This window comes from Thermogemmatispora carboxidivorans, from assembly GCF_000702505.1.
Lineage (GTDB): Bacteria > Chloroflexota > Ktedonobacteria > Ktedonobacterales > Ktedonobacteraceae > Thermogemmatispora > Thermogemmatispora carboxidivorans.
Genome location: NZ_JNIM01000001.1, coordinates 2937301 through 2994971 on the forward strand (window position 1 = coordinate 2937301; position 57671 = coordinate 2994971).

General features: G+C 62.4%; 44 protein-coding genes, 1 pseudogene and 1 CRISPR repeat array (2 of these 46 only partly in view). Of the genes and pseudogenes, 25 read left to right on the forward strand and 20 right to left on the reverse strand.

From position 1 onward, the window contains the following. Positions 1-419, forward strand: the final stretch of a protein-coding gene (locus tag N688_RS11505) for an MDR family MFS transporter (protein ID WP_052889414.1). The gene continues 1087 nt to the left of window position 1, outside the view; only the last 419 of its 1506 coding nucleotides appear in the window; its start codon lies off the left edge, out of view; it ends in the stop codon at positions 417-419. A 251-nt stretch (positions 420-670) separates the two neighbouring features. Here the strand turns inward: N688_RS11505 and N688_RS11510 are convergent, their stop codons facing one another. The 4 genes from N688_RS11510 to N688_RS11525 form a co-directional block, all read right to left on the reverse strand. Beyond that, positions 671-2497 (reverse strand): hypothetical protein, encoded by a 1827-nt coding sequence (locus N688_RS11510; RefSeq protein WP_052889415.1) that lies wholly within the window; start codon positions 2495-2497, stop codon positions 671-673. 67 nt (positions 2498-2564) lie between these two features. Continuing rightward, positions 2565-3413, reverse strand: a complete 849-nt coding sequence (locus N688_RS11515) for a thioesterase II family protein (RefSeq protein ID WP_052889416.1) — start codon at positions 3411-3413, stop codon at positions 2565-2567. After that, positions 3410-5362: a cytochrome P450 gene (locus N688_RS11520; protein ID WP_052889417.1), complete on the reverse strand. Its 1953-nt coding sequence runs from the start codon at positions 5360-5362 to the stop codon at positions 3410-3412. The genes N688_RS11515 and N688_RS11520 overlap by 4 nt, the downstream gene beginning before the upstream one ends. A gap of 683 nt (positions 5363-6045) precedes the next feature. Beyond that, the gene (locus N688_RS11525; RefSeq protein ID WP_156025389.1) at positions 6046-7272 is read right to left on the reverse strand and encodes a hypothetical protein; all 1227 of its coding nucleotides are present in this window, start codon (positions 7270-7272) and stop codon (positions 6046-6048) included. Positions 7273-7769: 497 nt separating this feature from the next. Here N688_RS11525 and N688_RS11535 point away from each other — a divergent pair, with 497 nt between their 5' ends. Further along, complete coding sequence (locus N688_RS11535) at positions 7770-8141, forward strand: hypothetical protein (protein ID WP_052889420.1); 372 nt, start codon at positions 7770-7772, stop codon at positions 8139-8141. Positions 8142-8453: 312 nt separating this feature from the next. On the opposite strand, the gene N688_RS23980 is transcribed toward N688_RS11535, so the two are convergent. Then, entirely contained in the window at positions 8454-10541 is a 2088-nt protein-coding gene (locus N688_RS23980; RefSeq protein WP_052889421.1) for an AAA family ATPase, read from the reverse strand. Positions 10542-11113: 572 nt separating this feature from the next. Next, positions 11114-11530, reverse strand: a complete 417-nt coding sequence (locus tag N688_RS11545) for a hypothetical protein (protein ID WP_052889422.1) — start codon at positions 11528-11530, stop codon at positions 11114-11116. 1353 nt (positions 11531-12883) lie between these two features. On the opposite strand from N688_RS11545, the gene N688_RS11555 reads away from it, so the two are divergent. From N688_RS11555 to N688_RS11565, 3 genes are read left to right on the forward strand one after another with little or no spacing between them, the layout of a single operon-like run. Further along, positions 12884-13903, forward strand: coding sequence for a helicase-related protein (locus N688_RS11555; RefSeq protein ID WP_162179540.1), 1020 nt, complete (start codon positions 12884-12886; stop codon positions 13901-13903). Positions 13904-13908: 5 nt separating this feature from the next. Beyond that, the gene (locus N688_RS11560; protein ID WP_052889425.1) at positions 13909-14859 is read left to right on the forward strand and encodes a hypothetical protein; all 951 of its coding nucleotides are present in this window, start codon (positions 13909-13911) and stop codon (positions 14857-14859) included. Then, complete coding sequence (locus tag N688_RS11565) at positions 14769-15791, forward strand: hypothetical protein (RefSeq protein ID WP_052889426.1); 1023 nt, start codon at positions 14769-14771, stop codon at positions 15789-15791. Before N688_RS11560 ends, N688_RS11565 begins: the two co-directional genes overlap by 91 nt. A 33-nt stretch (positions 15792-15824) precedes the next feature. On the opposite strand, the gene N688_RS11570 is transcribed toward N688_RS11565, so the two are convergent. From N688_RS11570 to N688_RS11605, 6 genes are all read right to left on the reverse strand, one after another. Beyond that, positions 15825-19487, reverse strand: a complete 3663-nt coding sequence (locus tag N688_RS11570) for an AAA family ATPase (protein WP_162179541.1) — start codon at positions 19485-19487, stop codon at positions 15825-15827. Positions 19488-19806: 319 nt separating this feature from the next. After that, the gene (locus N688_RS11575) at positions 19807-20385 is read right to left on the reverse strand and encodes a hypothetical protein (RefSeq protein ID WP_052889428.1); all 579 of its coding nucleotides are present in this window, start codon (positions 20383-20385) and stop codon (positions 19807-19809) included. A gap of 1306 nt (positions 20386-21691) precedes the next feature. After that, a CRISPR array of direct repeats spans positions 21692-22318; the repeat unit is 38 nt; unit sequence GGTCAGAAGCAGCGAAGAAGCCCGTCTGGGATTGAAAC. Between the two features lie 925 nt (positions 22319-23243). Then, on the reverse strand, positions 23244-23474 hold the full coding sequence (locus tag N688_RS11590; RefSeq protein ID WP_052889431.1) for a hypothetical protein: 231 nt from the start codon (positions 23472-23474) through the stop codon (positions 23244-23246). 581 nt (positions 23475-24055) lie between these two features. Further along, a complete protein-coding gene (locus N688_RS11595) occupies positions 24056-25330 on the reverse strand; it encodes an rRNA adenine N-6-methyltransferase family protein (protein ID WP_052889432.1) in 1275 nt (424 codons plus the stop codon). Continuing rightward, positions 25327-26367, reverse strand: a complete 1041-nt coding sequence (locus N688_RS11600) for an MvdC/MvdD family ATP grasp protein (RefSeq protein WP_052889433.1) — start codon at positions 26365-26367, stop codon at positions 25327-25329. The genes N688_RS11595 and N688_RS11600 overlap by 4 nt, the downstream gene beginning before the upstream one ends. Beyond that, the gene (locus N688_RS11605) at positions 26364-26618 is read right to left on the reverse strand and encodes a hypothetical protein (protein WP_052889434.1); all 255 of its coding nucleotides are present in this window, start codon (positions 26616-26618) and stop codon (positions 26364-26366) included. The genes N688_RS11600 and N688_RS11605 overlap by 4 nt, the downstream gene beginning before the upstream one ends. 987 nt (positions 26619-27605) lie before the next feature. Here N688_RS11605 and N688_RS11615 point away from each other — a divergent pair. Next, positions 27606-29636: an AfsR/SARP family transcriptional regulator gene (locus N688_RS11615; RefSeq protein ID WP_052889436.1), complete on the forward strand. Its 2031-nt coding sequence runs from the start codon at positions 27606-27608 to the stop codon at positions 29634-29636. Here N688_RS11615 and N688_RS11620 read toward each other — a convergent pair. Then, positions 29621-30418, reverse strand: a complete 798-nt coding sequence (locus tag N688_RS11620) for an SDR family oxidoreductase (protein WP_052889437.1) — start codon at positions 30416-30418, stop codon at positions 29621-29623. The two genes, N688_RS11615 and N688_RS11620, sit on opposite strands and share 16 nt — an antisense overlap. A gap of 1050 nt (positions 30419-31468) precedes the next feature. Here N688_RS11620 and N688_RS11630 point away from each other — a divergent pair. The 7 genes from N688_RS11630 (at position 31469) to N688_RS11660 (ending at position 38090) form a co-directional block, all read left to right on the forward strand. After that, on the forward strand, positions 31469-33409 hold the full coding sequence (locus N688_RS11630) for an AfsR/SARP family transcriptional regulator (protein ID WP_052889439.1): 1941 nt from the start codon (positions 31469-31471) through the stop codon (positions 33407-33409). 28 nt (positions 33410-33437) lie between these two features. Further along, the gene (locus N688_RS11635; RefSeq protein WP_052889440.1) at positions 33438-34232 is read left to right on the forward strand and encodes an SDR family NAD(P)-dependent oxidoreductase; all 795 of its coding nucleotides are present in this window, start codon (positions 33438-33440) and stop codon (positions 34230-34232) included. Positions 34233-34246: 14 nt separating this feature from the next. Continuing rightward, on the forward strand, positions 34247-34831 hold the full coding sequence (locus N688_RS11640) for a flavoprotein (protein ID WP_052889441.1): 585 nt from the start codon (positions 34247-34249) through the stop codon (positions 34829-34831). A gap of 947 nt (positions 34832-35778) precedes the next feature. Then, positions 35779-36564: a class I SAM-dependent methyltransferase gene (locus tag N688_RS11645; protein ID WP_052889442.1), complete on the forward strand. Its 786-nt coding sequence runs from the start codon at positions 35779-35781 to the stop codon at positions 36562-36564. After that, positions 36561-37091, forward strand: a complete 531-nt coding sequence (locus N688_RS11650; protein WP_052889443.1) for a hypothetical protein — start codon at positions 36561-36563, stop codon at positions 37089-37091. Before N688_RS11645 ends, N688_RS11650 begins: the two co-directional genes overlap by 4 nt. Before the next feature lie 88 nt (positions 37092-37179). Further along, positions 37180-37434 carry a hypothetical protein gene (locus N688_RS11655; protein ID WP_052889444.1) on the forward strand — a complete coding sequence of 85 codons (255 nt, stop codon included), beginning with the start codon at positions 37180-37182 and terminating at the stop codon, positions 37432-37434. 107 nt (positions 37435-37541) lie between these two features. Further along, positions 37542-38090: a hypothetical protein gene (locus N688_RS11660; RefSeq protein WP_052889445.1), complete on the forward strand. Its 549-nt coding sequence runs from the start codon at positions 37542-37544 to the stop codon at positions 38088-38090. 165 nt (positions 38091-38255) lie between these two features. Here N688_RS11660 and N688_RS11665 read toward each other — a convergent pair whose 3' ends face one another. The 5 genes from N688_RS11665 to N688_RS22810 form a co-directional block, all read right to left on the reverse strand. Then, positions 38256-38963, reverse strand: coding sequence for an alpha/beta fold hydrolase (locus tag N688_RS11665; protein ID WP_162179542.1), 708 nt, complete (start codon positions 38961-38963; stop codon positions 38256-38258). 316 nt (positions 38964-39279) lie between these two features. Then, on the reverse strand, positions 39280-40506 hold the full coding sequence (locus tag N688_RS11670) for a methyltransferase domain-containing protein (protein WP_162179543.1): 1227 nt from the start codon (positions 40504-40506) through the stop codon (positions 39280-39282). Next, a complete protein-coding gene (locus N688_RS11675; protein WP_052889448.1) occupies positions 40503-41585 on the reverse strand; it encodes an MvdC/MvdD family ATP grasp protein in 1083 nt (360 codons plus the stop codon). The genes N688_RS11670 and N688_RS11675 overlap by 4 nt, the downstream gene beginning before the upstream one ends. A gap of 28 nt (positions 41586-41613) precedes the next feature. Further along, positions 41614-41859, reverse strand: coding sequence for a hypothetical protein (locus N688_RS11680; protein WP_052889449.1), 246 nt, complete (start codon positions 41857-41859; stop codon positions 41614-41616). 260 nt (positions 41860-42119) lie between these two features. Beyond that, the gene (locus N688_RS22810) at positions 42120-42839 is read right to left on the reverse strand and encodes a hypothetical protein (RefSeq protein WP_156025390.1); all 720 of its coding nucleotides are present in this window, start codon (positions 42837-42839) and stop codon (positions 42120-42122) included. Between the two features lie 331 nt (positions 42840-43170). Between N688_RS22810 and N688_RS11690 the strand changes: the two genes are divergently transcribed. Next, entirely contained in the window at positions 43171-45045 is a 1875-nt protein-coding gene (locus tag N688_RS11690; RefSeq protein ID WP_052889451.1) for an AfsR/SARP family transcriptional regulator, read from the forward strand. On the opposite strand, the gene N688_RS11695 is transcribed toward N688_RS11690, so the two are convergent. Beyond that, positions 45035-45793: an HAD family hydrolase gene (locus tag N688_RS11695; protein ID WP_052889452.1), complete on the reverse strand. Its 759-nt coding sequence runs from the start codon at positions 45791-45793 to the stop codon at positions 45035-45037. The two genes, N688_RS11690 and N688_RS11695, sit on opposite strands and share 11 nt — an antisense overlap. 774 nt (positions 45794-46567) lie before the next feature. Next, a complete protein-coding gene (locus tag N688_RS23165; RefSeq protein WP_052889453.1) occupies positions 46568-46900 on the reverse strand; it encodes an ASCH domain-containing protein in 333 nt (110 codons plus the stop codon). A 211-nt stretch (positions 46901-47111) separates the two neighbouring features. Between N688_RS23165 and N688_RS23985 the strand changes: the two are divergent. From N688_RS23985 to N688_RS11765, 11 genes and pseudogenes are all read left to right on the forward strand, one after another. Beyond that, positions 47112-47312 (forward strand): annotated as a pseudogene (locus tag N688_RS23985) (helix-turn-helix transcriptional regulator); the annotation flags it as partial. A gap of 573 nt (positions 47313-47885) precedes the next feature. Next, a complete protein-coding gene (locus N688_RS23580; RefSeq protein WP_238321081.1) occupies positions 47886-48605 on the forward strand; it encodes a tetratricopeptide repeat protein in 720 nt (239 codons plus the stop codon). A gap of 845 nt (positions 48606-49450) precedes the next feature. Beyond that, complete coding sequence (locus N688_RS11720) at positions 49451-50620, forward strand: NUDIX hydrolase (protein ID WP_162179545.1); 1170 nt, start codon at positions 49451-49453, stop codon at positions 50618-50620. A 31-nt stretch (positions 50621-50651) separates the two neighbouring features. Then, positions 50652-51818, forward strand: coding sequence for a helix-turn-helix domain-containing protein (locus tag N688_RS11725; protein ID WP_052889458.1), 1167 nt, complete (start codon positions 50652-50654; stop codon positions 51816-51818). Between the two features lie 439 nt (positions 51819-52257). Beyond that, positions 52258-53205 (forward strand): class I SAM-dependent methyltransferase, encoded by a 948-nt coding sequence (locus N688_RS11735; RefSeq protein WP_052889460.1) that lies wholly within the window; start codon positions 52258-52260, stop codon positions 53203-53205. Next, positions 53202-53618, forward strand: a complete 417-nt coding sequence (locus N688_RS11740) for a hypothetical protein (RefSeq protein ID WP_052889461.1) — start codon at positions 53202-53204, stop codon at positions 53616-53618. The genes N688_RS11735 and N688_RS11740 overlap by 4 nt, the downstream gene beginning before the upstream one ends. Before the next feature lie 152 nt (positions 53619-53770). Continuing rightward, a complete protein-coding gene (locus N688_RS11745) occupies positions 53771-54028 on the forward strand; it encodes a hypothetical protein (RefSeq protein WP_052889462.1) in 258 nt (85 codons plus the stop codon). Positions 54029-54238: 210 nt separating this feature from the next. Beyond that, positions 54239-54511 (forward strand): hypothetical protein, encoded by a 273-nt coding sequence (locus N688_RS23170; protein ID WP_162179546.1) that lies wholly within the window; start codon positions 54239-54241, stop codon positions 54509-54511. Continuing rightward, positions 54495-55484, forward strand: coding sequence for a class I SAM-dependent methyltransferase (locus N688_RS11755; protein ID WP_052889464.1), 990 nt, complete (start codon positions 54495-54497; stop codon positions 55482-55484). Before N688_RS23170 ends, N688_RS11755 begins: the two co-directional genes overlap by 17 nt. Then, the gene (locus N688_RS11760) at positions 55481-56839 is read left to right on the forward strand and encodes an ATP-binding protein (protein ID WP_162179547.1); all 1359 of its coding nucleotides are present in this window, start codon (positions 55481-55483) and stop codon (positions 56837-56839) included. Before N688_RS11755 ends, N688_RS11760 begins: the two co-directional genes overlap by 4 nt. 57 nt (positions 56840-56896) lie before the next feature. Continuing rightward, a protein-coding gene (locus N688_RS11765) for a tetratricopeptide repeat protein (RefSeq protein WP_052889466.1) crosses the window boundary here: on the forward strand, positions 56897-57671 show its 5' portion. Its footprint extends 2090 nt past the window's final position; the window shows 775 of its 2865 coding nt (coding positions 1-775); its start codon is at positions 56897-56899; its stop codon lies beyond the right edge, outside the window.

Below are 57671 nucleotides of genomic sequence, written 5' to 3' on the forward strand. Positions count from 1 at the left end.
TGGCCTTTTCCTGGGACGCTCCCAGATTCTGGTGGCTGTGTGGTTTGCTAACCAGTGTTGCTGTGCTGCCCCTTGTGCTCGGGAAAGCGCCAGACCAGACGTCCACGCAGGCAGCACGTCCCAGCGCAGAGACTCCTGCGCTGCGGAGGTCGGGTCCCCCCTACCCCCTCCGGAAGAAATCTGGGCCTCCAGGGAGACGCTCGCGTGCGCTGCTCAACTATCTGACCCTTCTTCCACAAGGCACTGATTTAGACCTTCGTACCATCCAGCAGGTGATATGTTGCTCGTATCCCCAGGCACGTCATCTGGTAGAGGCCCTGGAACGACAGGACTATGTGCTTCGTGTGGCGGGACCACGCCGGCGCTATTGCCTGCATCCGTCCTACCGTCCTGCAGCCGTTCGTCTCCGTCACCGGTGAGACCAGGAGCAGGAGGCGGCTGCCTCCGCTCCACTCTTCCCCATAGTCACCGACACTCCTCACACACGTTTGCCGACTGCTCTCACTCGTCTCGTCCCTTGCCAGTACGACCTGCCTGTCTGCCTACCGCCTCAAAGCGCCCCATCCGTTGGAGCGTCCCGAGGCACTCACTTCCTCGGAGGGAGCGGACAGCCACCTGCCTGTGGACGCCAGCCTTGTTCATCGGAGTCATTCCCCGCCTCACGGCTTGATCAGCGCTGTGGAGGAGTCACTGCCCTGATGGGAACAACAGCCAGCCGCTGGAGCTGTCCCTGAATCCAGGTCACGCCCCCCTGCACCAGACCAGTCGTTGGATCTTGCTGCCCGACGTAGGCTGTATTCGCGCTGGTCAGCATCTCATCCAGTAATGAGAGTGCCTTTGCCTGCCGCAATTGCGTATCGCTCATGGAGACAAGCTGGACTGCGTCCTGGCGGATGTGGTGCATCAGGACAGCAATGGCCTGTAACTGCCTGTCTACGCTCGTGGCAATCTGCTGCTGGGAAGCCTCATGGCCAGGAGCATTGATGAGACCACTCAAGTGCAGGCTGATATGGGCGAGATAACTGGGGAGTGCCTGGTTGGGGTCCATCTGCAGGAGACCGATACGCCCTGCCTTCGGATCAACCAGGATCGGGGTACCAGCGGGAGTATCACGCCCAACATAGGCGGTGCCGTCAAGGTAGTCCAGGATGCGGATCACTTGCCGGCGCAACAGCCCCGTATGGGTCCCGGAGGCCCAGTCATCCCTCGCCGCACTTGACCACTCCAGAAGCTTTTCCGTATTGCGAGAGAGCCAGAGGGCCAGCCCTCCGGAGAGACCAATGTGTTGCAGCTCAGGATCGCTGGCCAGCAGATGACGCAGGTGGGAGAGGAGACTATAGTGCTGCTCGTCCCCCGGCGTGGGCGTGTCAGGGATCGCTCCAAGCAACCGCCAGGTGGTCGAGTCGAGAGAGGGCGTGATCGGCGGATTGGCCGCATCCTCCTCGGTCACCAGGAATCGGCTATACTGAGCGAGTAGATTCTGGTGAGAAGGGCTGCGATAGGTCAGCAGGACGGTTCTGCCTCTCGTTGACGAGAGGGTGCCCAGCAGCAGCGGCGGTGTCTGATCATCTGATCGGTCAGGAAGGAGCCAGGCGTACCCGGCTTTGGCCGCCGGCACTGCGGGAAGCTGTTGGAGCGTGAGGGTGATTACATCGTTGAGACCCCGTGTACCCAATGGATCGAGTTGACCACTACTGCCAAATGCCAGAGTCCCTACGAACGTAGTCGTTGGAGGCTCCACCAGCGTGGCCGATGGAGAAGCGACCAGCACCGAGCAGAGGAACGTGAAGAGCACCAGCGTGATCATGCTAACAAGCGCGAGCAGCGCCAGTTTTGTACGAGGGACCAGGCCAGGCAGGCGTCGCTTCTGTGTCTGCCCGGGAGCTGAAGACGGCGACAGGATCGTCTTCGGCAGCAAGGTCTCCCCCGCGGGAAACCGGCTGGCATCCTCCGGCTCGAGAGCACCCGGCATGTACCCAGACATCGGTTTCTGATTCTGAAAAGACGGGGATTGCCCGGAAGGGCTTGTTTCAGTTCCTGCATCTGGGTCTAAGGCGACAGGAGACGAGGCCCCAGTCAACCTGACGCCAGGCGTGCTTTGCGATGCTCCACCTGGTAAAACAGCCCTCGACCGCAGCGCGGCGTCAGTCGTCAGTACCAGTTCCAGCGAAGGGAAGAGGTGCATTCCATACTGATGAGCAAGGGGAGCCAGCGCCTCCAAGCGGCTGTCCGGGACAACGATCCCGACAATGGGCGGTGCAGGGACCTCAGCAAGACGCGCGAAATGCTCATCACAACTCAGGGCGGGACCATGCTCGGGGAGCGCCAGGATGATCGGCTGTGATTGCTGGGCGATTCCCGCTCGGACGATCTCGAAGGAATCTTCCGGTTCAACCTGGAGCAGAGTCAATGCTCCTGGAGCAACCATGGTCGCCAGGTGTGTCAGGTCTTGCTGCGCGCACTCTGTCAACAGCGCGTGCACATCATCTATCTGCATACGTACTGCTCTCTTTCTTCTCCTGCATACCTCTCAGGAAAGTCATCAGGCAGATCGAACAAGGCACTCATCGCTGCACGGGAGCAGAGCTTGCGTCGGCAGATAGCTGTCCGCACGTCTTGCAACACGTCCTGCCAATCTGCTCCAATAGGAGAGTGCGATCTCTCGCGGGCGCATCACGTACAAAGAAATGATCCCCGGGAAATTGCTGGAGCCGAAACGTGCTGTGCGTATGCGCCTGCCAGGCTAGCAGTTCGGGGATGCCTACGAACCCATCCTGTTCCCCACCAGAGACCGTGATTGGGCAATCGAGTCCAATGTCCGGGACATAGGCATAGGTTGCTTCCAGCAGCGCGTCGGCCCGCAGCTTGGGGAGGATCACCGGCAGGAGCCGCGCATCGGCCAGAACATATTCAGGAGTTCCACCCAGAGCGCGCACGTGCTCGATGACCTCTTCATCGGAGAAGTGCTCCATCCCCTCAAGTGGATGGGGGCCTGGAAGATGCGGTGCGCGACAGGCCGCAACGCAAAGTGCCACTGGTGACAACTGATGCCGCGTAGAGAGCGCCCGCGCCAGTTCAAAGGCAATCAGCCCTCCGAGACCTGCCCCAAAGAACGCAAATGGTCGATCCAGCCAGGGAGCGAGCGGAGAAGCAGCCAGAGTCGGCGGGACAAGTGTGTTAATGAGCATGGGCATAGAGGTGAATAGGGGGTATTCTCGAACCCGATGCGCACGACCGGGGAGCTGGATCGGACAAATTTCCAGGTGATCACGCACTGCCTCTGGCAAGAGATCAGGCCAGCGATGAAACAGGGTATGATCACCACCGGCATAGGGAAGGCAGAACAACCGTAGTGCGGGCTGGTCAAGGCGCCGTGGACGGCGCACCCACTGTGCAGGGTCTAGCGAGATCATCGCGGGGCCTCCTCAGCCTGGCTGCAGATGTCAGACTCATCTCTCTGCGGGGCCACGACCAGCGTCTCCATGATAGTCAGCAGCTCCCCCAGGATTGGATGGTCGAAGACGACGAACGGATCAAGATCGATCTGGAACTGCTCATGGATGCTGGTCAGGAGGATGGCAACATCGAGAGAGTCGCCACCGGCCTCAAAGAAATCGGTGTCTCGATCGACCTGGCCTGGATCCCGATCGAGAATCTGGCTGAACAGGTGGCAGAGGTGCGCTTCCAGCTCGCTGGACGCGCGCCCGACGCCCTGGCTCCAGCGCTGTCTCTCCTGCTGACCGTTCTCAAGAGGGATGCCTTGCTCGACGCCATCATGGTGGACCTGCTGCTCTACCGGTGAGGCAGACCCCTCCTGGCCAGCTCGGGACCGGGCCACGATGGCGCGTTCCTGGTAGCCGGCTTCCCCGGCGGTGACCACGACCTGCTCTGGCTGCACCTCAATGTGCACCGTGTGGTGTTCCAGGTGCGCCAGATCCAGCGACAGGACCGCCGTCGAACCATCTGGTGTCAGATCAAGGGTATAGGGCTTCCGGCAGAGCTGCGTTTTCGCTGAACCCTCTTTCCTTTCTCTGCTCACCGGGCTGGTCTGAATGGGGACATGACCTGGCGCAGGAGCCCTGAGAGCGACTGGCACCTGCTGCAGCAGGCGGAGGCCCCCCAGGTTCTTCCAGCACAGCGCTGGCTCTGAGACGGCCAGCTGAGCTGCCGGGAACTGCCGGAGGAATGACGAGGCGGCCATCTGCACCAGATGCAGCGTGTGGTCCTCTCCCAGGCAGGCATGTGGTCCCCAACCAAAAGCGAGCGGCGGATGGCTCTGGTCGCGATCAAGCCTGCAGGCATCTGGCTCTGGGGCGTACACCAACCGATCACGATCGGCTGCTGCCAGCACGATCAGCACAGTCTGCCCTCGCCGAATGCGTTTGTTGCTCAGGACGACATCCTGCAGCGCCTGACGAGCGAGGACGTGTTGTGGACCGTCAAGCCGCGCGACCTCTTTGAGGAACGCAGGCCAGAGCGCCGGCTCGTGCTCAAGCTGCTCGCGCAGAGCTGGCTCTCGCCAGAGCCACAGCAGCGTCATGGCGATCAGGTGAGCCACCCCGTGAGAACCTGCGGCCAGCATGGCCAGCAGCGTGGCAACCACGATCGCACCAGAGCCGGCTTCTTGCTCTGCTGAGCGTGGGACGCCTCGATTCGCTCCCAGGACCTGCAGCAGGTGGCTGACCAGGTCGCGCTGAGGATGGAGCCGGCGGGCCTTGACCAGACGAGCGAAATACTCCAGGGCCTCGGTCAACCATTCAGACAGCTGCTCCACCTGAGCCGTTGAGTAGCCAGCCCACCCAGCGAGAGCCGCTTGAGCAGCGTCACCCCAGCGGGAGAGGGATGCCAGCGAGTCGGAGGGCAGGGTCAGGAAGCGGGCCTGAGCCGCGCGTGCGAGCGGCTCAGCAAAATCCGCGAGCAGATCGATGCCGGCCTCATGGGGGGCAGGCGCCAGGACAGCCACCTGCTCATCGATCAGCTGTTGCAGTGCAGCCGTCCTCTGCTCGACCATCTGGGGGCTGCAATGCGGCTGCAGCGCTCTGCGGACCTGGCGATGAAGCGGGCCTTCCAGGAACGGCGCAGCGAGCCTGAGCACCTGGTGCAGGGGAGGCAGTTGCACCGGCGCGCACTCCCTGGCACTCGCTTGCCAGCGAACCGGCAGCGCTCCGAAACGCCCTCTCTGGTCGCCCAGAATCGCTCTGGCCTCCTGATAACCGGTACAGACCCAGCGGTGCCCGTCTGGCTCAAAAACGAGCGGCCCGCAGCGCCGAAGGAAGGCATACCACGGGAAGGGATCGGCGACGACCACAGGATCATCAAGCCGACGAAGGCACGCATGGAGTGTCATTCGTGCAAGCGTCATCGCAGAAAGACTCCTGGATGTTCCAGATGAACAGCCTACGAATGATTCGTCCACAGAGCAAGGAGAGCAACAGGAGGAAACCGATGCTTTGCGCTCTCCAGGCCGCGACATCAAAGCTGCGTCGCTTCGCATCCTGCCCTTCGCTTGAGGTGGCCTGCGTGGCAGCACGCGATCTTCCGAGGAAGACGGATCTTGCAAGCGGATGGGAACACTCCAGGGAGGTACACGACTGGCCCCTCTCTCCCCTTCCCGTCCCCAATCGCAGCAAGGAGGATAAGATAATGTTGGCACCTGTTGTATCACATAAGCGATCTTCTTACTGTAGCACAGGCTTCCCAGTTGTGTCAAGGAATACTCTATTCGATGACATGATAACAAATTACAGAAGAATGGAGTGTCTTTGTAGCACATACCGGGCAAGCAGCACTGCCAGCAGCGTTCAGACAGCAATCGATCGGATAAAGACCATCGATTGCCCTGCTCTGCTCTCTCTCTCCTTACCGGGAAGGGAGCAGGCACTTGCGACAAGTGACCTCTTCCCTCTATGGCTGCCAGCTGGCTCAACGAGTCGGTCGGCAGGCAGCCCATCCTAAACCGATGCAGGCACGGGATTGCCTGGCAGCCTGAATGATTCCGACAGGCATGTCAGGCAGCTATCCCGCGCTAAGCGGAGAGGCGCCACTTCATGCCGGTTGCAAGAGGGGAGGGAGGGCCTTGCCAGGGGTGTCCAGCCCATAATTGGAGACCAGCCAGCCTGTGCCCCCCATCGGCGCATTGGCTCCCTGGCTGGCAGGCGGCACACGCACGAGCAGGACGCCCATCCGATGGACACGCGGTTGTTGGCTGGTCGGGTCCTTCATCAGCCCCTGCTGGGACTGGCCTGTCTGGGGATCAGTCAGAGACTGCCACAGCGTAAACGTGACCTCTACCCACGCAAACTGCTGCTGCCCGCGAACGGCAAAGGCCATCAGGCGAGGCTGTGGATCGATGACCGCCTGAATCAGGCGTTCTCCTACCACAAGATCGTAGAGCTGGTTCGTCGTCACCCGGACATCTTGCTGCCGAAACCGCTCACGAGCCGCCGGAGTGAGCAGGAACACTGCTGCTGTCAGCGTTCCTCCATGTTGGGCGCGAGTCCCGACAGAGCGATAATCCAGGCTCATCTCGCGATCCGTAAACGTGACAGCCGTCCGTTCAGCAAACAGCGCATCCCCCAGCGTCAGCCCCGCACTGGTCCACCCAGTGGGGAGGGAAACCGGTATCCAGTTGCCCGGGTCGCTGGCGCCAGTCGCCGTCGGCGAGAGCGCCTGAGGAGGGAGCCGGGACGGAGGAGCCGTAGCCACCGGCGACGAGCCACGACGGGTCCCGGGTGTGGCTCCTCCAGGAGTAGAGCGCTGCTGCGCAACCGTCGTTGCGTGCGTCGCCGGTGGATGGGGCGAGGCAGCGGGAGCAAGCAGAGTGAACCCTAGAAACCCTACTGTCAGGACGACGACAACGCTGATCAGACCAGGCTTGAGCCACATCCGCCAGCGCGTACCTCCTGGAGACGGGCTTCCTGGACGGGATGAAGACGGCGCTCTCCCTGCTCCTGGCGCCCCCGCCGGGGCCGTCTGCTCGGAGGCCAGAGCAGGGAGCGGCTCAGAGAGTTGAAACGGGAGCGGAAAGGCATCGCTCCAGCTTTCATGGTCCACCTCTGTCTCCAGATCGGGAGCAGCCCCCTCCTGGAGGACGAAGGAGGTGAACGGGTCCACAGGATCGCTCATAGCAGCCGGGTCACGCCTATCACTGGCGTCGACAGGCCGTGGGCTCGCAGTGGGGGTCGGCGACAGGGGTCGCTCCCCATGTTGATCGGCCTGGTGCAACGGGCCAGAGGACGGCCCTGCAGAAGCGCCAGGTGGTTCGCCTGTCATCAGATAGTTCTCCTTTCTTGCTGGCTTGACAGCGGAGGAGCAGCTTCTCAGCCTGCCCGTCAGAAGGGCCAGCGCAAGACTCCTTGTCGCGGGTGGCTTCCTCCTCTCCAAGAGCAGCCTTCCCTTCCTCCATCTCATCGGTGAGGTTGGGCATCGGAGGGCCAGCCGCACTCATGGGACAGTCTAGCGCACTGGACCCCCAGGACAACGGGAGCGCCCTGGGAATCTCCTGGGAGCCAGGCAGGAAGCGTCTGGGAGCCAGGCGGGAAGGACCGGGCCGGGGCCACAGCACGGGGTCCTGGTGATGCACCAGGTGGGGTCGAGAGCGGACGTCGGCAAGCAGGGGCAGCACAAGAGGCCAGGAGTATGAAGACACAGCGATCAGCAGCCAGCCTGGCTGTGCTTCCGCTGCTCACCCATCAGCATGGCACACGTGCTGCCATGCGCGGTGATATCCTTCTTCGGAGCAACTCGCAGGAGAAAAGGGGCAGACAACGATGGAGACAAAAACCCTGTATGATTTGAGATATGCGCGCTTTTCGAGATGCACACGTACTGAGGTCTCCCCAGAGCACTTCTACGCCACTACCCTCTCCTACCGTATCTGGAAGCTGGATCGCAAGAGGAGTAACCAGCGAGGCTATACACCGCTGATGCTCATCAGCGGTCCTTGTGAAGATCGCACGGAGGCGGAGAGCGCAGGGAGGGTCGTGCTGACGAAACACTGCCGCGGACTGGCTGGCGAGGCTGACAGGTGGCGCGCCCTGCGCCTGCTCGCTCATCGTGCCCTCGCAGCAAACCACGTGGAGGCGATTCTCAAAGCAGGCCCCCAGACGCCAACAAGCTGGGGAGCAGCGAAGGGGTGCTGATGGAAGTGGTGGCCCCTCCAGACTGAGGGCTGCCGCTGGTCGGAGCATCCAGGGAGTCCAGAGGAGGAGAGGGCTGCCCACAGACGCAACCTTGTGGCCAGTTGGGAGGCACCGTTCCAGGCGTGGCATCTGCCTCTCGGCGATTGCTCAGCTGAAGCGTGCAGCACTTGCCTGGTCTCGCAACGACTCCCGTTCTTCACCAGGGTGAACCATCCAGCGTCCAACCAGCAGGCGTTGAAACCCGCCAGGACGCGCTTTTCTCGCATCACCACGACGTGATGACAAGGCGGAAGGACCCGGGAACCCCCTGCCTCACGACCCATACGTGCTCCCTGTCTCAAGATAACGCAGAATCCTTTTGAGCACCTTCTGCACCCGCTCAGGACACGAGCAGTGGGTGGCAAGGAACCTCCCCCGAGCCACCTTGCTTGAAAACTGCCCGGCTTGAGTACGTACCTCCTGCGGTAGCTCTGCTTCCACAGCCACTTCAAAACCCTCGTTAGCGCGTGTGGCCAGGGTGAACACTCCGAAAGATTCGAGCTGTTCAGTCCAGCGCTGGAACGCCTGAGAATCGCTCTCCACCCCTTCTGGAGGAGCAGGTAAAGTTCGACCAGCCACTTCCAGGATCTTCCGTATCCAGAAGATGGGGTCCTTTGAGTTGTTGGCCTTGTCCCAGCACAGATCCCCGTCGCCAAGGACGGCCCAGGGAATGGAGAGCGGTTGGAGAAGGGCAACCCATCGCGCAAAATTCGCCTTGCCGTCCACTGAGAGCACGACACCACCCCGGTTCAGCAGGTCTGGGTACCAGACTGGCAAAGCTCCCTGCTCGGTTTCTCCTTCAACCAGCAGCACGGCCTGGCTGAACAGGAGCGCTTTGGCTGAGGGATTCTCTTTGAGGAACCGCTGCAATTTCGGCTCTGGAAGATACGGGCTGCCACCGAAGGTCGAGCGAACTGTGCTCTTCGCCCCGCCTCCAGCAGAGAAACGGCTCACGCACGTGAGCCTGTTATCAGGTACCAGGGAGGGGCTATGAGTGATCAAGAGCACCTGATTCGCTGGAAGGACAAGACCAGGGTGCCTGTCTTCTCCGTCCTGCCCCAGGAGAGTGAGCAGGCGAACCTGGGCCGACGGGTGCAGGTGCAAGGCCGGTTCATCCAGCAGGAGGATCCGACCAGGACCTTCTCCAAGGATGGTAGCCAGCAAAAGCGCCTCAGCTCTGCCCGCTCCACTGAAGCGGAGAGGAAGATCCCCCCAGCGATTGAGGATGACTATTTCCACCTCCTGGTCTGAGGACGCAGAGTGATCCCCCCCCGAAGCCAGCCGTACTTCGCAGTGTTCACCTGTCAAACAGGTAAAAATCCTCTGTATGTCTTGATACTGTTTTCGCTCCGTCATGGAACCGTTCTTCTTAGCAAACAGCAACCGTGCCAGGTGTTCGCCCGCGCTTATCCCTGACCAGGAGCTATCCGCTGTTGTCCCCAGCAGGGAACGGTCGGCAGGGAGACGGAGTTCATCGAGCGCCAGAAGGGATTGCTGCATCAGCTGCTGGAACAGCAGATGCGCGTTCCTCAGTTGGTGCGAGCCGGCAGGGATCACCAGCGATTCGCGGAGCGCTCGGTGCGTAGCAAGCTCTGAGGGGTGAACAAGTCGTGGATAGTCCTCCACCTGGAGGCGAATGCCTTGATCGGCAGGAATCCAGGCAGGAACGTCAAAGGAATTGAGTTCAGAAAGGAATGCGCACCCTCCTGTGCCAGAGAGCGTGGTCAACAGCTCTTCCTGCTGTGCCGGGTCGAGGTGAGCAAGCCACGCAGTAAATAACGAAGCTATGGGCGTTGAGGCTGGCGAAGCACTCCCGTAGAGAATCCCTCCCCGACTGAGATCAAGGCAGAAGAAGAATGGTGCTCCCTGGCGAGGCGCCTCATAGCGACAGAGCCATCCCCACTGTTCATCATAGGTGAGCACAAGCCGTCCTCGATAGAACCAGGTCAGCAGATCACGGGAAAGCTGTTGGTGGACCCAGGCATCGAATCGCTTGAGGCCAGCAGGAGTAACAGAACGCTGCCGGGCCTTCAGAGCCTGATCGATAGACGGCTGGTCACAGAGAACCGCCGCGAAGAAGCGCACACACCAATCCTGTTCCTGGACGGTATTGAGTTCAATCTCCAGGGTGATCTCGATCGTTTGCGCCTCAGCGCCTTGATACCCTGCATGCTCCCACCTTGTGGCAGCCTGGGATCGGTCCAGGGCCAAAGCATCATACACGCACTTGAGGGCACGAAAGACATTCGTCTTGCCTGCACCGTTCGGACCTACCAGCACGTTCAGCCGGGGATCAAGATCCGGCCACGAAAAAGAGTCAAAAGAGAGAAAGTGTTTCACCGAAATTGCTCGAATGATCATCGATTGTCCCTTCCTGAAGAAGATGGGGGTTGAGCCGAGCCGCTTGTTGCTCTGGGACAGAGAGCTACTTCTCTCTGTTCTCCGCGCTCACCAGTTTCTCTCTCTTGAGGGGGGAGCCGCAAGATCGTCCTCCTGCCCCCAAGAAGAGAGCGCCTCCTGATCGGTCAGGCAGCAGTCTCCGGGTGCACAAGCCGCTGTTTCTTCAGGCTGCCTGCGCACAGCCGAGCGAGCGCCCTCGCCTGGTGGACTGCAGCGGCAAGTCATGGCATCTACTCAGCAGACGCGGCTTATTGGACCAGGCAGACCATCAGTCCGTCTGAATCTCCGCTGTCCCTGGAGAGAGGAGATCTTGCTTCCGCGGCAGCTCGTCTTCCTCTGGCAGCACACAGGGGATTGCCGAGGCCCGTTCCCGTCAGTGGCGGGGGAGAGGATTCCCGGCCCCCTGGCTTCCCCCTCACGCCGCACAGGCACAGCCATGAAGAGAGGCCCGAGAGAATAGTGGCAAACGCCTGTCTCCACAAGGGTGAGGAACACCCCTTCACGCACTGGCGTACCTCCCTTCCTCGGGCTGCTCAGGTACAGTATTGCTTGACTACCTGGATAGAGATCGAAAAGGTATCAGCCCCTAACAGCAGGCAGCGGGCATGAAGAAAGATGGTCGTCGGGACAACGGAGAAGGCGCCGCCGGTCCATGCTGAGATCGTTCCGTTCTGCTGGATAGTGAAAGGATGAGCACCGGCGGCGATAAAGTCTCGCAGAATGTCCTCGGCGGTGTAGCTCAGGTCCGACGTCGGGGTCGGCAGCAGGGTTGGCAGGGAAGTCGCAGAGGAAAGAGAGGACGGCCTCGCTCTGGCCCCTGGAGACGACACCGATCTGGGTCCCGTGGAGCGGGAAGCAAGTGCACCTGGCTGACTTCGCCAGTACAGCGTTGCCACGAGCACCCCAGCACTGGCAGAGACGAGAACCAGACAGAGCAGCAGCAGGGTCATGAGACGCTTTCTTGCATGCCCTGAAGCAGGAGGTGGCGGCGGGAGTGGGGGAAGTTCCCATGTTTCCTTATACGGATAGGGACCTGCACCAGCTGTCGCGTCGGGGAGATCATTGCTCGTGGGAGACTGGGTCATTTCTTGCGGCAGCCTCGTTGGATCATCCGCGCACATCGCTCACCTCGCTTTTTGTAAAGCAGAAAAAAATAAATAGCGAGATCAATCATGAAAGAGTACTCTATACTTCGTGCTCCCATCCGGCCTGAGCTGCTCGCAAGGCTTTTCCACATGTTTTGTACGCATTGTAGAAGCGACAGCACACGTTGTCAAGGGACAGAGAAGGATGCCTCCCTATTTAGACACAGCCATCATCGCGGATGAGGCCGTTCTCAACGCCCGGTACAGCTATAGCCAGACAGCGTGCAGATGCCTTCCGAGAAAGGCTATAAGTGACCGGTGTCTCGTAAACATGAGAGATCGTCTCCCAACTCCGGGTGTCATACACCCGAGCCGGATCGAGTATCCCTGGCTTCCCCAATCTCTACCTTGGCAAAAAGCCAGGGATGCTTCAGCCGAATCGTTCTTCGCGATCAGTGCGGGTGTGCTGATCGATACTTTCATCATCCGACCCCTGCTGGTACCCGCCATCGAGAGAACCGTCGTGCAGCAGGCTGAGCCTGCTCCATCGCCTCAGTTGGTCAGAACGGCTTGTTCGCAATGCCCGTAGTGAAACAACTGATCAGTTCACACTCACTCTGCACGTTTTCCCAGATCACATCGCAACTTTCCTCTGCTCATCTGGTGATGCAGGTAAATTATCTGATGTATCAATGGCAACAGTATCATTACATCATAAGTCATGACTGATATTTGTATAGTTGATATATAATGTAAAAAAATTATTTTTTCATATAAAATAATATATATGTAGATCATAAAAAGTAAACATGTGAAGGCGATTTTCAGCTCATGAGGAATGGATGACTGATTACAATAGCCAGAAACACCTGGAGCATGAGGAGCGGCAGGATGGTTGCCATAGCTCTGTGGTAGTACTCAGGTTGGGTCAAGGGAATGCAACTGAGATACTTCAGGTGTTTGAGACCAGTTGCGAGACGCTCCGCCTCAACAACGCAGGATATGTCAACGTTCATCACTCCCTGCTGTATGGAAGGGGGAACCTGGCTGGATAGGAACCTCCCTGCCAGTCTTGAGGGTAGAGCTCCCCCCACTCCGCTGAAACACTCCTCGGGCAACCGCCAGGCTCGTCGGTTTCCCGTCCCCGGTCCCGCGTTAGGAGAATCCTTTTATGCCACTACTGAGGCTCAGAATGTCCGACGCCTCTTCATCGGAATCATGCCGCATAACTATACCCATATCAATGCCATTGTTCGCATCGCAGAGCTCTACCACAAGGCTATCGAGGATCTGCGGCGTGACCCTGCAGGAGCCATTGTCCACCTGCAGCTGACTTCGGTGGACAGCCCTGCCGCGTTCCTGGAGATGCTTTCTCACTATGAAGTCTTTGTCACGTATCTGCTGTCCAAACGGGAGGGAGACCGGCTTGATCAGAGCTTTGAAGGGCAACTCAATCGAGAGCTGACCGAGGCCGGCTACAGCGAGGTCTACAGCCGTTCAATCACCAGTGCAACCACCTTTGCCGAGGTCGCCAGGATCCTGGATCAGCTGGAACAACCTGATCCAGATTTTGCCCGGCGCCTGCGATCACTGACAGCAACCAGTACGATTTCCCATGGCGTGGACGTAGAGCGACTCAATTGCTTGTGCTTCTTTGGGATGCCCCGTCAAACTGCTGAATATATCCAGACCTCCAGCCGGGTTGGACGTGACCACCCTGGCCTGGTCTTCGTCTGCTTCAACCCGGCCCGAGAGCGGGATCAGAGTCACTACCACCTTTTCATCAAATATCACGAATACCTTGATCGGCTGGTAGAACCTGTTCCAGTGAATCGCTGGAGCAAGTTTGCCATCCGGCGTACCATCCCGGGGCTCTTCATGGCTCTGTTACTGAATGAGTATAATCTCAGGCTGGGAGGAGGTGGAAAAAAGTCTCTCTACTTCAGCAAGCAGGTGCGCCAGCTTCTGGAAAGCCGCCGACTGCGACCGGATGAAATGATCGCCTGCCTGGATGAGGCCTACTGCACCACCAGGCGGGAAAGTGGCCAGGAATTCGCAGAGGTGATCCAGGAAAAGGTCAGCGAGTACTTCGATATGCTGCGCAATCCTCAGAAGAAATTCACCTCCGAGAATCTGACAGAACAGCCGATGCAGAGCCTGCGGGATGTTGATGAGCAGATTGATATTATTCCAGACAAGGACTCGCGCCTTCTCATGAGCCAGGCCAGCAGGGGGTAAGAGCAATGAGGCGAGGAAAACAGCAGATTCTCTTCAATTTCCTGCCCGGGAAAACCTTCGACTTTGAGGGGGGGCAGTTCATTTGCAAGGTCACTAATATTCAGGCGAGTGATGATCCCGAGCGACGGCTGAACAAACCCTATGTGCTTGATCGAGTTGCCTGGCTGCTCCAGCAATGGCCAGAAGAGCGCCGTCGAGGTTTTCCGGATATTCATCAGCAGGACCGTTACGTGCTGGTCACTCCCAGGGCAGTCCTGGCAGAAATCTTTCCGTTGCTCTTCGAATGCACCAACAAAGGCTGCAGACGGGCTGTCCTCTACCATACCCTTGGAGAAGTCAGTCAGTACAACCCGGAGTTGCGCTGCCCTCACTGTAAGGAACGCCTGATTCAGCTGCACCATGTCCTGATCCATAGCTGTGGTCATATCCGACCCCTCATTCTGCCCTCCTGTCCGCGTCATAAGCGCGAGCACCTCTGGCTGAATACAGGCGACAGTCAGAAGTATGCTCAGTTCCGCTGGCAATGCCGGCTCTGCTCCTTCCAGTCTCCCATTATCGAGGGCAACTGCGATGACTGCAATCTCCCCAAGAGGCAAATGCGGCCCATCGTTCATCGGGCCACCGCTTCCTACCACCCTCAGTATCGGACACTGATCAATCTTCCAGGAAAGGAGCTCGACCTCATTCTGAAGGACCCGGAGCGCCACTGGCTGGCCATTGCCGCCTGCCTGCGGATCTTTGATCACGGACCTGATCTCCGTCTGCGCGATCTGGCTGTCAGTGCTCAGGGACAGCCTGCGGATCAGGAAGCTTTGGCCACACTGGCGCGGCTGATCAGCATGGCCCCCCCAAGAAGCAGGCTGACTTGCAGGCTCACCTGGATGCAGTCCAACAGGGGCTTGCCGGAGCAGGGGGGGATCATCGTCGCCGGGTTCTCGCTCAGGTCAGGCAGCTGATCACGCTGCAGGGAGAGGATCTTGAAGAGACAGGAAGGGAGCTACTGGAGTTCGTTCGCATCAGAGAATCGCTGCACGTTGTGACCATCAAGGACCTTGAGCAAAAGGCACGTCAGGAGAACAGCAGCCGACTCCCTCTCTACCAGGAAACCTATCGCCAGGCTCTGCTGAGTACGGGACTGGCCGATCTGCATCTGATCGGGGATGTTCCGGTGACAACGGTTCCCATCGGATGTACCCGCAACCAGCGTGAGGCTGATGAGACCGTGATTCGTGCCTTTCCCGGCCTCCAGCCGAAGGACCCGCGTACGCCTCTCTATACCGAGACGACGGAAACCGAAGCCTTGCTGTTCCGCCTGGATCTCCGGCGTGTGATGCGCTGGCTCAGGCTCAATGGGCTGATCACAGAGGAGCCTGCCGCAGACGACGAGGCAACCCTGCACGCCTGGATTCTCAACCGCATGAAGACCGTGAATCCCTTCCGGGAAATCACCAGGGATCACCCGGTCACCCAGGCAATCTTCGGGCTGGTCCTCTCGTTTCGTCATCTGGTACTCCGTCAGGCTGTCATTCTCAGCGGGTTCGATCGGACCAGCGTAAGTGAGTATCTCTTTCCCCGCGCGCTCTCCTTTGTTCTCTACAGCAAGAACCGAACGGCATTTACGATTGGAGGTCTGTATACCCTTTTTGAGCAGACACTCCATGAACATCTTCGAGCCGTCATGAACGCCGGAGAGATCTGCATTGACGATCCGGTTTGCCTGGAAGAGACGGGAGCCTGCCATGCCTGTATGCACATCTCAGAGATGAGCTGTGAATATTTCAACCGCAACCTTCACCGCAAATATCTCTTCGGTCGGCTTGAGCCCGACGGACGCGAATATAGTGGCTACTGGGATCAACGGTGTGCAGTTGAGCAGATTGCCATGTAGCCAGGGCAGGCGAGTGAGGGGTCCCCATCCCTGTCACAGAGCATGTTGCAGGAAACGATCCACCCAGCCGAAGGCCTCGAACAGGGCCAGCCCCAGCTCGGGAGAACGCACGACCAGGGGTGTGACAAGGGAGAAGCGGGCGAGGGCGTCGGGTTCTCCGCGGGCCTCAAGCCAGGCACGCTGCAGCAGAGCCAGGAACCCGTGTGCGGCTGCGTCAGCGCGAACCAGTGCCTCTCCCAGTTGTCTCCATAGCGCTGCCTGCAGCCCGTGATCCCGATGTGCGCGGATCGCTTCTGCTGTCTCCTGGAAGCGCTGGCCCTCTGTCAGCAGCTCCCCGAGCCTCCTCACCAGCGCCACCTCCTGGCAATGTTTCCCGAGGTGCATGGCTTGCGCTGTCTCTTGAGGAGCCTGTATCCGCGCCCGTGCTGCTGCCAGCTCCGCCTGGGCCCTCGCCCGCCAGAAGCCATCGGCAAGCGCCTGGCTCATGTCCTCCGCTGCACGCCAGACTTGCTCCGCTTCCTCAGTGCGCTGGGCGAGCGCGAGCGCCTCCGCCAGGTCGATCAGTGCTCGCGCTCGCCTGAAGCTGGCCTCACTCGCCCGGACCATCCCCTCCGCCTCCTGCCAGATCCTCCTCGCCTCTTCAAGGGACGACCCCCGCGCAAGCGTCTCGGCGAGTCTGGTCAGCGCGCGTGCCTGCCCGAAGCGGTCCGGGAGAGCGCGGATGACTCGTTCCGCTTCCTGATAGCGCCGGGCCTGCAGGAGCACCCCCGCCTGCCTGAAGCGGTCCGGGGTGGAACGACTCCCTTCCTCCGTTTCGTGCTGGGCTTGCGTCGCCTCCTCAGTGCGGTGCATCCGCGCGAGCGCTTTCTTCAGGTTCAGCAGGTCCCACGACCTCGAGAGACGGTCCGAGAGGGCACGGCTCATCTCTTCGACCCGCGCTGCTTCCTCTTCACGCTGCGCCTGCCTGAGCGCCTTCGCCAGTGCTTCCAGCGTCTCTGCCCGCAGACAGCTGTCCCCCATGGCCCGACTGACTTCCTCCGCTTCCTGGTAGCACTGCGCTTCCAGCAGCACCCTGACCAGCTCCTCCATCACCTGGGTCCGCGACTCATCGCTCTCGATCCGCTGCGCTGTCTGCTGCACCCTGTATCCAAGCTGCAGCACCTCGCTGGCTCGCCCCGGCTCCCTGGTCCACCACTGGGCGATCGCCAGCCACGCCCTCGCTTGCTCTCCAGGGTCACTCCGCAATGCAGCCAGCCCCAGCGCCTTGCTCTCCTGCCCCAACGCCGCCATGAGCGAAAACGCCTCCAGCGGATAGCGGTCTGCGATCCCACTCAAGCTGGCACGTAAGAGCGTGGAGCGCCAGAGCGCTGGCAACCGCTGCAGCCCCTCCGCGCTCTCCCCCGCACTGGCCGCCACCCGCTGTCCTAGCACCAGGTCCTGTGCATACTGCTGCCCACTCACCTCCCAGCGCACCTTCTCTTGTCCATAGTGGCCTGCATCCAGGAGGGCCAGGAGCCGTCCCCACTGCAATGGACCCGCCTGGAAGAGGTGCCAGACGTAATGTCGGCGCGCATAGTGCCGCCGTCTCTGCTCACTCCTCTCCAGGCTCTCCTGCCAGATTCGCGCCAGCCCCTCCTCCTCACACCAGGCCGCCAGCAGCGCGTGCCACCGCTGCTCGTCCTCTTCATCAAAGAGATAGTCTCGCTCCGGTTGGTCCGGGTCCCGGCGCAAGTACTCTCGAAACTTCTCATGATAGAGACGGTACGAAATCACGCCATCCACTCGCTCTTCTACCAGCACTCCTCCAAGCTGCTCCAGCCCCAGCTTCAGTTCCTGTCCGTCAATGGACCTGCCTCCCCCTTCACGCCGTTGCCAGAGCTGCACCAGCGCTTTCAGCTGCCGTCGCTCTAGTGGCTCTGCCGCTACCAGCAAGATCCCCAGCAGGGGCTGGATCACCCGGCCCCAGCGGGTCTGCGCTCCAGGATGGCGGCGTCCCCACTGATCCAGCGCCAGTGAGAAGAGCTGGTGCGGATTCGCCGCTACCCGGCGGGCGAGCGCTGCCGGAGAGAGCTCGTCAGAACCAGATGTGGCCAGCAAGCGGGCCGCCAGATCCAGAAAGAGCGGTGTTCCTTCCATGTGCAGATAGAGCTGCTCGCTCAGCTCCGGCGTCAGCGCTCGCCGGATACCCGAGTGGGCCGCCAGCCGCTGGTGCAGCAGCCGCTGCCAGTCTGGCCTGCTCAGCGCTGGCAGCGCATATACCTCCAGCGGCTCATAGCACTGCAGGACGGGCAGCAGGCTGGGCCGTGTCCCCAGCACAAACACGACCCCGGGCACTGGCTCCCCTCCCTCAGGCAAGGGGAGAACCACCCGGCCTGCGCTGTCCTCTGGGAGCTGGTCCAGCCCATCGAGACAACACAGCACCGGACCTGTTCGCTTGACCACCTCCTCCAGCAGCCGCCGCAGCGCCAGTTGCAGCCCTGCCAGCGGCTCATGCTCCACGGAGAACGGCTCCAGGCCCGACCTGAGCAGCAGCGAGGCGACCAGGTGTCGTAGCAAGATGTCCTGATAGCCCGGCCCCGGTTGAGGGGGGATGAAATGCGCCAGCACCGTCCAGGCTGCTGGCTGGCCTCCCTCCTGCTCACAGGGGAAGGTGGTGACCAGCCTGGCCAACAGGCTACTCTTCCCTTGCCCAGCCACGCCCGTGACGACCAGATACCCGCCTGTGGACCGCAAGCGCTCAATCCGTTGGCACAGCGCTTGCAGTTCTTGCTCTCGACCGACCACCTGTTGCACGCGCTCCTGCAGCCAGGCCTCACTGAACGGGTGCCGCGCGTATTCCCGCAGCGCTGTCGGTGTCGCCTGCTGTACCGCCTGGTCTCCCTGGTGAAACGTCGCCAGCACCACACGCCCCTGCCCCGTCGCTTCCGTCGTCAGCCCTGGCAGTCGCTGGCGCAAGTCATCCACTAACCGCTCATAGGTGAGCTGCCCCTGCGCATCGAGCAGATCAGGACGCGCTCCTCGTAGCGCCGGCAGCAGGGCGCTGACCAGCTGGGTCCAGCCCTGCGCCCGCTGCTCCTGCGTTGTGCCCTGCGCTGAGGTAGCGGCCAGAACGATCCGCGCTCCTCGCTGGGGCCGCTCCTCTCCTCCGAGAGCGGCGTGCCACAGGTGCCGGACCGCCTGGGTGAGTCCCTCCAGCGGCTGTGCTTCACGCTGCGCCTGCGTCGTCGCCTGCCCGGCATGACAACAGTCCAGCAGTACCATCACCGTCCCTGCCTGGACCTCGGGGGTATCCAGCAGCATCTCTCGCAGCCAGCTCAGCGAGAGGTGCGCCCGCTGATCGAACGGCAGCACTGCCGGGTCAAAATCGTGCGTCGCCAGATACACCTCGCGTTGCTCTGTCGGCAGCAGCCACGGCACGCCATGACCGCAAAAGCAGAACAGCAGTAGATCCTGCGGACGGGCATCCTGGAGGAGGGCATAGAGGGCCTGTCTCACCCGCTCCGTGGTCGCCTGCTCGTTGAGCAGCGGTCCTCCCCCGACCAGCGCAAAGCTGCCGTGCTCCTGCAAGGCAGTGGCGAGCGCCAGAGCGCTCCTGGCCGCAGTGGCCAGGGGGGCCTGGCCTGAACGAGGGGCCTCATTGACCCCTACCACCAGGGCCCGCCGCTCCCCTGGAGAAGGATTCCCGGATGTGCTCATCTGCGTTCCCGCTGGGGGCATCCGGCTGTCACCTCCTGGACGGACTTGCCCGATCAGTGTGGGCAGCAGGACGTCTCTTCAGAGACAGTCATCATCGGCCTGGTTCCTTCATGGGGCCTCTGCCATCCGGGCCCTCGCTCCTTGCCTCTCTCTGGGAGGAAGACCTCCTTCAGGTGGCATGTATCGCGCGCTCTGCATGCCCTCGCTGGGAGGAGGAGAGCCGGCCAGAGGCACTGGTACCAGCCTGCTCCCTGGGCCTGTTCGTGCGCTGCTGTCCCCGCGTCGAATACGGACCAGGTGAGATGATGTGCGACTGCGCTCAGGGAGTATGCCGGCGGGCGATCCCCCCTCGCTTGCGCGGCAGCCGCAGCGTCAGGGTCACCTGCAGCCCCCCGTCCCCCAAGATCGCCGGCTGCCTGGCGCGCTGGGTCCGCACCAGGTCGGTGAGCACCAGCTGCACCTGTGCTACGTCAGCCCCGTCAAGGGAACGGGTCATGTCCCCCAGCTGGAGGGTGACCGTGATCGGGTGAACCTGGCGCTGTGCCTGGCCCACGTGCCGGGCATACCGCTCTCTCACGCGCGTCGCCACCGTCCAGAGAGCACTCGCCAGCGTGAGCAGCGCGCTCGCGTCGTTGAGCACCTCTTCCAGGGTCATGCGGTGCTCCCAGACCCACTGCAGCGACGCTGCGAGCAACTCAAACAGCAATGGGCCGCCCTGTTGCCCTGTGGGCACAGGCCGTAGAGTCAAGCCCTCCTGGCAGAGGAGGGTCATGGCCTCCTGTCCCACGGTCTGGATGAGGGCGGGATCAGGGTGCTCCTCCGAGTCGGCGCACAAGGCCACCAGGATCGTGAACGGAGGAGCCGGTTCGGACGCAGGGGTCCTGGCAGGGGTATCCATGACTGGGGCCTCCCTCGTGCAAAAATCAGCGTCTCTTCCACTAAAGAAGAACGCGCACCGCTCCTCCTTGTCGCACAGAGATTCTTCCCGTGTTTCCTGCTCATGCTGAGTTCCTTGCCCTGGCCACTTCGTCTGCCCGGATGGCCTGCCACCTGTCCACCGGGAACAGAGCTGATGAAGGACGCGACCGGCACGGATTCTGAGCAACGAGCACTACACCGCGACGCTCCTTATCTGCTAGGACAGGGATGGTGCTCCTGCGAGCTGCCTGGACAGGACGCGGACGGCATCCACGCCTGCAGAGGGGTCGCTCCTGTCACGGGCAGCCTCTTCCTCCGCTCAGGGAGCTGGCTGACCCCCGGGCAGCCACCTGTCCGTTGCCCCTCGCCGCCCAGTCTCATCCTGGCCATCCTGTTCCCCAAGGGCGACGGGCGGGCGTGAACAGGCCTCCGCGAGATGCTCAGTGCTCTGTCGCCTTGCCGCCATCCTGCTTCCAGCCCTCCACCCCCTCGGGGAACGTGTCAGGGCATCTTCTCCCGGCTTCCCCCGCTCCGCTCCTGATGCTGCTACGAAAACGGCACCGTCCATGTCCCTCCTGATCAGGAGGAGCCTATTCCCGGCGAACGTCCCGTGTGTGCCCCGATCGGGCAACGCCAGCAGTGCCCTGCTCAACCGATTGCTTCTTGGCACGGTGCAGCGCTCCGCATCATCAGGCAACGTGCTGTGTGGTCGCTCGCCCAGGTTCCCTGGGCTACCCTGCCTGCCCCCAGGCGCGCCTCCGACGCCTGGAGGCCTCTCAGTGACGCGGTCGCCCTCATCCCTTCACCTGGAAGCCGGCTCCTGCCTGTCTTCCCCAGCGCATGGTCCGACCCCGTGGCTCTACGGTCCCAGCACTCAGGATGCTGTTGGCAGAGGGAGCCTGCTGCCATGCCATCCGCAGGGGGGAGCGTTTCATGGGAGCGAATAGCCCACCACCGTGGCTGCAGGGACAAACCCTGGCGGGGAGCTGACTCGGGAGGACCGCTCAGCGGCATCTCCTGCGGGCGGGCTGTGCCATGCTGCTGCCCTCCATGCTGCTCTTACTGCAAGGAATAGTTCTTGCTGCTCTCGCTGCCCAGGCTCGTCGCTTCGAGCATCTCGGCACCCGGCTTCCCACGCAGCGATGCTCGAAGGGCTTCCCTGGCCGCCGCAGGGCCACAGGGGCTGGCATCATGGCCTCACAATAGCGGTCACTGCTGGCCGATTTTTTGGGATGCTCGAAACGGCTTGACGGAGACGGCTCCAGATGCTATCGTGGAGGAGGGGCTGTCAGAAGCAGCGAAGAAGCCCGTCTGGGATTGAAACTTGTAGACACAGGGATGCCTCTCACCCCTACCTCGGTCAGAAGCAGCGAAGAAGCCCGTCTGGGATTGAAACTTGTAGACACAGGGATGCCTCTCACCCCTACCTCGGTCAGAAGCAGCGAAGAAGCCCGTCTGGGATTGAAACCAACAGCCGAATTTGCCAACCTGTCCAGGCCAAAAGCGTCAGAAGCAGCGAAGAAGCCCGTCTGGGATTGAAACATTATATCTATATCCCGGGATCGCTATCCGGGGAGTCCCGTCAGAAGCAGCGAAGAAGCCCGTCTGGGATTGAAACGGGCTATTTCTATCATCCGCGCGCGGATCTCTTCCCGGTCAGAAGCAGCGAAGAAGCCCGTCTGGGATTGAAACGGCAGGACCGGGTATGACTGTCCCGCTACGCCCACTGGTCAGAAGCAGCGAAGAAGCCCGTCTGGGATTGAAACCTCACAATGGTCACTCGCGGCCTGTCTGCACGTGTTGGGTCAGAAGCAGCGAAGAAGCCCGTCTGGGATTGAAACTTTTGCCGTCGGAACTGGACAGATTACCTCTGTCTGTCAGAAGCAGCGAAGAAGGCCGGCTGGGATTGGGGAGAGGGGTCACCCAGACAGGACCTGGTGCTTCAGCAGCCGGCCAGCGCTGCGCTTGCTGCTCGATCGGTCGCACGGGGCACCGCGTTGGTCGGGTGCCAGTGCGAGGCTGCAGGCCACTGAGATGCTGGCTGGCGCTGCAGTGCAGGGGGGGCCAGCAGGGAGGGAGCCGGAGAGGAGAGTGGGTGCCCCATGAGGGGAGGGGAGCCAGGAGGAGACGGGACAGTCGAGTGGGGATCTGGCTCTCTCTCCAGCAGGCGTGGGCATCACGGGCATCAGCAGCTCCCCTCTCTCTGGACCAGGAGAGGAGCAGCGAGCAGCCATCGGGGGCGGTATGCTGGGGGCGGTGTCTGGCCGTCAAGTCAACGGTCACCCACGGACGGCGCCGTCGGCACGAGGCACGAGGAGTGGTCGCGGGACCAGCCGCTGTGCGGGCAGGGCAGGCGGCCCGCTCGCTGGCGTTGGGCGATCCCAGGCGCTGTCCCTGCCTCCCGTTGCTGCTGCTGCTGCTGAATGACGCGGAACGAGGCGAGGTCTGCTCCGACTGGAAGCCACCTCTGGAGGATCTGCCTGGTGAGGGGGAGGAGAGCAAGCGGTCCCAGTGTGGCTTGCTCCCTCTGGAGGAGCAGGGCCGGCTGGCTCCTGGCCCTGGGAGCCGTCCCTCCACGGAATGCCGCTGGGGGTCCCGACACCGGCTGCCCTGCCAGGCGCGGAGGGAGCGCGCCTGGTGACCACCAGGACCCGGAGCAGCGCTCCGCCCGCCAGCGGCTTTGGCTTTGCCCCGGGGCCGAAGAGACGCTCCGCTAGGCTGGTTGGCCCCGGGCCAGGTCCCCACGGCTCATGGTTCTCACTCCCTTCAGCGAGGCCGCTCCGAGTGGCAGGTCCCGTTGCGCTGTCAGAGCAGCGCAACGGATGTCCCTGCGTCCACTCACCTGCTCGGGCGGCGCGGTGGTGCTGCCTGCCCGAGCTTCCTTTCCTTCTCCGCCCAGGAGGCGGCCCGGGCAATCAGCCAGCCGCCTGCGGTCTCGGCCCATAGACGCTGCCCCTGCGCATCCGCCTCCAGCCGATCCTGTTCCAGCCCCGGCTGCCACCGTTGCCACAGCGCCCAGGCTTCCTGCAGCGGCTGCAGGAAGCTGCCGTTTCCTCCGGGACCTCTCATGGCTCCATCTCGACTGCCGACTCTCGCCCGGCACTTGCCCGGCTCCAACAGACCAGCCCACGCGGCTGCTCTGCCAGCCACCAGTAGAGCTAGCCTCTCCCCACTCGCTGCTCCTACAATAGGACCAGCCTGGGGTGTGGCTTGGCCTGACCTGCCAGTAGGGCAGCTCCGTGACGTCTTCCTGTCCCCCCACTAGCCGTTGGGGTCTAGCTCCAGAAACATATCCTCGTCCTTGGCTGCCCGCCCCAGCTCGATAGCCACACGGGGTGGAGCCACAACGTGCCAACGAGATCCGGGCAGCCCACTGCACGGCGGGCAGCAAGCAGTGGGGACATCCCATCATGCCCTGCCCCGTCGTCGAGGCGGCCAGGCATCTGGGCTGGGGCATCCTCAGGAGCGGTCATGGACCCGGCACACAGGCGGGTTCCGCTGACGGTCACCTGTGCAGCCGCCTGGTAGGCAGGAGCTGGCGGGAGGCCGTTGAGCGGAGCGCCACTGGCAGCCTGGACCGGACAGCCCTGTCCCCAGCTCCAGGCGGCTACCGCGCACGGCTGCCGCCGGATGCTACATCGTCCGCTTCCTTACCCTGATCGGGACTCGCTTCCCAGCAGGGGACCGTCGAGTACCGGGCAGACCAGGCACCGGCTCGCCCCCGCTTGGGGGACCGCCAGCCAGCCCTGCCCCTCCTGCTCGTTCAGCTCCACTTCGTAGGCTTCCTGATCCGGTCGGCCTGCCCGCTCCCAGGCTCCATACGCCTCCTGCAGCTCCCGCCAGAGAGGGCGCGGCCCATGCACCTGCAGCCGCCAGTGCCCCTCGGCCTGCTGCTCAAACAGGGCCAGGGTAGCGCTCGCTCGCTCGACCAGACACACCCCTGGCTGGCCCGAGCCAGGCAGCCGATGGACGCGTACAAAAGCCGTGGGCAGCCACCACTGGAGCCAGAATCGGAAGGCCGGCTCCTGCAGCACCTGGGGAAAGGGGTCATCCTGGACCACTGCCGTCTCTCGTACGGCCTGCTGGCGCAGCAACAGATAGCGGCGCGTCAGCGGAGACGCCTGTGGTGTTGGCTGCAACGGCATGAAGTGCAACGGGGGGGGCAGAAACCGCCCACGCGCTCCTGGACCCCGCCGCGCTCGCTCCAGGACGAGCAAGCCCCCTGCCAGTTCTCCACGAACCTCGACGACCAGCCGGCCTGCTGGCGTGAGTTGCTCTACCCATCGGCGCGGGATCCCAGGCACACTGGCGGTAGCGATGAGGCGCTCATAGGGGGCGGCTGGCGCATAGCCCTGCCAGCCATCCGCAGCGATCACCTGGACGCGCTCGCCGAAGCCTGCCGCTTGCAGGCGGACCCGCGCCTGGTGGGCCAGCTCCTCCTCCAGCTCGACCGTCCAGACCTGTCCTGTTGGCCCCACCAGTTCCGCCAGCACGGCGGCAGTGTAGCCGGTGCCTGTCCCGATCTCCAGTACGTGCTGGCCCGGCTGCACCTCCAGCGCCTCCAGCATGCGCGCCATGGCTGTCGGCGCACTAGAGGAACTGACTGGCAGGTCCCCCTGCAGTCTGATCACCAGAGGCACATCGCGATAGAGTGCCTCCAACCACGCTGCCCAGTGCTCCTGCGCCTGCGGGTCGGCTTCCCGGCGCTGCCAGCGTCCCGCGTGATCAGAGGAGGCCATCGGTTCATAATAGGCACTGATCCAGGTTTCGCGCGGCACCCGCAGGAAGGCTTCGCGGAGAGCCGGCGTATGCAGGCTGCCCTGGGCCACTAACGTAGCCACCAACCGTTCTCGCCACGGACGCGAACGGGAAGCCAGGTCCAGGGCAGAGTCAGGCACCGCGGGAACCGAGGAATCGAGCGTCATAATGCTTCCTCCTCTGGATGGGCAAGCAGCCTGGCCATGGCTTCCGCCAGCGGGAGTCGGGCGCCCAGACGCTCTTCCAGCCAGTACCATTGCCCGTTGGGATTCTGCTCCAGGTACACATATTCCCCCTCGGGAGTCAGCAGCAAATCCAGCGAAGAAAACTGTAATCCCAGCAACTGCGTCAACTTCAAGAGCTGTGTCTGTACCTGCTTGGGCAGGGAATGCAGTTCATAGCGGAGCTGGGAGTAGGCCCGGCGCCAATCGAGTACCGCTGGTTCTGTTGCGGGTGGATGGATTTCGACGGCAAAGAGCTGTCGGCCGATCACCACCACCCGCAGCGCACAAGCGGCTGGCAGGCGTTCCTGCAGCAAGTGAGGCATGACCTGGACGCCCCCCAGTGCCGCCAGATCCGACGCCTGGACCGCACTGGTATACAGATACGCTGCTGAGCCTTCAGGCCATTCCACCACCCCCCGCGCCAGCGCCTTGCAAACCACTTGTCCTTCACATGCCTCGAAGAAGGTCTGCACAGCGGCAGGGTCAGTCGTCAGCAGCGTCCGGGGAACCCGGAGGCCAACCGCCTGCGCTGTGGCCAGTTGCAGGGGTTTATACTCGGCTCGCTCAATAGCTTCTGGAGGACTCACCCACAGCGCCGGAGGAGAGGCAGCCCATCCGGTCTGGCTATACAGCAGGCCGAGCAGGCCCCGTCTCGTCTCACGCTCAATCACACGAGCAATCGGTGCAGGATAGGCCGCCGGAGCCTGGATCCGACCAGGCCGTCGCCACCACAGGCTCCGAAGCTCGGCCAGGGCCAGCGGCTCTCCTTCCAGCCAGAGGGTGCCCTCCCAGCATGGGGATGAAGCAGGGGAACGCGGTTCGTCTCGCTTCCCCAGCCAGGCCGTGAGCGCTAACTGGCCAGGCAGCGAGGAAAGGGCAGCCCGTACCACCTGCACCCCATGTCGGCGAAGGGCTACCTGAACCGGCTGTGCGTGCGCGTCAGTCGCTTCAGTCAAGATCAGGACCGTCGCCTTGCTCACTGGTCCTCCCCTGGGTCAGAATCGGTCAACAGCCCCGTCTGCGGTGGAATCTGGGTCTCCTCATCTTCGTCATCAGCATAATCCTCGACGACCTGGTTATCGTGCCCCGTTTCATAGGGGCTCTCGAAAAGAGTCCCTCCGCCTGGGGCTTCCGCTCGACAGGCAGGCCGCACGAGAAAGCGTAACAGAAACGGCATGGACAGCTCAGGGGGCCAGTCTTGGACAGAGACAGTGGGACCTTCGGCCACCATGCTTCGCCTCCTCTGGGGTGACACGGGCCAAGCGACCATGTGCCCGTTCGCCGGCACAGCGCTTCCGGAGACATCGCGCTGCGACACCTGGCGAGACAAGCACAGGACTCTGAACGTGGCTACAGCTGACGGAAGATCATATCATAAGGAATCTACCCAGGAAAGTGCAGCATGTCAAGAGCGGGAAAGTTGGCCCAGCCCCTTGGGAGCCTGGCCCAGGTCGGCCTTCCCCAGTGAGCGGCTCCTTGACAGCCGCAAGCCCCAAGAATTCCCTTGCGGCTGTCCACTGCAGGCGACGAATCGTCTGCTCATTTGCTCATGAGCTGAGCATGACGCCTGTCTTCCCGTGCTCTCACGCGAAGCCATGAAGTGAGGACACGCCCCCCATGATGGTTGGTTCCTGCTCTTCCTCCATCACGTGCTCACCGCAGCGCTGGATCTGCTCGGCCTGACGGTTGCTCCGCCTCCACCCAGAGAGGCCTGCGGCCCTGCTGATGCTCACCGCGATGGACTGCGCGGAAGTTGTTCTTCCGCTCTGCTTTGGGAGGGAGACCCACTTCCAGGGAATCAAGGCGGATACCCCAGGGAACGTGAGCAGAAGTTATACAAGAAGTTTTTTTACAGGAAGATAGGTTTTCCTCTCTCTTCAATCTTCCTTTGCAGGAAAGGAAGAACGATCTATGCTGGAAGCAGCAGGAGGGAAGTGGAGGGCACGATCGAGTCGTCACTCAGGGGTTCAGCGATCGATTCCTCAGCAAGATCGAGAGAAGGCGCTGGCCACCGCCAGAACCCGGCGCTGGTTGCGACGCCACGGACTCGATCCGGATCAACTCTTTACCGAATGAAGGGTTGTCGATTGAGACCTCCTTCTTCTGCTTGCTTTTCGGGTCCGGTTTCTGTATACTCCTGGAGTGAGGAAAACGACAGATCGGCACTCATTCTCTCAGAGTAGGCGGAACAAGCAGACAGTGTGCAGAGAGAGGGGATATGATGGCAGGCGATGCATGGGATGTGGCGGCCAGTCCGCTCTTCCGTGTCTGGCTCTGTGGCCCATTGGTCATCGAACGTCGGCATGGCACAGGCTACCAGGTGCTGCCAGCCACGATCTGGGGTGGAAGTGGCTACCCCAGACGGCTCCTCAAAGGGTTGCTCTGCAGCCCCGGACGACAAGCACGCCGTGAGGTCCTGCTTGATCGTCTCTGGCCCGAGGTGGAACCTGAGCAGGCAGCCTCTTACTTGAATCTGGCCGCAACTCGGCTGCGCAAAGTTCTAGAGCCTGGTGGAGGCCTTCCCTCACTGCTGGAGAGCCAACCTGACGGGCAGGGATACCGGCTGCCAGGTCAGGAACAGCTCTGGGTAGACGCGGAGGCGGCACTCTGGCTGCTTCAGCAGGCAGAACGGCAGCCACAGTTGCCTGAGACGCTGATCCCTTTGTTAGAGGAGGCCGTGGGCTACTGGCAGCGGGGTCCGTTTCTAGAGGGAGAGGAAGGAAACTGGGTCTGGGCGAAACGAGCAATTCACGAAAGGGCAGTCTACCGAGCAAAGCTGTGGTTAGCAGCTCTCTATGAGCAACAGGGGCTTCTCAGTGCAGCAGAGCAGCTGCTCACTGGGGTATTGGAAGAAGATCCCACTGATGAGGATGTCCTGGGGCTTCTGCTGAGGCTTCTGGGAAGACAGGGAATGCGGCATCGGGCCCGGCGGCTTTATGAACAGTTCCAGCAGACACTCTTGCAAGAAGAAGGAAGACAGCCAGGGATACGAGTCCAACACGTTCTGAAACAAGTCCTTGACGAAGGATCATCGTTATCCTTGTGCGCGTTCTTTGCTCCAGCAGACTCTCACGAGGTCTCTTCGAAGACGAAAAGAATCATGTCCCAACAATCCGGGGAGGATCACTGCTCAACGATGAATGCTTTGCGCCGGCACTTGCTTGAGACCAGCTGGAAGGCCATCGAATCGTGGTCAATTTCCTCCCTGGTAGGACCTTTCAAGGGAGACAACAGCCTTGATCCATTGATCCCACTGCTCTTGAAGAGCACGCCGGCTGATCAGACCATGCTCCAGTACTGGGAGGGTCGGGTAGAGCACCTCTGGTGTCATCGACATGGGGGCATCCTTTCCGCCTCCGATCTCCTTCGTCCGGCTTGTCGAGATGCTCGCCTCCTCACGGCCATGCTCGGTGCTTCGCTTCTCCCTCCTGAACGGCAGCGGGTCTGCCGTTTGCTGAGCCAAACGCTGCAGCTGTTGGGAGAAATTTGGCTGGATCTCGGACGCTACGCGCAAGGTCGTGCGACGCATTATGTCGCTCTTACAGCCGCTGAAGAGGGAAATGATCCCCTGCTCATTGCCATCTGTTGGGGCAGGATCAGCCTGGCAAGCCTGTATCTGGAAGCCTATCATGAGGCTTGCTCAGCCATTGAGTATGCCCGGGCTCTGGCCAAACGTCTTTCCTCGCCTTCACTCCAGGGATGGCTCGCTGCCATTGCTGCAGAAATTCACGCCCATTATGGCCAAGTGCATGAGTGCCTGCAGGCACTTGAGGAAGCACGAGCTTGCGAAGGCCCTGAAGGCGACCCGCGTGAAGCGTATCTGGTGCATTTTGACAAGGCGCTGTGCGCTGGCTATCAGGGCGCCTGTTTTCGTGTGCTAGCTCAGCCCCCTCACCAAGCTGGGCATCAGGTTCTCTCACAGGCCCAAGCCGCTCTCCAGGGCGCTCTTCAGTCCCTTGATCCAGCTTTCCTGCAACGCAAACCCACCTTCCTGACGGATCTGGCGATCGTCACCCTTCCTCTTGACCTCGAGGAAGCCTGCCTCTTGGCAAAAGAAGCGGCCCTCCTTGCAGAGCACTTCCGCTTGCGGAAAGTCCTCCAACGCCTGTCTGCTCTCCGTCAACCTCTGCTCGCTTTGCTTCCTCACTCCACCGTCAAGGATCTGCTTGCTCTACTCGCCTGGGTAGAAGCCGAAGAGCTTTCTTCGGGGGAGCGTTCTTCCTCCGCTCCAAACTACCACAGTCCCTGAATAAACCCCCCATCGACTTGAATAGCAGCTCCCGTGATATATCCCGCCTGTTGCGATGCCAGAAAGGCCACGAGAGCCCCCACCTCCTCGGGGCGTCCTAACCGCCCAAGTGGCACCTCTCGAGCAAGCTCCTGGAAGGCTTCTTCTTCAGTGCATCCCCGGGCCAGTGCTCGTTGCACCTGTTGTCCCTGACGGAGCCGCTCGGTTGCTATCCGCCCTGGGCAGACGCTGTTGACTGTGATGCCTGCTGAAGCCAACTCCCGTGAGAGCGTTTTCGCCAGGCCCACCACTCCCGGGCGGAGCGCATTGGAGAGCACCAGACCCGCGATGGGTTGCTTTGCCGCTGAGCTCGTGAGGAAAATGATGCGTCCTTCGCCCGGGTGCTGTCGCAAGAATGGGAGCGCTGCCCGCACGAGTCGAACGGCACTGAGCAGCACCAGGTCATAGGCGTCTTGCCAGTGAGTATCTGAGCAGTCTTCAAAGCCTCCCCCTGGGGGGCCTCCTGTATTATGGACCAGAATCTCTAGTCCTCCCAGCACCGCAACCGTCTGCTGGACGAGGGCCTCAATTTGTCCGGCCACACGCAGATCTGCCGGAATGGCTATTACCTGGCTTCCCGTCGCTTCACGTAGCGAGGCAGCACACTGCTCTAGCGTCTCGTGCCGACGGGCAGCAACCACCACCTGTGCTCCTTCTGCTGCCAATGTCGCTGCACAGGCTCGGCCCAGCCCACGGCTGGCAGCAGTGACCAGCACCCGTTTGCCGCGTAGTCCCAGGTCCATCGGTTCTCCTGCTCCTCCTGCATAGGACTGGCTCTTTCAGCCAGTATAGCCAGGTATGAACCAATGCGCAAGGGACTCTCTCCATCTCCACGGCTGATTGCCTTCTGACCTGGCTCTTTCGAGCAGCTCAAGATAAACCCAGCCATTATTGGCCCCTTTGCCTCCTCTTCGTGAAGATTTCATTCTCCTTTGACCGCCGTCAGCTATACTCCGCTGAGAAGCGCTCGCAAGAAAGGAGCTTGATGATGGCAACAGCCAGGTAACCATGAGGATCGGTTTTGAGCTGACTCAAAGAGACGACGCGCTGCCAGGCCCATTCCTGTCTGGACCTGCTGCCAGCCTGCACAAGTTCTGGATCTGCAATTTCTCAACCGCACCTCATATTTCATGGTCGTGCCCGGCTGTCACAGCACATGGTGCTGCTCTGCGAGAGTACTTCTGGCACAGAGAAAGAAGCCAGAGGCTCCGAGGAGCAGCAGAACGGTGAAGCAGCGCTTGCTCTGAGGGGAGAGAGGCGGGACCAGCTCACTCAGATGGTGATGATCCGAACACAGGAGGAACGATCGAGATGGCGACAGCTTTCCAAGCACTGACTGACGTGCAGACGCTGACCCCGTCTTCCTGCTCCCGCTGCCGCCGGCGGCAGGCCCAGCGAGCAGCGCCTCCCCCTCGTGTGCAGGCGCTGGCGCATCCCCTTGCCGCTGACGCTCATCCTGGAGATGACCAGCTTACCTCTGCTCATCCTGACGAGGAGATGTATAGAGATCCTGAATCTGGAAAGGAGCGCTAACATGGGGTTCTGGCATCATCTCTTCCGCAAGCGCCGCCGCGCACAGGCCCGCGCCGCCTCGTCTCCCGTCCCCGCCGGGACCACAGCGGCACCGGCATCGGAGCGTTCGAGAAAGGAGCACCTGGCTTTGCCTCCCTCCCTTCTTGCCTTTCATACGCGGTTGCTGTATACTTCTGAGCCAGAAGAGGTAGCTCGTGATAGCTCTCTGTCATGCCTGCCACACCATGACAGAACAAGCACGCGACGCGTTGAGGTCTGTGATGGAACGCCCTTCCTGCGAACTGGCACCTGGTCCGCTCTTTCGCGTCTGGCTCTGCGGCCCCTTCTGCCTGGAACGCCGCCAGGGAAGCAGCTATGCACCCCTCCCCGTGAGCGCCTGGGGCGGCAGCGCCTACCCCCGGCAGCTCCTCAAGGCCCTGCTGTGCTGTCCTGGACGTCAGGCCCATCGCGAGCGGCTGCTGGCCTGGCTCTGGCCTGACGCCGAGGCCGAGCAGGCCGCCAGTGCCCTCCATACGGCAACCACCAAACTGCGCAAAGTGCTCCAGCTCCCTGAAAGGTCCAGCCTGCTGGAAAGCCTGAACGAGGGCAAAGGGTATCGACTGCCCGGGCAAGCTGTGCTCTGGGTCGACGCGGAGGCGGCGCTCCAGCTGCTCCAGCAGGCGGAAGCGTCTCAGCGAAGCGGCGACCGCACCGCCGCTGCACGGCAGTTGGAGGAAGCCGTGCGCTATTGGCGGCGAGGAACGTTTCTGGAGGGGGAGGAAGGAGAGTGGGTGCTGGCACGCCGCGCGACGCAGGAGCGCGCCTTCTACCGGGCGCGCTGGTGGCTCAGCGAGCTGTATGAGCAGCAGGGCAAATGGCCCGAAGCTGAAGCGGTGCTCACCGAGCTGTGGGAAGAAGACCCGACGGATGGGGAGGTCGTGGTCCGGCTGGTGGCAGGGCTGCAACGCCAGGGGAGACGGCAGGAGGCCAGGCGCTGCTCTCGGCAGTGGAGGGAGTTGCTTGCCCGTTGCGGGGAGCCGCTCGATGAGCAGAGCGCGCAGGCGATCGAGCAGTTGCTGCAGGCGTCTGAGCCGACGGCAGGTCAGCCGTCGCCAGGTCCAAGAGCAGCAGACCCCCTGGCAGGCTTCCTTTCCGGCTCTGCTCAGGGTATACTAGAAGTGAATACCCTGCATTGGAGTACTGCTACGGATCGTCAACGTCGTCAACTGCTTCAGACAACGCTGGAAGGCCTGGGCCTGCTAGCTCTCCCTGGGATTGGTTCGACTTCTCTCTTCGAGGAACACGTTCATGCTCTCAATGAAGAACTGTTCCAGGTCTTGGACAGCATGCTTCAAAAGGCGTGGTCGCTCTTCTATTACCACATGGCCTCGACCAATCTCCAGCCCATTGTCCAGGGCCTTCTGCAAGCCGGGCAGCTCTTACTGCAGCAGGCCCGCTCCAACATCCTTCGGCAACGTGCCAGCGCCTTTCTGAGCGGTGTTTTTCTGCTCACGGGCAGGATTGCCCTGGATCAAACAGGTGTTTCCTTGGCTGTCCACGCTTATCAGGAGGCGCTTTCCTACGCTCGTGATGCAACATCTGCTCCACTCGAAAGTTTGGTCGTTGCCCGGATCGGTGGCGATCTGCACGAGCATCATCCCCAAAAGGCCCTCTCACTCCTGAGTGAAGCGCGTCGCCTCTATTCCTCCACGTCTGCCCAGCTTGATCAGAAGCTGCATGCCTGGATCGCTCTTCACGAGGCAGAAGCATATGCCAGGCTGCAGCAGAAACAACGTTGCCTTACCGCTCTGGGCCAGGCAGAAAGCCTGGATCTGCACGAGGCTGCTGATCCTTTCTGGACTGCTGTCGACCCGGCATTACTCTGGGGCTTTAAGGGTGCCTGCTTGCTCACGCTTGACGAGCCAGCACTGGCAGCAGAGGCGCTAGAACGCGCGAAGCAGCTCGCCGCCCCTTCAAGGCGACAACAGGCGATTTTCTCCATAGATCTCGCGTTGGCTCGCGCGTACCAGGGAGAGATCGATATGGCTTGCGCGGCAGGAGAGGAAGCACTCCTGCTGCTTCTGGAAACCCGTTCTTCTCGCGGTCTCATACGACTGCAGCAGTTATTACCTGTCTTGAGCCATTGGTCTGGAGAAGCGTGTGTCCAGCGTTGGTGGAGCACGTGGCGAGAGGGAGCCGCTCTTCTCGGTCACCTGGGCTAGCCAGATCAAGACAGAGGAGGGGAGATCCATGAACCTGGGCTTAACAGGGAAAGGGGTCCTCATCACGGGAAGCAGTCGAGGGATCGGGCGCGCCTGTGCCCTGGCCTTTGCCCAGGAAGGAGCACATGTCGCTTGCTGTGCGCGGGGAGAGCCGGATTTGCGGCGCACGCTTGAGGAATTGCGTTCCTATCCCATTCGCGCCTTCGGCCAGGTGGCCGATGTGACCCGCCTCGATGAGGTGGAGCACTTTGTCCAGGCCAGCGTCGCAGCCCTGGGGCGGCTGGACTGTGTCGTTTGCAATGTCGGCGGATCAGGAGGCAAAGGGCTGCTCCATTCCCGCGATGAAGAATGGCTGGCCACCCTTGATGTGAACCTCTTGCATGCGGTCCGGGTGATTCGGGCAGCCGTTCCTGCCCTGCAGCAGCAGCCAGAGAGTGCCATCGTGATAATCTCCTCGATCTCAGGAAGGAAGCCCTCTCCATCCGTGCAGTATGGCACAGCCAAGGCAGCAGAGGTCTTTCTCAGTCAGGCGCTGGCGCTGGAACTGGCGCCCTTGCGCATTCGTGTCAATACCATTTGCCCCGGGTCGATCCTGTTCGCCGGAGGAGGCTGGGAACGCTTTCAAGCACGTCATCCCGAAGCGTTCGCGCGCTTCGTGCAAGAGGAGTTCCCGTTTGGGCGACTCGGTACGCCCGAGGAGGTGGCTCGCGTCGTGGTGTTTGTGGCATCTCCAGCAGCGAGTTGGATCAATGGGGCAGTGATTGCTGTCGATGGCGGTCAGCAGCAGCCTTCGGCGTTCCAGCGCGGCCCGGTGTGGCGCTAGAGAGGAGGCTGAAGATGGATGCGCAGCAGTGGGGGGTTCTCTACATTATCTCTTGTGCGAGTGGAGCGGCTGAGCATGTGCCTGATCTGGTCCGTGCTGCCCAGGCAGCAGGATGGACCGTCTGCGTCATTGTGACCCCTCATGCGGTGAAGTTCGTCAATCGTCCCCTCCTGGAGCAGCTGACCGGCTATCCTGTCCGCAGCGAGTACAAGCACCCAGAGGAACCAGATGTCTTGCCGCGTGCTGATGCCATCATCGTCTTTCCTGCCACCTTCAACACGGTGAATAAATGGGTCCTTGGCATCAGTGATACGTTAGCGCTCGGACTGCTCTGCGAATATACTGGATTACAGATGCCCATTGTGGCAGTGCCTTGCGTGCGAACGCACTCCGGGCTAGACACGCATCCGGCTTTCCCGCAGAGCCTGGAGCGGCTACGCTCCTACGGGGTCGAGGTGCTCTACGAACCCGAGACCTACCCTCCCAAGAATGAGGTTCCGCCACCCGTCATCCTGCAGCGTCTGGAGCAGGTCCTGGCTGCCAGACGTGCTCGCCCAGGTCCAGGAGCTGCAACAGATCAAGGGCATGGTGCTCACTAGCCGGCAATCGGTGCGAGAGAGTGGCTGCTCCAGGTCCTCCCTTCGGTTCCTGTCCTTGTCTTTGCTTCCCCTGCCCTGCAGAGGCCCGCTTTTTTCGGCGCTCAGCACGAGGCGCGTGCGCCTCTGCCCTCTCTGCTTCTCCTGTGCACGAGCGAGGCCCCGGTCGCAAGCTGAGCCAGCAGCCTCTCCCTCTGACCAGTGCGGCCCTCCGTCCCTGGCGGAGTGGGGGATCTGAGCGTGCGCCACTCTCCCTCTCTCTCCCTCCACTCTCTCATGGATCGCACAGGATTCTCCCCTGCTTCGCACACTCCTGGTGGTAGGCTTTCGAAGGAACGGATGATCACATGGGGCTCACGAGGATCTGTGGATCAAATTCCCCAAGGGATCAAGACCCCGATCGAGAGAGAGGACAACAGGCCACCCAGAGAAAGGAGTGCGAGCCAATGGCGACCTTCCCGCAGCCACAGACTGACGTACAGACGCTGACCCCGTCTTCCTGCTCTCGCTGCCGCCGGCGGCAGGCCCAGGCCGAGACGGCTGCCCTGCCCGACCGGGCACCAGCCCCCTCCCTGGTTCCAGACAACAGGCAGGGTGCTTCTATCATACCGTCCGCTCATGCTGATGAGAAGCCGTCTATGTCTCAACGAAGGGAGCACTGACATGGCTTTCTTGCGTCACCTGTTGGGCCGGCGCCGCGCACAGGCCCGCGCCGCCTCGTCTCCCGTCCCCGCCGAGACCACAGCGGCAGCGGCGCTATCGATTGAGACAAGAGAAAGGAGGATCATGATGGCAACCGCCGTGCAACCCGTGTTCTTCGTCCCTGGCGAGCCGGGACAGCCTCGGGTCGTCCAGTCTGTTGCTGCCCAACCTTCCTGCCTGCCTGCGCCGGCGATGGCTCCCTCTGGCAGTGCACGAGTGCCAACAGCTCCTGCAGGGAGGTGAGGCTCATGCCCTGGTGGTGGCGCGCTCGCCGATCGGAAGCCGATCTGCTGTCAGCTTCCCTCGCCGCGGACAGGGAAATGGCCACCGTGGCTGTCGATGCCGCCGGACGGAGACGAGTAAAGGACATTCCCTTCCTAGACGTGGGTACGGGCACAGGCCGCTGGGCGATGGAGGTCGCCGAGGCCTTCCCCCGCTGCCAGGTCACCGGCTTCGATCGCGAGCCGCCTCGCTCCTCGCAACCTCTGCCCCCCAGCGTGCACTTCGTGCAAGGGGACCTGCTGCAGGGGCTGCCCTTCCCCAACCAGTCCTTCGGCTATGTCCATCAGCGCCTCCTGGTTGCGGGCATTCCCCTGCAGCAGTGGCCTGCCGTGCTGGGAGAGCTGCTGCGGGTCACCCGCCGCGGTGGCTGGATCGAGCTGGTCGAACTGGGGCTGGGCCTCTGGCCCCAGGGGCCATGCTTACAGCAGGTGGTGGCGTGGTGGCAGCAGTTGAGCGCCGCCCGGGGCATGGATGCCAGCCAACTCTTCCTGCTGGGCCGCTGGCTACGCGAGGCCGGTGCTGTCCAGGTCGAGCAGCGTACCCTCTGGCTGCCGGTGGGCCGCTGGGGAGGACGGCTGGGCCAGCTCCTGGCTCAGGACCTGCTGGCGGCGGCTCGGACCCTCGAAGCGCCGGTTGAAGGGCTGGGCGTGCCCGTGGCTCGCTTTCACGAGGTCTTGGAGGGCCTGGCACGCGAGTGGGAGGAGGGCCAGGTGACCTACGAGGTCTACGCTGCCTGGGGGAGCAAGCCATGAACCACACTCGACGCCGCGCGCGAGGGCGCCTGCTGGCGGGGACGGCCCCGCTGCCGCTGATCCCCCGCTCGGAATGGGGACGGGCCGCCCTCCTGCTGGGCGATGTCTCACGGCTGCTGGTGCCCCTGCTCTCGGCTGCCGGGCAGCAGTCCTGGCTGACCTGGCTGCAGACCTGCCGGACCCAGGGACCCGCGGAAGCGCTGCTGCTGCCGATCCGTCTGGGGGACCCAGAGGAAACGAACCTGCTATCAGTCCTGCAGCAGCTCGAACTGGCGCACGCCCTCCTCCAAGCGCGCTGTCGCGAAGCCGAAGACCTGGGGAGCGACTGGCTGCTGCTGGATGAGCTGGAAGCCCGTGAGCTGCGCTGGCTGCTGGGGCTGGTGGAACGCTTTCTGCGCCGCTTCCTGCGGCGGCCCCGCGCCTCGCTCTCGGACCAGACCCTGGCGCAGTTGCGCCAGGGTCCCCCACTCCTGCGGCGCCTGGGGCGGGCGGTGCGCTTCCAGCCCCGACGCGAGGGGCTGAATTGATGAACACGCGGCGTGACTCACCGCTTCCTCTTTGTGCCGCTTGCCTCTCTCTCGAGAGCATTCTGGAAGAAAGGAGATTCTCAGTGTCATGAGTCAGACGGTGCTGGCGGTGCAGTTCCCCGAGGAGAGCCCCGCCGAAGCCGGCGCTATCAGCTGCGAAGTGATTCTCGAAGCCTGGCAAGCCATCGAGCAGGCCCTCATTCAGCTCGAGCACCTGTCGCCGGCGCAAGCCTGGCAGGTGCTGCTGGCCCCGTACGGCCTGCAGGTCGTGGGGGCCGAGGGGAGGGCCGACGGGCCGGCTGCTGTGCCTGCCGAGCCAGCCTCTGCGGGAGGGGTCCGATGACGCCCTCCGCCAGCCCTCCGCCGGCGCCGTCGTTCGTCCCTGCCGCCGACTCCCGGAGCGGCGCCTGCGCCGCCCCGGGCCCTGGAGCAGGCCCAGGAGGAGCCTGTATGACCCAGACCGACTTTCCAGGACCCCTGGACCCGACGCTGCGCCCGCAGCTGGAGGCGCTCTTGCAGGCCATCCGGCAGCACCTGGCATCGGCTCTCCCGCCCTGCTGGCTGCTCGTGCCCGCGACGCAGCTGAGCGCCCTGCGGCAGACCCTGGCCCAGGGTTGCCTGCAGACAGGCCTGCCCTGGCTCTGGCTCCCCGTCGTTCCGATCACGCCGGCCGCCGCCCCGCACGAGGTGGCCCCGCTCCTCGAGGAGGGCGAGCGCTGCTCCTCTCCAGAGGAGGCGGCGGCCACCTGGCCGGCGCTCTGGCGGCTCCTGCTGGGCGCCGGGCCGCTCGTCGTCGTCCTGGTGCTGGCCCGCCCCGACCCGGCCCTGGTGGGGCCCGCGCTCCTGTCGCTCCTGCGCGTGCTCTCGGGGCCCGGTCGGCTGCTGGTGCTGGTCCAGCCGCAGCAGGACCCGCCAGCCAGGCGCGTGCATCCGCTGGCAGCACTGGTTCATCACCATCAGGAGGAGAGCGGTGAGCCTGGGGCAATGGGTCTGGCCTGAGCCCTTCATCGGGCGAGAGCACGCATTCACGCTTTTCACCGCCTGGCTCGGGGAGCTGCGCCGCGAGGCCCCGTGGATCCTCTTCGTCTTAACCTTGTAGGCCTCCCATGTCCTGCAAGACATGCTGCCCACCCCGGCGCACTCCAGGAAAGGAAGGTGAGCTAGCTAGGGATAAATCACCGTGGAGCGGCGACTGACGGCAAACTGCTCGTGCCGTTCAAGGAAGTCACTTACCACTTCGGTGAAGGCCTCAGGCCGATCATCGGTGAGCGCGTGCGCTGCATCGTAGATCAGCACAAAGTGGCAGTTGGGAAGCAGCGACTTGTAGATGCGGCCCATCTCCGGCGGAATGACACCATCATGTGTGCCGAACAAGACGAGTACCGGCACCGAGAGGGCCTTGAGCCGTTCCTCAAAAGCGTGATCGCGGTTTGGCCCTATCAGCCGCATGACCATTGGCCATGTCCTGGCCTGGACCTCCGGGTCGGGAGTTGGAGCCGAGGCAAAACGTTCGGGGTGGGCATGGAAAGCGCGCATCAAGGCTTCGGGATCGTCCACTGCTGGAGGCGCAGCCTCGTCTGGACGAATAGCGGCCGGAGCTTCCAGAACCAGAGCCTGCACGCGCTCGGGAGCTTGTAACGCCAGGGTTAAGGCCGTCTTGCCTCCAAATGAGGTACCCCAGAGATTGAAGGTATCGATGCCGAGATTGGTAATAGCTCGCCCCATGGTGGCAGCTAATTCGTCCATCGTTTCCTGGTTGTTCGGAGCCGAGTGCCCAAAACCAGGCATCTCAAAAGCGATCAGCCGGTTGGTCAGGCTCAGCAAATAATGGGCAGGGGAGAGGAAGAGTCCTCCTGCGCTGTGCAGGTGCACCAGGGGAGTGCCCTGACCCGCTTCCAGGTAGCGGATGCGGAAGCCATCTGCACTGCTCTCTTCCTGGGAACAGATCGCCCTCCGGGATCTCCTGACCAGGCGTCGGCTGAGAGGGGAAAGCGGTTGACTGACTCCCTGCCAGGAACGTGCAGACAGCGATCGTGTGTCTGCGGACAGACTCTCCTGGGTGTTCCAGCACGGAGCGCAAATCGCACACGCTCAGGATCACACCTGCACTGCAGCCTGTCTTTGCGCACTGCCTGCAGTGCAGGGTGTGCCTTGGCCTGCCCCCGTTCTTCCCTCCCCAGCGGGCTGCTTAGGAGGAGGATGGTTCTGCCGTCCCGGATGAGGCGAGCCGTTCCGCCGCTCGTACAGCGACGGACAGGGTAGCCGTCCCCAGCTGCCAGCAGCACGTGGGACCTTCCCAGCGCAATTCCAGGGCCTCCGGAGGCGGACACCCCAGGGCCTGCCACTGGGCTGCTGCGGCCTCCAGCTGCTGCCACCACTGCGCCGCCTCACGGCCATGCGCTCGCACCAGCCACTGAGAAGCCGTCTCCTCCTCCAGATGCACCAGCGCGCGCTGCTGCGGGTGCAAGCAATTCACCATCCACTGGCCTGCCCTCGTGCGCCCCACTGTGCCAAAGGCCCCAGTGGCCCACTGCAGCCACCATCGTCCAGCAGGCTGCTGGAGGGCCTGAGGCACCAGGCTCGTAGCCAGCTCGCGCCACTGGCGAGCCGGCTGGCGACTCAGCTCGTGAAGGGACTGCAAGCCGAAGCGCTCCCCGCTCAAGGGCATGAAGGCGCATGGCTCCGGCAGGCACCGTCCTCTTCCCTGGAGCCTGCCCGGCTCCGGCTCCGCCGCAACGGCCTCTGTGCGCTCCACCACGAGCAGCCGGCCTTCCTGCAGCCCCCCTTGCAGCGGCAACACGAGCCGCCCCCCTGGAGCCAGTTGGCGCAACCAGGCCAGCGAGAGCGAGGCCGCACTGGCTGTCACCAGCAGGCGTTCATAGGGCGCCGCCGCTGCATACCCCAGCCAGCCATCGGCACCGATCACGCGGACTGGCCCCACTGTGCGTAACAGCGCCTGCCGGGCTTGCGTGGCCAGTTCCGGCACCACCTCCAGCGTGACCACCCGCCGGGGCTCCCCCGTCAGCCAGGCCAGCAACGCGGCGTTGTACCCGGTCCCCGTCCCGATCTCCAGCACCCGCTGCCCCGGCAGCACCTCCAGTGCCTCCAGCATGCGCGCCATATAGGAAGGCATGGAGCTGGAGCTGCTGGGCCAGTCCCCATCCAGGCGCGTGACCAGCACCTGATCGGTATAGACGAGTTCCAGCCAGCGCTCGTGCCCGCAGGCCTCTGCCTGGCAGCACTGCCAGCCTCGACCGTCCTCCGTACGCACGTAGCAGTGAGAGACAAATACTTCGCGTGGCAGCGCGGCAAACGCGGCAGCCACTCGCGCTGACCGCAGCACCCCGCAGTGCCGCAGGTGCGCCACGAGCTGCTGGCGGAGCTCGCGGCTCCGCCAGCTTTCCTCCTTGCTCACCACAAGCCCACCTCCTCGGGCGAGGCCAGGAGGGTGGCCATCGCCGCGGCGAGGGGGACCCCCGTCTGCTGTTCCAACCAGTACCATTGACCTGCAGGATTCAACTCTAAGAACACTTCTTCTCCCTCGGGGGAAACGATCAGATCCAATGCGGCAAACTGCAGGTGAAAGTGATGCAGCAGATCCAGCACGCGCTGCTCAGTTTCGGAGGAAAGCTGGCGCCGTCCATAGCGGAGATCAGTATAGCAGCGACGCCAATCCAGGCGCGTGCGTTCGGACGCTTGCGAATAGATCTCGAAGGCAAAGACCTGCTGCCCCATCACCACCACCCGGAGCTCCAGCGCCTTGGGAATCTCCTCCTGAAAGAGAGTGGGAGCACTTCGCACTCCCTCCAGCCAACCAGCATGCTCAGGCAGGACCCGCTGGGTATAGATCACCTGCGTCTCTGTGAGAGGAGGCGTTGCTGGCAACAGACCACGCGCCAGCGCTTTGCAAATGACTCTCCCCTGACATTGCTCGAGAAAGGCCCGGGCCGCTGCCGGGTCCGTCGTCAGCAGCGTGCGAGGAATGCGCCATCCCAGCTGCGCTGCGGCCTGCAGCTGCGCCGGCTTATACTCCGCGGCCTGGAGCCGCTCGCGCTGATTGACCCAGCACGGGCGGAGCCCCCAGCGAAGCCGATGGGCTGCTGGCTCTGCCTCCCGGTTCTGGCCCGCTGCCTCCCACACGACAGGTCGTTCCGCCAGGACTCCCAGGAACCCACGGGTGGTCTCGTCCTGGATAAAGGTCTGAACAGGTGGGGCATAGGCTCCCGCCGCCTGCGGGAAACGAGGCCGTCGCCACCAGACGCTGATCACCTCCTCTATTCCCCAGGCCTCCCCTGGGGGACAGTGACAGGTTCCTTCCCAGCCGCATGCATCAGTGCTGAGCATGGCCACCAGGGGAGCGTGGGCCAGCCGCGTCGGCAGATCTGCCAGATCCAGGCAGACCGACTGTATCCCGCGCCGCCGGAGCTCCTGGATCACCGGAGGTGCATGGGCATCTTCCTCACGAGTGAGGATCAGCACAGTTGATCGAGCCATCAGGTCCTCCCCGTCTATTGCCCTCCCCTCACCACCATCCCTCCACGTCCTCCTGCGGATTCGAGTCCGCTCGCTGCCCGGTGTTGGTGGGTGCCCCTCCAGAGATATCCTCATCGTCCAGATAGTCCGTATGAGTGGGTCCATCAGGACCGGTCTGGTAGGGCGTTTCCGAAATGGTGAGATCATCGTCCCGTTCGCTCACTGGCTCCAGGTAGTGAAGCAGGAAAGGAAGGGGGAACCGTTCTGGATCATGCGTCAGGTGAGAAGCAGTCATCTGCTCGTGCTCCAGGTCCACACGTGCCTCGCGCAGGGAGAACACCTGAGCGGGGACAGGAGGGCTGGTCGACCACTAGGCCGCTCCCTTTCTGCAGCAGAATGCACGCGAGTCTGTGAATACAGAAAGAGTATAGTCACACGTGCTCCTCCTGTCAAGTCGTGCTCTGAGAAGCAGCCTCAGCAGACGAGCAAAAAGCTAGCCAGGCCCGGTGAGCAGCAGGTCTCAACAGGAGGAAAAGCCAGTTCTGTTGCGCTCGGTCAGCTCGAGCGCTCCAGACGTGGCCCAACGGAGCGCGCCATCAGTGTCCCGGGGCTGATCTTCCCGGCCTGGCAATGCGAGAGCGATGTTTCCTTCATGCCCTGGCGAGCGTCTCTGACGACCATGTTGCTCAGAGGACAGTGCCACCGGCTCAGGAGCACTCGCTGACCACTGATGGAAGGAAAGCAGCGTCCCCGCCGCTCTTCAGGCTGGCTCAGTGGCAGGGAGATCGATCCGCACGAGGAGACTGCAAGGCGAGCGTGCTCTGCTGCTCCATGAGCATACTCATCCGTATGATAGGATGAGAGGCAGGAGAAGAAAGGAGCACGGAGAAGGTCCTCTTGCGCCGCCTCTTCCCGCGCCGCCGCGCCCGCGCGGCCCTCGCCCAGGCCGTCCCCACGGACCTGGCGGCCTCGGGCGGGCCGCCGTCTGCCCGGCAGCGCCAGTATCTGCCCGACGTGCCCTACTTGCTGCCCAAAGATCCCCTCGAGGATCAACGGCTCAACTACCAGCATCATGCTTTGTATCGCACGCTCAGTAATCACTATCTCGCGCCACTCGTCCCTGAGAGCACCCGCACCGTCCTGGACGTGGGCACCGGCACTGGCATCTGGGCGTTCGAGATGCAGGCCCTCTTCCCCCATGCCTGTATCGTCGGCGTCGACGTCTCCTTGCAGTCCCTGCCGCAGCCGGTGCCGCCCACCTGTGTGTTTGTGCACGCTCACCTCGTGGAGAGCCTGCCTCTCCCTATCGAGCCGTTATCTTCCTCTTCTCCAAGCTTCCCCTGCGCAAGCGCTGAGCATCTCCCGTCTAGAGAGGTCTCTTGAGGAGGCCGACGAAGGCTCTACCTTCCTCATCTTGACGAGCACGATGTGCAATGCTATCCTGAAAGCAGCTCTCCTTCGCATGGGTCAAAAAGCCTCTCGTGCTAGACTGTGGCCGAGGAGATCAGACGGCAAGGGTCAAGCCATGCTGAGGGTGAAGCAGCGAGACCCACGTAAGAGTGAATGAGGGAGGTCTCTACCAGCAGGTTGGTAGGAGGTTCCGAAGATGCAGGGTCATCCAGCTATATCTCTTGTGCCTCATGTCTCCTCCTCATGCCGTCTGCGAGTCTACTTGTATGGCCCCTTGGAGGTCTGGAAGCGGAATCCCGATGACTCCTGGAGCCTGCTTGATAAGGCCGCCTGGGGCAAAGGCCGACCAGCTCGCTCTGTCTTCAAGCGGTTGCTGACCGCCCCTGGACGGCATCTTTCGCGCGCTGCTCTTCAAGAGGATCTGTGGCCAGATATCGATCAGGCTGCCTTTGCCGATAAGATGGTCTACAGCGCGGTCAATCAGATCCGCCGGGCCATTGGCAAAGAGCTGGTGCGCACGCTGGAAACGGGCTATGCACTGGCAGATCAATCGATCATTTGGGTCGATCACGACGCTTGCCGAGGACTGCTTGCTGAAGCAGAGAATTGGGGAGGCACCACGGATGAGGCTGTGCCTCTTTTAGAGCAGATTCTGACTTATCAGGAGCGAGGCGAGTTGCTAGAAGGAGAGGACGGCACCTGGGTCTATGGCGTTCGACAACGCGGCGAGGAGATGCTGAAACAATGCCGGCGCTGGCTCGCTGTGGCCTACGAACGGCAAGGGAAACTCTGGCAGGCAGGAGAACAGTATCGAGCATTATTTCACGCTCTTCCACCAGATGAAGAAGCGCTTCGGGCCTGGATCACGATGCTCCTCCGGCATGGAAGAGTTCAAGAGGCGTTGAGATGCTACCAATTGGCTAAGGAAGCTGCCGAGGCTCAAGGGTTCCCCCTCTCGTTTCACTTCGATGCCCAGGCACTTCCTCCTCAGCAGGTGTCCTTTTCCATACCCTTCGCTTTTCCCCAGCTCCTTCCTCCCTTCCCACACACCTCCGATGAGTCAGTTCGCTCTGATCTTGTCATCGTCACTGAGGCAGAGCTGTGTGATCGTCTGACAACGCTGCTCGCTCAGCCAGCAATGACGGGACAGAGAGAAATCAGATATTTTGACCAGCAGACACGGCTTTACTGGATGGCTCGAGAAGAACAGGCTTTACCGCCACCCGTGCTGTACTCGGCTGTCGTGAAATATCTGGAAAGCCTCACGCTGGTGCTTGCCAGTGCTCGGACAGCAGACTGTCGCCAACGGCTTTGTGCCACCATCAGCCGGACGGCACTGCTTGCGGGCGTCTTGTTGTATGATAGAGGACACTCTCTGAAAGCTCGGACTTACTACCGACTGGCCATGCGCGCAGCGGCTGAGGCCGGTGATCCTGCTCTGCAAGCAGTCATCTGGGGATGGAAAAGCTTTACCTGGACCTACGCATCTCAGTATCGGAAAGCGCTTCACTGCATCCAGGCCGCACGTCAGCTTGCTCCCGCCCGGGCTGATCGGCTGCTTTACGTCTGGCTAACAGCAGTCGAGGCTGAGATTCTTGCTCATCTGGGTCATCGTGATGCCTGTCTCCAAAACCTTCGTTTCCTTGAGCAGGAGGGTTCCTCTGCCCAGGGATCTGATCTCGCTTTCCTGGTCGAATTTCAACCTGGCTTACTCCTGGGCTATAAAGGGGTGTGCCTGCAACTCTTGTATCAGCGGCAACAGCTCGCAACGCTTGGCCTCTTGCGTGAGGCCCAAGGGGCTTTGGAGCAGGCCTTAACCACGACTCCACCACCCAGACGCAAACTGTACTATCTCAGCGATCTGGCCAGCGCCTATGCTCGCCAGGGAGAGATCGAGCACGCATGTACCTATGTGACGCAGTGCCTTGCGCTGCTGGCTCAGCTTGGAGAACAACCGCGAGCCGCTCAGAAGCATCTGTTTCAGGTCCAAGAGCTGTTGCAACCCTATCAGGATGTGGCCGCTGTCAGAGCACTCAAGGAACAGCTTCGCCCCTTCTCTCTCAAGGGGTAAGGAGAGAACAGAGCTCGGCAAGGTCATGCACCATCCAGTCAGGGTGCACGGGACTCTCCTTGCTCAACCCGCTGCCGCTGGCGTCGTACCAGATGGTCAACAGACCGACCTGCTGAGCGCCTGCAATGTCGCGGGTCAGATCATCGCCGATCATCCAGGCTTCAGAGGCACGAAGGTGGAGCCGCTCTAGTGCCTGCAGAAAGATACGCGGATCTGGTTTCGCGATGCCTACCTCTTCCTCGATCAGCACCGCATCAAACCATGAGGCTAATCCATGCTGCGCGATCTTGCGGCGTTGATAGGTCGCGTTCCCATTGGTCACAAGAGCCAGAGCCAGCGAGCGCTGGCGGCAGAACTGAAGCACTTCCAGTGCATGAGGGGCAAGGAAGCGATGCGTATCTCGGAGCCGCTCGTAGGCACGCACCATTTCCACCGCCATCTCTTTGTGAACCCGATGCAGGCTCGCCAGAGCATCTTCAACCACTTCTAGCCGCGTCTCAAATGGTGCCAGGCGATCTCTCCGCTGTTGCTCGGGATCATGCGCGATGGTACGTTGGTAGCTCTGATAACTCCTCTGCAGGGCCTCAAACAGCGCCTCAGCAGACAGATCCAGTGCCGGAGCAAAGGAGCAAGCCACTTCTTGCCAGCTCTGAGCCGGACTCTGGCTCGTGAGCAAGAGGACACCGTCCATGTCAAAGAGCAAGCCCCGCGGATGAGAAATCTGTCTGTGCTCAGAATACGCCTTCATCAGGCAGAGTATACCATAGATCTCTCTCTCCTGACTACCGCTCTTCTTCTCCCTATAAGTACAGCGCTTTCCCTCGCTCGTGAACGCTCTCCACGAGGGAAGAGGCGGCTCGCGGCCATTCCTGCCCTGGCACAGGGTGATGGCAGAGACGGTTCTCAGAAACTTCGGAGAAGAGTCACAGAAAGGTTGGAAAAACCTCGCTTCTCCCTGAGCTATAGTTGCCGTGGTCACCAACGTGGAGGATTTCGACAGAATCGACAGAACCAGAAGAGGGAGCAAGGTATCTCTCCTTCCTCTTCTCGAAAGGAGTGCGAGCCAATGGCGACCTTTCCGCAACCGCTGACTGACGTGCAGACGCTGCCCCCGTCGCCCTGCCCCCGCTGCTGCCGGCGGCAGGCCCAGCCCGAGGCGGCTGCCCTGTCCGACAACCCCTGATCAGCTCATCGGGGGTTGTCCCTGGTTTCCTGTCCCACTACTGCCGGCAGCGGGGGCAGGCCCCAGCCCCACAGGCAGCTCACGACCGTCTGCGACCGACAGCGACCCATGCTGCCCTTCCAGGAGTGGGCACGATGCCATATGGCCGTCAGAATGATCTGTTGTCTGCCTGTGACACCCTGATCCAGTGTCTCCTTCTTATCCCAGCATCAGGAGGGAGAGCACGGTGGTGCCCTGGTAGAGACTTCCCCGACACACGGAACTGGCCCCCACCCCGCCAGGCGAGGAGGAGCAGGACACCGGCCTGGGATCGAGCATCGTCGCGAGCCGATGTTGACGTTAGCCAGTCACTGGCTCCACTTCAAAGACATACACCCCCAGGGCTTCTTTCTCTGGCGGGTAGATCTCTCGGATCAAGCGTAACGCCGTGCTCGCATCACTGGCGTCTGGGGCAATCTTCTGCCATTCCTCAACGGCCAGCATCTCTTCAAAGTTCGCATAGGTCCGTATCGCCTTGATCCGTAGCGTCGCCGAGGCTCCCGATGTCTCGAGTTGGATGATCTCACCTACCTGATAGCGCTTGATATGGTCATAGCCGACACGAACCTCCAGTGTTTTCTGGCCAGCCATGATAGCGTCATAGGAGGGACGCCTGATGCGCATCACACGCATAGCGCTTCTTCCTTTCTTGACTCGCGATTTGTTACGGCTCCGCCAACAAAAACGAATGGTCAGACCACTGGTATACAACGGACACCCTCTGCAGATTGCCACGCTTCGAATTGCGTCCCTTCGACAACGCCGCTCCACTATGGTATGATACGCGAAAAGAACCCAGGCTAGCCCACAGAAATTACGTTGGAGGGCCGAGAGGTGAGATCTCATGGAACGGTCACAGGGAGCTACAGCAACCGGAAAGGAACGGACGCCCCTTATCGCAGCTCGGTACGCGTGCCATCTTTCCCAGGACGAAGTGGCGGCACGACTGGGAGTGAGTAAAACGACAGTCCATCGGTGGGAGAGAGCAGGTGCTGTTCCGCAGCCGCTCCACCTTCGGAAGCTTTGCGATCTCTTCGGCAAATCAGCCGCAGATCTTGGCTTCCCAGAACCGCTGGTTGACCTGACAGCAAGCGTCAGCGGAGCATCGGCCAACGCTGACTGCCACCAGGAGGCGACCGAGGAGGAGGATGCGCTGGTCACTTTTCGGCAACAGCACCTCATCTCACGTCTGATGATTCATGTCTGGAACTGGCCAGCAGGTGACACCAGGTATCAGCGGCTCCAGTGGGGTATCACAGCGGAGCTAGAGGATCACACGATGAAGAATGAACTCAGTCGCCGCGACGCCCTGCGCTTCTTGGCATTGGTCCCCCTAGACATGCTGGGCCTTTCGCGGGAGAGGGCAGTCTTCAAGCGGCCTTTCTCGTCTGAGGATATTTTGAAACACTGCGCAGCGGGCATCATTGCCTGTTGGAAGCTCCGCAAGGAGCACGAGCGAGCCTTTGCTGACTTGGCCGTCTCTGCATATATACCGACGCTCCAGGCGATCCTGAAGACAGCTCCCCCACCTGAACGCAAGGCTGCCGCCGAGTTGCTTGCGCAGTGCTGTTTACTGCGAGCGCCGCTCGCCTGGCACCTCTCTACGGCTAGCAGCGCAGTGGGCTATGCCCAGCAGGCCGAGCACTACAGCATGCTTGCCGACAACCTTCTTCTTCAGATTGTGGCGCTCAAGATGCAGGCTGCTGCGCTCTATTATGCCAACCGATGGGGTGAAGCCTTGCAGGCGACCGAGAAAGCGAAGCATCTCTTAGAGGAACGAGAGAAGCGAGACAGGCAGAAACAAGCCTCGGTCGCGCAGGCCGCCACGGAGCCTATTCCCCCACTCGCACAGAGCTATCTCTACGCTGGACTGGCGCTCTATCAAGCTTCCAGCGGGCACAAGGAAGAAGCGCTCTCGTCCCTCCAGAAGGCACATCAGACCTTCTTCGCCCAAACTGACACACCGCCGATCTGGCTTGATCACAGCCTTGGAAACCTCTTGCTTCACGATGGCAGCACGCATTTGCAGCTCGGACTCTATAAAGAGGCGCTTGATTCTTTCGAACAGATTGAGATACAGTATGCTCAGGACGACCAACATCGGTCATGCCTGATTGAAGCCACGTTTGAGCAAGTGATGGTCGAGACAAGTCGCGACGACCAACCCCGGAATCTGGATCGATGCCTTGAGTTGTGGCAGAAGGGAGTAAACGGCGCAAGAGAACTACAAAGTCGGCAACGCTTTGATGAAGCGATTCAAGCGTATACCGCTCTGCGTGCGGCGTGGCCCGGCGAGAGGCGCGTGAAGGAACTGCGTGAGCTGCTTGTCCGCCGATAGTCGGCCTCTGTCAGAACTGACAGCACCACCGTTCCCTCTGGAGGGTCGGTGGTGCTGTTTGCTTTGTGTGCTGTTACCTGGCGGCGTAACGTAACAGCGTGTTACGTGGGGAACGAGTTGCCTGCAAGCTGTTGTCCCCCTGCAATCGCTCAAGTTCCTCCTTTCTCACTATACTTCTCATTGGTTGCCTGGGCATGAGTTGCCTGTGTTCACACCAACTCGGGTCTGACTCATGAAGGCTGGGCAGACGGCTGATCTGCGACTTTTCCAGCCTCTGCCGCTTGGAAGAACAATCGGCAAACAAACGGAGACGAGGCCGCATCAGCGATGCCTGCGGCCAAGCAATGTGAGGAAGAGTATCTGATGGCGACTGCCGTCCAACCGCTCACAGGTTTTTTCGTGTTACCGTCTTCCTGCCCCCGCTGCTGCCGGCGGCAGGCCCAGCGAGCAGCGCCTCCCCCTCGTGTGCAGGCGCTGGCGCATCCCCTTGCCGCTGACGCTCATCCTGGAGATGACCAGCTTACCTCTGCTCATCCTGACGAGGAGATGTATAGAGATTCTGAATCTGGAAAGGAGCGCTAACATGGGCTTCTGGCATCATCTCTTCCGCAGACGTCGCCGGTCCCGCGTCCTGGCGGCCTCTTCCGTTCCCGCCGAGACCACGGCGGCAGCGGCGGCTCCCGCGGCTTTGTTCGATACCCTCGCTGCCTCGGACGCACCGCGCTCCACTCAGCAGCGTCTCTCGCTGGAGGATGTGCCCTCTCTGTTGCCCAAAGATCCCCCTTGTCCTTTCCCTTGTCGATCGCTATACTCAAAATGATATGTCTCTCTCTCAGGAGCTTCATGTGACACACGCGCATGCTTCTTCATTCGTGATCGGTGTTGGTGGGCACCAGCAGCTTGGAGATGACGCGACGGTCCGGTTTCTGACCGAGCACTTCTCCCAGATCCTGGCCCATGCGCAGCAGGCAGCGCAGGCAGACGGGCGCGTTCCCTGTTTGCGGTCTGCCGTAGCACGTGGAGCGGACCGCCTCTTTCTCGAGCTCGCCTTTCAATCTGGGCTTCCCGTCGAGGTGGTGATCCCCTGTCAGGGGTATGAGCAGCTCTTCCAGGGAGAGGAACGGGCAGCGTATGAGCTGTGGCTGAGCCGTGCCCGGCAGATCCATCAGCTCTCTGGCTCGCCATGCTCAGACGAGGCCTATCTCGCCGCTGGGGAGTGGATTGTAGAAACCAGCGATCTGCTGGTCTTGGCCTGGAATGGCCTCCCTGCTGCAGGCAAAGGCGGCACCGCAGATATGGCCAGCTACGCGCGTTTTCTCGGCAAAGCCTGGATTCATCTGAATACTCGCCGGCATCACGTCACCTGGTATCCTGCTGGCCCCTCCCATCAGCAAGCGGCTCCGCGCCGTGAACAAGCCCAGCGGGTGCGAGTGGTCTATCAGGGTCCCATTTTTGTGGTGAAGCAGTATGAGCTGCTGCTCTCCAGTGGTCGCACGGTCACACGCGACGTGGTCGAGCGGCCTGAAAGCGTGCTGGTGTTGCCTGTTGGTCAGCAAGGGACCATTTTGCTGATCGAAGAGCGGGACCTGGCTGTGGACGCCTGGCAGCTCCGTCTCCCAGGTGGACGGATTACTGCTTCCTCTTTCCAGGAACTGGAGCAGCACGCCCAGCAGGAGCTCCGCGAGGAGACGGGGTATCGGGCTGGTCGTCTGGAGAAACTGCTCTCATGCTACAGCCATCCGGGATATGTGAGCCACCGCGTCCATCTGTTTGTGGCCTCTGATCTGGAGTGGGACCCGCTGGAGCTGGAAGAGGGAGAAGAAATCCGGGTCAGAACCATGACGCTGGCTGAGGCGCTTGCTGCCACCAGCCAAGACGATCGCTGTGACCCTGAAGCTGCTCTCGCTCTCTGGCTCTACGCTGGCAAAGGCGTGCTTGCTTCACACGACCACCCCGGTGAGCAGAGCGCAATGGGTCATCAGCGCCCTCGTGGTGAGCTCCCGCCAGAGGGATGAGGCAAGCGTTGTCTTCAACAGGTGGAAGAAGATGGCTTCAGAAAGCATCCATCATGGAGAAGTGATTCAGGCGTATCGGCGCTTGCGGGGCTTGACGCAGGAGGAGTTGGCTCAGCGCATTGGCCGAAGCCGCCGCACTATTGTTTCCTTAGAACAACAGCATTCTATCCCCAACATCCGTTTAAGACGGGCCTTAGCACTTGTTCTGAGTATTCCTCCCCATTTGCTTGATCTCACCGAGCAGTCGCTTGCAGCATGGTCTTTTGCTCCTCCCCCCTCATCTCCCTCAACCACCTCAGGGCTTCCCTTGGGAGAGATGGAAATGCGCACTCTCCTCGATCATGTCCGTCTGCGCTTCGACTTGTATTATTTCACGAATGCACGCTACGCCGCTGAAGGCTTGCGAGAACAACGAGAATATGTGACAACCCTCGTGAAGCAAGGGGGATCTGCTCACACTCGCAAACGTCTCTTGATCGTTCTCAGTCACCTCTACCGGCTGGATGGCATGATTGCCCGTGATGCTCTCGATTATCCTACTGCTGAGTTTGACTTCCAGCAGGCATCACTTGTGGCTCAGGAGGCAAGCTGCCCAGAGCTGGAAGCATTAGCTCTCGCTTGCCGCGCGGTGCTCTTTGTGAGGCAGCGCCGGGAGGCAGTAGCTCTCCAATGCTATGACGCGGCGCACGCTATGGCACGGCATGCTTCTCCAGCATTAAAAGCCTACCTGGCTATCGGTGCCGCTGAAGCACAGAGTTTGCTCAAAGATGAGGCGTGTTTCCGCGCTCTTGAGCAAGCTCACCGTTGGCTCCGTCTTCTCGATCCCGCTGACGATCCTCTCCTCCTGTATCGCTCGACGCGCTGTTCAAAACAGACGCTGACAGATTGTTGGATGGCCTGCCGGGCTGCCCTTGGGCACATTGAGCCGGCCCTGGAATACTATAGTGATATTGAGTACCAGGGAGATTCAGCAATGCCACGAAGGCAGGCTCGGATGCTCATCCAGTGCGCTCGGCTACTCTACCAGAATCGTGATATGAGCTGCTGTTTCTACGCTACTGAAGGATTTCGAAGAGCAAAAGCTATTGAATCATACTATAATATGCAGCAGGTAAAAGATTTGGCCCTGACGCTGAAGGCACGCTTTCCCAAAGATCACCGTGTCCAGGAGCTCATCGAGATCATCAATCGTGTTTGATAAGCAGTCACCTCTTCCCCTCTGAATGGAAGGTTCTTTCTTTCCCTGCCAATGGCGTGCTAAGAGCGCCCAGAATGGTTGAGCTATGTGCAAAACATGTGCAATATCGTTCTGGGTTTCCTCACGAGCCTTTTTCTCCTGGTAGTATTCTCTCCAGAGATCCAAAACGAGAGATGAGGAAGCCTCTATCTGAGGGCGAAAGGAGTATTTGCTCGTATGGCGACCTTTCCGCAACCGCTGACTGACGTGCAGACGCTGCCCCCGTCTTCCTGCCCCCGCTGCTGCCGGCGGCAGGCCCAGCGAGCAGCGCCTCCCCCTCGTGTGCAGGCGCTGGCGCATCCCCTTGCCGCTGACGCTCATCCTGGAGATGACCAGCTTACCTCTGCTCATCCTGACGAGGAGATGTATAGAGATCCTGAATCTGGAAAGGAGCGCTAACATGGGGTTCTGGCATCATCTCTTCCGCAAGCGCCGCCGCGCACAGGCCCGCGCCGCCTCGTCTCCCGTCCCTGCCGGGACCACAGCGGCAGCGGAGGCACCCGCGGCGCCCGAGCAGGCGGGACCCGTCCCCCTGACACAGCGTCGCTATCTGGACGATATCCCGTATTTGCTGCCCAAAGATCCCCTCGAGGATCAGCGGCTCAACTACCAGCATCACGCGTTGGCGAGGACCCTGAGCAACCATTACCTGGCCCCGTTGACCCCAGGGATCCGCACCATCCTGGACGTGGGGACCGGCACTGGCATCTGGGCGTTCGAGATGCAGGCCCTCTTCCCCCATGCCTGTATCGTCGGCGTCGACGTCTCCTTGCAGTCCCTGCCGCAGCCGGTCCCCCCGACCTGCGTCTTCGTGCGCGCCAACGTGCTCGAGGGCCTGCCTTTCCCGGACGCCCAATTCTGCTACACCCATCAGCGGTTGCTGGTGGCAGCTATTCCCTCCCGCTCCTGGCCCGGCGTTGTCCGCGAGCTGGTACGCGTGACCCGCCCCGGTGGCTGGATCGAACTCCTGGAACTCAGCGATGTCATCCAGCCCGCCGGGCCGGCCACTCGCCGCCTGCTCGACTGGTTCACTGGCATCAGCCAGCAGCTCGGATTTGAGATGGCCGTCCTGCGCCAGCTCGGCGAGCTCCTGCAGCAGGCTGGCTGCGTGGAGGTCACCAGCCAGGACATCCCTGTGCCGCTGGGCCGCTGGGCCGGGGCCGCCGGCCAGCTCCTGCTCACCGACGTGCTCCACGGGCTGGGCGCGCTCAAGGATTCGTATTGTGCCCGTACCACCACCCCGCCGGCGGTCGTCGACGCCATGCTGCAGGAGGCGGCCCAGGAGTGGGAACAGCAGCAGGCTCGCTACGTCTTTCATGCCGCCTATGGCAGGAGGCCGCAGCCATGAGCCACCCTGATCGCGATGGGGACCCGGCTGATCCCCGCAGTCGCTCTGGCGAGGCCGCCTCGGCCTCGGGCGTGCATGCCGGCCCTGGGCGGGTCCTGCTCATCCTCAGCCAGGAGCAGGTGGCCGCCCTGCGGGCGGTGTTGGAAGGCTACCGGGCGTATGCCTTCTGCCAGCTCTTGCCCACCACTGAGCGCAACGAGCGGCTGCGCCAGACCCAGCGGCTCCTGGGCTGGCTGCACGAGCTTGCGCCCCCGCCGGGCAGCCAGTGTTGGCTCAGTCTCTTGCCCGACGAGAGAGGCAGCTTGCAGCACGTGCTGCAGGTGATCCGCGAGCAGCCGGCGCTGCGGGACCGCTGGCGCCGCGAGCTGCAGGTTCTGGCTCCGCTCTTCGGCTGGGAGGACGGCTCCTCTTGAAGCCGTCCAGCCTCCTGGTCTCCTGCTGCTGCTGGGTGGCTGTTCCCGTTCTGACCCATGAGATCAGCTCAGAAAGGAGGATCTTCTGCCATCATGCTTTGGCCTTTGGCTTCCGTCCTGACGGCATCCTGTTGCCGACGAGGAGGCTGCCCATGAGCGGCTCGGCCTCCCCGTTGCTGGTGCAGCTCCCCGAGGAGAGCCCCGCCGAAGCCGGCGCTCTCAGCTGCGAAGTGATTCTCGAAGCCTGGCAAGCCATCGAGCAGGCCCTCATTCAGCTCGAGCACCTGTCGCCGGCGCAAGCCTGGCAGGTGCTGCTGGCCCCGTACGGCCTGCAGGTCGTGCCCCCGGACCCGGCAGCCGGGTCCTCGCCGCCCTCGGCAGCCGCAGGAGGAGGAGGAGAGAACCCATGACCTGGGCCTGCTCTGCCAGCTCCCCCCCGCTGCCGACGCCGGCGTCCACGTCGGTGCCGGCCCCCAGGCTCACGGCCTCTCAGCAGGCGGCCTGCGCGCGGCTGCTGGCCCGCTGGCGGCAGGGGCCCCCGCCTGCCACCGCCTGGGGTCCTTCCCACTCGCAGACCCGGCGCGCTGACGAGCCACTCCAGCCAGACGGAGGTGCGCGCCATGCCGCTTCGTGACCACGATGCCCGCTTCGCCATCGGGCAGGACCTGCTCCAGGTCAACGCCGCCCGGCCCGGTCCTGCCAGCAAGGTCCTGGGTCTGGAGGTGCTCCTCGTAACCGCTCCGGAGCGGCACCCGCTCTTTCTCGACCATGCCCCCCTCATCCGGCAGGCGCTTGAGGCCGAGCGGGTCGCCTGCCCCTGCTGCCCGTGGGGTCGGCCTGGCCCCTGCGCCCTGCCGCCCCAGAAAGGAGACACCCATGAGTGCGCTGGATGACCCGTCTCGTCCGAGTTCCTTCCGCCGGCAGCGCGGACGCTCGACCTACATCATCGACGCGGAGAACGCTGGGGAGCTGGCCCGCCTCATGCAGCAGGATCGTCTGCTCACCGAGACGCTGGGCGGCCTGTTGCCCGAGGAGGAGATCAGCCTCCCCGAGACGGGCCGCGTCCTCGACCTGGCCTGTGGCCCGGGCGGCTGGCTGCTGGAACTGGCCTTCTGCTTCCCGCGGGCCACCTTGATCGGCGTCGACCTCAGCCCGGCGGTGGTCGAGTATGCCACCGCCCAGGCCCGCTCGCGCGGCCTCTCCAACGTCTCATTCCAGGTGATGGATGTCATGGAGCCGCTGGCCTTCGAGGACGGCTCCTTTGACCTGATCAATGGGCGGCTGCTGTGGGGCTTCATGCTGCCGGAGGCCTGGCCGCGGCTGCTCGCCGAGTGCCGCCGCCTGCTCAAGCCGGGCGGCATCCTGCGCCTGACGGAGATGGAGGAGCCGCTCACAACCAGCCCTGCCTTCGAACGGCTGATGGCTTGGGGCTGCCAGGCCCTCAAGCAAGCGGGCCAGAGCCTGTCTCCCGATGGGCGCCACCTGGGCATCACCCCGATGCTGCCACGGCTGGTCCGGCAGGCCGGCTTCCTGGAGGTGCGCCTGCGGCCCACTGTCATCGAGTGGTCGATGGGCACGGACAGGCACTACCCGGTCTTCAAGGACTATCTGATCGGGCTGGAGTTGGCGCTGCGCTTTCTGCAGGAGGAGGGGGTGGCGACGCGCGAGGAGCTGGAGCGGCTGTATCAGCAGGCGGTGGCCGAGATGCAACAGGAGGACTTCTGTGCCCTCTGGCCCCTGCTGACCGTCTGGGGGTGTGCACCCGGGCCGGGGAGACCAGGAGACCAGAGCCAGAGGCGCACGCTGACCGCGTCCTGTCCTGGTCACAGCTCACAGGAGAGAGAAGCAGGAGACCAATGGCCATGAACACAAAGCCGGTCATCAATCGCGAGGACGAACAGCGCCAGATCTCGACGATTCTGCAAGCACTCAGGCAGCCGCGCGGCACCCAAGATCAGCCGTGGCCAATCGTGCACCTGTTCGGGGTGGCCGGCATCGGCAAGACCACCCTGCTGCGTCAGATCCAGCAGCAGGCCCGCGCGCTCGGACTGCCAGCCCTCTGGGGCGCGGTGCAGCCAGGAGAGCACATCGATGCCGTCGCCAGCCAGCTGCTGCCAGACCTGCCGTCGCCACCCCTTTCCCCCTCTCCTGGAGAGGAGCACGGCTCAGCGCCGCATCACAGCCCCCCGGGTCTGGCTCAGCTCATTCCAGGGCTCCGCCTCCTTGTGCACCAGCAGGGAGCCGCCGTCTTGCTGCTAGACGACGTGGAGATCGGCGATGCGTCGCAGCTGCGCTGGCTGGTGGCGCTGCTCGATGCGTTGGGAAAGCAGGCTCCCCTGCTCCTGGTGCAGACGGCGGCTGGGCCGCTCCCCTGGTCCTGGCAGACCGTGCTGAATCGCCCGGTCCTGCCTCTGGAGCTCGGGCCACTCGACCACGTCAGCAGCGCCCTCCTGCTCGAGCGCCACGCGCCGACGCTCGCCCCCGAGGCGCGGGCCCTGGCGCTGGACTGGGCTGACGGCTATCCGCTGGCCCTGGTCGTGCTCGCTGCCGCCCTGCGCGATGGGACGCTGGACCCCCGTCAGCCAGCAGACCGGGCCCGGCTGCGGGAGCAGCTCACCGAGCGCGTCCTCCGCCAGGGCGTCTTGGGCGCGCTGCCGCCGGAGGAGCGGCCTGCCATCGAAACGCTGCTGCGCCTGCTCGCCGTGCCGCGCCGCTTCACGGCCATGCTGCTGCAGGACCTCATCGAACAGTTTGCCCCCGAATGGAGGCAAGGCGCTCCCTTTGCCTATTTCTTCCTGCCACAGCAGCTCGCTGACCGCACCCACGCCCTGCGCTGGCAATCCGAGCGCGCTGGCTATGTCGTCGTCGCCCCGGTCCGCCACCTGCTGCAGGTCCTCTGGCAGGAAGAAGCTCCGGCCCGCTGGCAGGAGATCCTGCGCTGGCTGGCCGCCTTCCAGGAGCGCCTGACAGAACAAGCCAACGGCCCCGAACGCATTCGCTCCCTGGCTGATCAGCTCGCCTATCGTCTCCTGGGCGAGGAACCAACGCGGCGAGTAGAGCAGATGCCCAGCGTGCTGGCATCCCTGCGCCAGGAACCACAGGCCGTGAGCCTGCAGGTGGTGGCGGATCTCCAGCAGGACCAGGATCTCCAGGCTGCCCTGGGCGAGCAGGCGTCAGCCTGGCAGGCAGCGCTGCGGGCGTTGCAGCCTCCCCCATCCTGAGAGCGGCGCCCCACCAGAACGACCCACCAGCGTACAAGAAAGGAGGAATCAGTCTGGATGGAACAACAACAGGATCTGCCGCGGGGGCGGTGGTGGTCGTGGCAGGCCCCCAAGCCCTTCTCCCGGCCCGGCACGCCCGAGCGCGTGCTGGCGTTCCTGCTGGAGGAGCTGAGCTGGGTCTGGCAGGCTTCCCCCGCTTCCCCCAGAGCGCCGCGTCCCAGCCCCTGGATCATCTGGCTCCATGACCAGGACCAGGAGGCGGAGGCGCCCGCAGCCGCAGCCGCAGCCGCAGCGCCGGCCTCCCCTTCCACGGGGGGATGCGGCAAGAGCACCCTCCTCCGGCAGGTGCTGGCCCTGCTGCGTCAGCAGCACCCCCGGCTGCCCATCGTGCTGCTGGATGGCCTGGAGGCTGCGGCCCAGGAGCGCTTCCGCTGGGTGCGCCAGGTGGTGGCCCAGCTGGAAGCGGCCTATGCCCCCTGGCGGGCAAACCGCTTCCACGCGGTCTGGGCGCGGCGGCAGGCGGAGGGGCGCCTGCCGCCGGTGGCAGCCGGGGTCCGGCGACAGGTGCTGGATCTGGACACCCGGACGCAGCTGTGGGCGGCCCTGGCCCAGGATATCGCGGCCCTGCGGCCTCACTTGCCCGCGGAGGGACCCACCCTGCTGGTGGTGGTGGATCACCTGGAGCAGCTGCAACTGCAGCCCGGTCCACAGGCCCTCGTGCTCGCGCCCGGGGAGCGCTTCCCGGAGCGCTTCGGGCTGCCCCGTGTCATCGCCCTGCTGGTCAGCCGCCAGCCCCCCGACTGGCAGCAGCCGCTCTGGTGGGGACGGCAGT

Coding starts and splice junctions, on each gene's coding strand:
- N688_RS11525 (WP_156025389.1), bottom strand. CDS start 7,272: ATGACAGGCGAACCACCTGGCGCTTCTGCAGGGCCGTCCTCTGGCCCG.
- N688_RS11510 (WP_052889415.1), bottom strand. CDS start 2,497: ATGCAGATAGATGATGTGCACGCGCTGTTGACAGAGTGCGCGCAGCAA.
- N688_RS11735 (WP_052889460.1), top strand. CDS start 52,258: ATGGGGTTCTGGCATCATCTCTTCCGCAAGCGCCGCCGCGCACAGGCC.
- N688_RS23165 (WP_052889453.1), bottom strand. CDS start 46,900: ATGCGTGTGATGCGCATCAGGCGTCCCTCCTATGACGCTATCATGGCT.
- N688_RS11560 (WP_052889425.1), top strand. CDS start 13,909: ATGAGGCGAGGAAAACAGCAGATTCTCTTCAATTTCCTGCCCGGGAAA.
- N688_RS11555 (WP_162179540.1), top strand. CDS start 12,884: ATGCCGCATAACTATACCCATATCAATGCCATTGTTCGCATCGCAGAG.
- N688_RS11660 (WP_052889445.1), top strand. CDS start 37,542: ATGACCCAGACCGACTTTCCAGGACCCCTGGACCCGACGCTGCGCCCG.
- N688_RS11630 (WP_052889439.1), top strand. CDS start 31,469: ATGGAACGCCCTTCCTGCGAACTGGCACCTGGTCCGCTCTTTCGCGTC.
- N688_RS23170 (WP_162179546.1), top strand. CDS start 54,239: ATGCCGCTTCGTGACCACGATGCCCGCTTCGCCATCGGGCAGGACCTG.
- N688_RS11605 (WP_052889434.1), bottom strand. CDS start 26,618: ATGGTGGCCGAAGGTCCCACTGTCTCTGTCCAAGACTGGCCCCCTGAG.
- N688_RS11755 (WP_052889464.1), top strand. CDS start 54,495: ATGAGTGCGCTGGATGACCCGTCTCGTCCGAGTTCCTTCCGCCGGCAG.
- N688_RS11655 (WP_052889444.1), top strand. CDS start 37,180: ATGAGTCAGACGGTGCTGGCGGTGCAGTTCCCCGAGGAGAGCCCCGCC.
- N688_RS11675 (WP_052889448.1), bottom strand. CDS start 41,585: ATGGCTCGATCAACTGTGCTGATCCTCACTCGTGAGGAAGATGCCCAT.
- N688_RS11570 (WP_162179541.1), bottom strand. CDS start 19,487: ATGAGCACATCCGGGAATCCTTCTCCAGGGGAGCGGCGGGCCCTGGTG.
- N688_RS11745 (WP_052889462.1), top strand. CDS start 53,771: ATGAGCGGCTCGGCCTCCCCGTTGCTGGTGCAGCTCCCCGAGGAGAGC.
- N688_RS11620 (WP_052889437.1), bottom strand. CDS start 30,418: ATGGACCTGGGACTACGCGGCAAACGGGTGCTGGTCACTGCTGCCAGC.
- N688_RS11635 (WP_052889440.1), top strand. CDS start 33,438: ATGAACCTGGGCTTAACAGGGAAAGGGGTCCTCATCACGGGAAGCAGT.
- N688_RS11645 (WP_052889442.1), top strand. CDS start 35,779: ATGCCCTGGTGGTGGCGCGCTCGCCGATCGGAAGCCGATCTGCTGTCA.
- N688_RS11575 (WP_052889428.1), bottom strand. CDS start 20,385: ATGGATACCCCTGCCAGGACCCCTGCGTCCGAACCGGCTCCTCCGTTC.
- N688_RS11615 (WP_052889436.1), top strand. CDS start 27,606: ATGATGGCAGGCGATGCATGGGATGTGGCGGCCAGTCCGCTCTTCCGT.
- N688_RS11695 (WP_052889452.1), bottom strand. CDS start 45,793: ATGAAGGCGTATTCTGAGCACAGACAGATTTCTCATCCGCGGGGCTTG.
- N688_RS11640 (WP_052889441.1), top strand. CDS start 34,247: ATGGATGCGCAGCAGTGGGGGGTTCTCTACATTATCTCTTGTGCGAGT.
- N688_RS11740 (WP_052889461.1), top strand. CDS start 53,202: ATGAGCCACCCTGATCGCGATGGGGACCCGGCTGATCCCCGCAGTCGC.
- N688_RS11535 (WP_052889420.1), top strand. CDS start 7,770: ATGGAGACAAAAACCCTGTATGATTTGAGATATGCGCGCTTTTCGAGA.
- N688_RS11520 (WP_052889417.1), bottom strand. CDS start 5,362: ATGACGCTTGCACGAATGACACTCCATGCGTGCCTTCGTCGGCTTGAT.
- N688_RS11650 (WP_052889443.1), top strand. CDS start 36,561: ATGAACCACACTCGACGCCGCGCGCGAGGGCGCCTGCTGGCGGGGACG.
- N688_RS11515 (WP_052889416.1), bottom strand. CDS start 3,413: ATGATCTCGCTAGACCCTGCACAGTGGGTGCGCCGTCCACGGCGCCTT.
- N688_RS11595 (WP_052889432.1), bottom strand. CDS start 25,330: ATGACGCTCGATTCCTCGGTTCCCGCGGTGCCTGACTCTGCCCTGGAC.
- N688_RS23980 (WP_052889421.1), bottom strand. CDS start 10,541: ATGATCATTCGAGCAATTTCGGTGAAACACTTTCTCTCTTTTGACTCT.
- N688_RS11725 (WP_052889458.1), top strand. CDS start 50,652: ATGGCTTCAGAAAGCATCCATCATGGAGAAGTGATTCAGGCGTATCGG.
- N688_RS11690 (WP_052889451.1), top strand. CDS start 43,171: ATGCAGGGTCATCCAGCTATATCTCTTGTGCCTCATGTCTCCTCCTCA.
- N688_RS11545 (WP_052889422.1), bottom strand. CDS start 11,530: ATGACCCTGCTGCTGCTCTGTCTGGTTCTCGTCTCTGCCAGTGCTGGG.
- N688_RS11760 (WP_162179547.1), top strand. CDS start 55,481: ATGAACACAAAGCCGGTCATCAATCGCGAGGACGAACAGCGCCAGATC.
- N688_RS11590 (WP_052889431.1), bottom strand. CDS start 23,474: ATGAGAGGTCCCGGAGGAAACGGCAGCTTCCTGCAGCCGCTGCAGGAA.
- N688_RS11680 (WP_052889449.1), bottom strand. CDS start 41,859: ATGACTGCTTCTCACCTGACGCATGATCCAGAACGGTTCCCCCTTCCT.